The 57671-nt window shown below is 67.1% G+C and carries 52 protein-coding genes, 1 tRNA gene and 1 other RNA gene (1 of these 54 running past the window's edge); 31 read left to right on the top strand and 23 right to left on the bottom strand.

Translation table 11 applies throughout. The annotated features are described in order from the left end of the window. Positions 1 to 171: 171 nt before the first annotated feature. From ABZ004_RS36010 to ABZ004_RS36020, 3 genes are all read right to left on the bottom strand, one after another. Complete coding sequence (locus ABZ004_RS36010) at positions 172 to 2760, bottom strand: Tex family protein (protein ID WP_355686123.1); 2589 nt, start codon at positions 2758 to 2760, stop codon at positions 172 to 174. A gap of 255 nt (positions 2761 to 3015) precedes the next feature. Next, on the bottom strand, positions 3016 to 4509 hold the full coding sequence (locus tag ABZ004_RS36015; protein ID WP_355686125.1) for a DHA2 family efflux MFS transporter permease subunit: 1494 nt from the start codon (positions 4507 to 4509) through the stop codon (positions 3016 to 3018). Between the two features lie 57 nt (positions 4510 to 4566). Beyond that, positions 4567 to 5190: a DUF624 domain-containing protein gene (locus ABZ004_RS36020; RefSeq protein ID WP_355686127.1), complete on the bottom strand. Its 624-nt coding sequence runs from the start codon at positions 5188 to 5190 to the stop codon at positions 4567 to 4569. Between the two features lie 96 nt (positions 5191 to 5286). Between ABZ004_RS36020 and ABZ004_RS36025 the strand changes: the two genes are divergently transcribed. From ABZ004_RS36025 to ABZ004_RS36040, 4 genes are all read left to right on the top strand, one after another. Then, positions 5287 to 6381, top strand: coding sequence for a LacI family DNA-binding transcriptional regulator (locus ABZ004_RS36025; RefSeq protein ID WP_355686128.1), 1095 nt, complete (start codon positions 5287 to 5289; stop codon positions 6379 to 6381). 136 nt (positions 6382 to 6517) lie between these two features. Then, on the top strand, positions 6518 to 7795 hold the full coding sequence (locus tag ABZ004_RS36030) for an extracellular solute-binding protein (protein ID WP_355686130.1): 1278 nt from the start codon (positions 6518 to 6520) through the stop codon (positions 7793 to 7795). Beyond that, the gene (locus ABZ004_RS36035; protein WP_355686131.1) at positions 7792 to 8733 is read left to right on the top strand and encodes a sugar ABC transporter permease; all 942 of its coding nucleotides are present in this window, start codon (positions 7792 to 7794) and stop codon (positions 8731 to 8733) included. The genes ABZ004_RS36030 and ABZ004_RS36035 overlap by 4 nt, the downstream gene beginning before the upstream one ends. Beyond that, positions 8726 to 9625 (top strand): carbohydrate ABC transporter permease, encoded by a 900-nt coding sequence (locus ABZ004_RS36040; RefSeq protein ID WP_355686133.1) that lies wholly within the window; start codon positions 8726 to 8728, stop codon positions 9623 to 9625. The genes ABZ004_RS36035 and ABZ004_RS36040 overlap by 8 nt, the downstream gene beginning before the upstream one ends. 292 nt (positions 9626 to 9917) lie before the next feature. Here the strand turns inward: ABZ004_RS36040 and ABZ004_RS36045 are convergent, their stop codons facing one another. Further along, the gene (locus tag ABZ004_RS36045; RefSeq protein ID WP_355686134.1) at positions 9918 to 10562 is read right to left on the bottom strand and encodes a TetR/AcrR family transcriptional regulator; all 645 of its coding nucleotides are present in this window, start codon (positions 10560 to 10562) and stop codon (positions 9918 to 9920) included. 231 nt (positions 10563 to 10793) lie between these two features. Between ABZ004_RS36045 and ABZ004_RS36050 the strand changes: the two genes are divergently transcribed. The 3 genes from ABZ004_RS36050 (at position 10794) to ABZ004_RS36060 (ending at position 12545) form a co-directional block, all read left to right on the top strand. After that, positions 10794 to 11588, top strand: a complete 795-nt coding sequence (locus tag ABZ004_RS36050; protein WP_355686214.1) for a nitroreductase/quinone reductase family protein — start codon at positions 10794 to 10796, stop codon at positions 11586 to 11588. A gap of 132 nt (positions 11589 to 11720) precedes the next feature. Continuing rightward, positions 11721 to 11879 carry a hypothetical protein gene (locus tag ABZ004_RS36055; protein ID WP_355686136.1) on the top strand — a complete coding sequence of 53 codons (159 nt, stop codon included), beginning with the start codon at positions 11721 to 11723 and terminating at the stop codon, positions 11877 to 11879. Positions 11880 to 12014: 135 nt separating this feature from the next. Beyond that, entirely contained in the window at positions 12015 to 12545 is a 531-nt protein-coding gene (locus tag ABZ004_RS36060) for a DUF6000 family protein (protein ID WP_355686138.1), read from the top strand. A gap of 48 nt (positions 12546 to 12593) precedes the next feature. On the opposite strand, the gene ABZ004_RS36065 is transcribed toward ABZ004_RS36060, so the two are convergent. Genes ABZ004_RS36065 through ABZ004_RS36075 form a run of 3 tightly spaced genes read right to left on the bottom strand, consistent with a single transcriptional unit; the run spans position 12594 to position 15871 of the window. Then, positions 12594 to 13976, bottom strand: coding sequence for a sugar ABC transporter substrate-binding protein (locus tag ABZ004_RS36065; protein WP_355686140.1), 1383 nt, complete (start codon positions 13974 to 13976; stop codon positions 12594 to 12596). Between the two features lie 7 nt (positions 13977 to 13983). Continuing rightward, a complete protein-coding gene (locus tag ABZ004_RS36070; RefSeq protein ID WP_355686142.1) occupies positions 13984 to 14937 on the bottom strand; it encodes a carbohydrate ABC transporter permease in 954 nt (317 codons plus the stop codon). Positions 14938 to 14950: 13 nt separating this feature from the next. Then, on the bottom strand, positions 14951 to 15871 hold the full coding sequence (locus ABZ004_RS36075; RefSeq protein ID WP_355686144.1) for a sugar ABC transporter permease: 921 nt from the start codon (positions 15869 to 15871) through the stop codon (positions 14951 to 14953). 228 nt (positions 15872 to 16099) lie between these two features. Here ABZ004_RS36075 and ABZ004_RS36080 point away from each other — a divergent pair, with 228 nt between their 5' ends. Next, positions 16100 to 17281 (top strand): ROK family transcriptional regulator, encoded by a 1182-nt coding sequence (locus ABZ004_RS36080; protein ID WP_355686146.1) that lies wholly within the window; start codon positions 16100 to 16102, stop codon positions 17279 to 17281. Between the two features lies 1 nt (position 17282). Here ABZ004_RS36080 and ABZ004_RS36085 read toward each other — a convergent pair whose 3' ends face one another. From ABZ004_RS36085 to helR, 3 genes are all read right to left on the bottom strand, one after another. Further along, positions 17283 to 18716, bottom strand: coding sequence for a hypothetical protein (locus ABZ004_RS36085; RefSeq protein ID WP_355686147.1), 1434 nt, complete (start codon positions 18714 to 18716; stop codon positions 17283 to 17285). Between the two features lie 210 nt (positions 18717 to 18926). Further along, entirely contained in the window at positions 18927 to 19358 is a 432-nt protein-coding gene (locus ABZ004_RS36090) for a DUF6069 family protein (RefSeq protein ID WP_355686149.1), read from the bottom strand. 171 nt (positions 19359 to 19529) lie between these two features. Further along, positions 19530 to 21701 (bottom strand): RNA polymerase recycling motor ATPase HelR, encoded by a 2172-nt coding sequence (helR, locus tag ABZ004_RS36095; protein WP_355686151.1) that lies wholly within the window; start codon positions 21699 to 21701, stop codon positions 19530 to 19532. A gap of 300 nt (positions 21702 to 22001) precedes the next feature. Here helR and ABZ004_RS36100 point away from each other — a divergent pair, with 300 nt between their 5' ends. Continuing rightward, the gene (locus ABZ004_RS36100) at positions 22002 to 22805 is read left to right on the top strand and encodes an aminoglycoside phosphotransferase family protein (protein WP_355686216.1); all 804 of its coding nucleotides are present in this window, start codon (positions 22002 to 22004) and stop codon (positions 22803 to 22805) included. On the opposite strand, the gene ABZ004_RS36105 is transcribed toward ABZ004_RS36100, so the two are convergent. After that, positions 22802 to 23422, bottom strand: a complete 621-nt coding sequence (locus ABZ004_RS36105; protein ID WP_355686153.1) for a VOC family protein — start codon at positions 23420 to 23422, stop codon at positions 22802 to 22804. The genes ABZ004_RS36100 and ABZ004_RS36105 overlap by 4 nt on opposite strands. A gap of 442 nt (positions 23423 to 23864) precedes the next feature. Between ABZ004_RS36105 and ABZ004_RS36110 the strand changes: the two genes are divergently transcribed. The 7 genes from ABZ004_RS36110 (at position 23865) to ABZ004_RS36140 (ending at position 32399) form a co-directional block, all read left to right on the top strand. After that, a complete protein-coding gene (locus tag ABZ004_RS36110) occupies positions 23865 to 24734 on the top strand; it encodes an alpha/beta hydrolase (protein WP_355686155.1) in 870 nt (289 codons plus the stop codon). 45 nt (positions 24735 to 24779) lie between these two features. Next, positions 24780 to 25763 (top strand): DJ-1/PfpI family protein, encoded by a 984-nt coding sequence (locus ABZ004_RS36115; RefSeq protein ID WP_355686157.1) that lies wholly within the window; start codon positions 24780 to 24782, stop codon positions 25761 to 25763. Between the two features lie 173 nt (positions 25764 to 25936). Next, the gene (locus ABZ004_RS36120; RefSeq protein WP_355686158.1) at positions 25937 to 27226 is read left to right on the top strand and encodes a hypothetical protein; all 1290 of its coding nucleotides are present in this window, start codon (positions 25937 to 25939) and stop codon (positions 27224 to 27226) included. A gap of 200 nt (positions 27227 to 27426) precedes the next feature. Next, positions 27427 to 29088, top strand: coding sequence for a hypothetical protein (locus tag ABZ004_RS36125; protein WP_355686159.1), 1662 nt, complete (start codon positions 27427 to 27429; stop codon positions 29086 to 29088). A 78-nt stretch (positions 29089 to 29166) separates the two neighbouring features. Then, the gene (locus ABZ004_RS36130; RefSeq protein WP_355686161.1) at positions 29167 to 30423 is read left to right on the top strand and encodes an AAA family ATPase; all 1257 of its coding nucleotides are present in this window, start codon (positions 29167 to 29169) and stop codon (positions 30421 to 30423) included. Then, positions 30423 to 31667: a VWA-like domain-containing protein gene (locus ABZ004_RS36135; protein WP_355686162.1), complete on the top strand. Its 1245-nt coding sequence runs from the start codon at positions 30423 to 30425 to the stop codon at positions 31665 to 31667. The genes ABZ004_RS36130 and ABZ004_RS36135 overlap by 1 nt, the downstream gene beginning before the upstream one ends. Positions 31668 to 31784: 117 nt before the next feature. Then, the gene (locus ABZ004_RS36140; RefSeq protein ID WP_355686164.1) at positions 31785 to 32399 is read left to right on the top strand and encodes a glyoxalase superfamily protein; all 615 of its coding nucleotides are present in this window, start codon (positions 31785 to 31787) and stop codon (positions 32397 to 32399) included. Between the two features lie 790 nt (positions 32400 to 33189). Here ABZ004_RS36140 and ABZ004_RS36145 read toward each other — a convergent pair. Further along, a tRNA-Ser gene (locus tag ABZ004_RS36145) sits at positions 33190 to 33277 on the bottom strand. 488 nt (positions 33278 to 33765) lie between these two features. Between ABZ004_RS36145 and ABZ004_RS36150 the strand changes: the two genes are divergently transcribed. Continuing rightward, positions 33766 to 34266, top strand: coding sequence for a GNAT family N-acetyltransferase (locus ABZ004_RS36150; protein ID WP_355686165.1), 501 nt, complete (start codon positions 33766 to 33768; stop codon positions 34264 to 34266). Here the strand turns inward: ABZ004_RS36150 and ABZ004_RS36155 are convergent. Then, positions 34263 to 35078 carry a TIGR03620 family F420-dependent LLM class oxidoreductase gene (locus tag ABZ004_RS36155; RefSeq protein WP_355686167.1) on the bottom strand — a complete coding sequence of 272 codons (816 nt, stop codon included), beginning with the start codon at positions 35076 to 35078 and terminating at the stop codon, positions 34263 to 34265. The two genes, ABZ004_RS36150 and ABZ004_RS36155, sit on opposite strands and share 4 nt — an antisense overlap. 90 nt (positions 35079 to 35168) lie before the next feature. On the opposite strand from ABZ004_RS36155, the gene ffs reads away from it, so the two are divergent. Together ffs and nadE are read left to right on the top strand one after the other, a co-directional pair. Next, positions 35169 to 35265: signal recognition particle sRNA small type (ffs, locus tag ABZ004_RS36160), an RNA gene on the top strand. A 76-nt stretch (positions 35266 to 35341) separates the two neighbouring features. Beyond that, a complete protein-coding gene (nadE, locus tag ABZ004_RS36165) occupies positions 35342 to 36157 on the top strand; it encodes an ammonia-dependent NAD(+) synthetase (RefSeq protein ID WP_355686169.1) in 816 nt (271 codons plus the stop codon). Between the two features lie 285 nt (positions 36158 to 36442). On the opposite strand, the gene cpt is transcribed toward nadE, so the two are convergent. Next, positions 36443 to 36976 (bottom strand): chloramphenicol phosphotransferase CPT, encoded by a 534-nt coding sequence (cpt, locus tag ABZ004_RS36170; RefSeq protein WP_355686170.1) that lies wholly within the window; start codon positions 36974 to 36976, stop codon positions 36443 to 36445. Between the two features lie 465 nt (positions 36977 to 37441). After that, positions 37442 to 38311, bottom strand: a complete 870-nt coding sequence (locus ABZ004_RS36175) for an alpha/beta hydrolase (protein ID WP_355686172.1) — start codon at positions 38309 to 38311, stop codon at positions 37442 to 37444. 55 nt (positions 38312 to 38366) lie between these two features. On the opposite strand from ABZ004_RS36175, the gene ABZ004_RS36180 reads away from it, so the two are divergent. Next, a complete protein-coding gene (locus ABZ004_RS36180) occupies positions 38367 to 39539 on the top strand; it encodes an acyl-CoA dehydrogenase family protein (RefSeq protein ID WP_355686174.1) in 1173 nt (390 codons plus the stop codon). Between the two features lie 181 nt (positions 39540 to 39720). Here the strand turns inward: ABZ004_RS36180 and ABZ004_RS36185 are convergent, their stop codons facing one another. Further along, a complete protein-coding gene (locus tag ABZ004_RS36185; protein WP_355686176.1) occupies positions 39721 to 40119 on the bottom strand; it encodes an SRPBCC family protein in 399 nt (132 codons plus the stop codon). A 13-nt stretch (positions 40120 to 40132) separates the two neighbouring features. Continuing rightward, the gene (locus ABZ004_RS36190; protein ID WP_355686177.1) at positions 40133 to 40591 is read right to left on the bottom strand and encodes a MarR family transcriptional regulator; all 459 of its coding nucleotides are present in this window, start codon (positions 40589 to 40591) and stop codon (positions 40133 to 40135) included. A gap of 149 nt (positions 40592 to 40740) precedes the next feature. On the opposite strand from ABZ004_RS36190, the gene ABZ004_RS36195 reads away from it, so the two are divergent. From ABZ004_RS36195 to ABZ004_RS36230, 8 genes are all read left to right on the top strand, one after another. After that, positions 40741 to 42366: a long-chain fatty acid--CoA ligase gene (locus ABZ004_RS36195; RefSeq protein ID WP_355686179.1), complete on the top strand. Its 1626-nt coding sequence runs from the start codon at positions 40741 to 40743 to the stop codon at positions 42364 to 42366. A gap of 38 nt (positions 42367 to 42404) precedes the next feature. Then, complete coding sequence (gene rfbA, locus ABZ004_RS36200) at positions 42405 to 43283, top strand: glucose-1-phosphate thymidylyltransferase RfbA (protein ID WP_355686181.1); 879 nt, start codon at positions 42405 to 42407, stop codon at positions 43281 to 43283. 59 nt (positions 43284 to 43342) lie between these two features. Next, positions 43343 to 46219 carry a DNA polymerase III subunit gamma and tau gene (locus ABZ004_RS36205; RefSeq protein WP_355686183.1) on the top strand — a complete coding sequence of 959 codons (2877 nt, stop codon included), beginning with the start codon at positions 43343 to 43345 and terminating at the stop codon, positions 46217 to 46219. 678 nt (positions 46220 to 46897) lie between these two features. Next, positions 46898 to 47347: a YbaB/EbfC family nucleoid-associated protein gene (locus ABZ004_RS36210; protein WP_355686185.1), complete on the top strand. Its 450-nt coding sequence runs from the start codon at positions 46898 to 46900 to the stop codon at positions 47345 to 47347. Position 47348: 1 nt separating this feature from the next. Next, positions 47349 to 47948, top strand: coding sequence for a recombination mediator RecR (recR, locus tag ABZ004_RS36215; protein WP_355686218.1), 600 nt, complete (start codon positions 47349 to 47351; stop codon positions 47946 to 47948). Continuing rightward, positions 47941 to 48585 (top strand): DUF5063 domain-containing protein, encoded by a 645-nt coding sequence (locus ABZ004_RS36220; protein ID WP_355686187.1) that lies wholly within the window; start codon positions 47941 to 47943, stop codon positions 48583 to 48585. The genes recR and ABZ004_RS36220 overlap by 8 nt, the downstream gene beginning before the upstream one ends. Positions 48586 to 48589: 4 nt before the next feature. After that, positions 48590 to 49246, top strand: coding sequence for a hypothetical protein (locus tag ABZ004_RS36225; RefSeq protein WP_355686188.1), 657 nt, complete (start codon positions 48590 to 48592; stop codon positions 49244 to 49246). Between the two features lie 59 nt (positions 49247 to 49305). Continuing rightward, complete coding sequence (locus ABZ004_RS36230; RefSeq protein ID WP_355686190.1) at positions 49306 to 49953, top strand: hypothetical protein; 648 nt, start codon at positions 49306 to 49308, stop codon at positions 49951 to 49953. Positions 49954 to 49977: 24 nt separating this feature from the next. Here ABZ004_RS36230 and ABZ004_RS36235 read toward each other — a convergent pair whose 3' ends face one another. Beyond that, positions 49978 to 50664: a hypothetical protein gene (locus tag ABZ004_RS36235; protein WP_355686191.1), complete on the bottom strand. Its 687-nt coding sequence runs from the start codon at positions 50662 to 50664 to the stop codon at positions 49978 to 49980. Between the two features lie 64 nt (positions 50665 to 50728). Next, positions 50729 to 51931, bottom strand: coding sequence for a DNA polymerase IV (gene dinB, locus ABZ004_RS36240; RefSeq protein WP_355686193.1), 1203 nt, complete (start codon positions 51929 to 51931; stop codon positions 50729 to 50731). Positions 51932 to 52033: 102 nt separating this feature from the next. Here dinB and ABZ004_RS36245 point away from each other — a divergent pair, with 102 nt between their 5' ends. Then, positions 52034 to 53254, top strand: coding sequence for an MFS transporter (locus ABZ004_RS36245; protein WP_355686195.1), 1221 nt, complete (start codon positions 52034 to 52036; stop codon positions 53252 to 53254). Between the two features lie 23 nt (positions 53255 to 53277). Here ABZ004_RS36245 and ABZ004_RS36250 read toward each other — a convergent pair whose 3' ends face one another. From ABZ004_RS36250 to ABZ004_RS36260, 3 genes are all read right to left on the bottom strand, one after another. After that, positions 53278 to 53820: a dihydrofolate reductase family protein gene (locus tag ABZ004_RS36250; protein ID WP_355686196.1), complete on the bottom strand. Its 543-nt coding sequence runs from the start codon at positions 53818 to 53820 to the stop codon at positions 53278 to 53280. 165 nt (positions 53821 to 53985) lie between these two features. Next, positions 53986 to 54132: a hypothetical protein gene (locus ABZ004_RS36255; RefSeq protein ID WP_355686198.1), complete on the bottom strand. Its 147-nt coding sequence runs from the start codon at positions 54130 to 54132 to the stop codon at positions 53986 to 53988. Then, positions 54125 to 54463 (bottom strand): metalloregulator ArsR/SmtB family transcription factor, encoded by a 339-nt coding sequence (locus ABZ004_RS36260; RefSeq protein WP_355686199.1) that lies wholly within the window; start codon positions 54461 to 54463, stop codon positions 54125 to 54127. Before ABZ004_RS36260 ends, ABZ004_RS36255 begins: the two co-directional genes overlap by 8 nt. Positions 54464 to 54722: 259 nt before the next feature. Between ABZ004_RS36260 and ABZ004_RS36265 the strand changes: the two genes are divergently transcribed. Both ABZ004_RS36265 and ABZ004_RS36270 read left to right on the top strand, forming a co-directional pair. After that, positions 54723 to 55991, top strand: coding sequence for an aspartate kinase (locus ABZ004_RS36265; protein ID WP_355686200.1), 1269 nt, complete (start codon positions 54723 to 54725; stop codon positions 55989 to 55991). Continuing rightward, positions 55988 to 57091: an aspartate-semialdehyde dehydrogenase gene (locus ABZ004_RS36270; protein ID WP_355686202.1), complete on the top strand. Its 1104-nt coding sequence runs from the start codon at positions 55988 to 55990 to the stop codon at positions 57089 to 57091. The genes ABZ004_RS36265 and ABZ004_RS36270 overlap by 4 nt, the downstream gene beginning before the upstream one ends. Positions 57092 to 57170: 79 nt before the next feature. Here the strand turns inward: ABZ004_RS36270 and ABZ004_RS36275 are convergent, their stop codons facing one another. After that, positions 57171 to 57671, bottom strand: the 3' portion of a protein-coding gene (locus ABZ004_RS36275; protein ID WP_355686204.1) for a helix-turn-helix domain-containing protein. It continues 492 nt past the right edge of the window; 501 of the gene's 993 nt are visible here — the last part of the coding sequence; its start codon lies off the right edge, out of view — the gene reads right to left on this strand; its stop codon occupies positions 57171 to 57173.

Here is a 57671-nt window from a genome sequence, read left to right on the forward strand (position 1 = left end):
GGGGGGCGGGGGGGGGGGGGGGGTGGTTGTGGGTGTGTGTGGGCGGGGGGCGGGTGCGGGGTGACGGGGGGGTGGGGGGTGGGGGGGAGGGGGGGGACGGCGACGGCCGGTGCCTCTGAGTGGAGGGCACCGGCCGTCTGCTGGGGGGAGCGGGTTGTTTGCTGGGAAGGATTAGCGGACTGTGAAGCCTGCTTTGCGGAAGGCGTCGGCTAGGGAGCCTTCATCCATGGGGGTTTCGGTTTGCGGCGTGTTCTGGGTGCCGCGTCCGCCGCCGCCCTGCCCACCGCGACCGCCACCGGCGCCACGACCGCCGGAACCACCTTGGCCAGCACCTTGCCCGCGCCCGGCACCGCCCTGACCACCAGGTCCGCGTCCGCCTCCCGAGCCTCCCTGACCACCAGATCCGCGCCCGCCGGAGCCACCCGGTCCACGGCCGCTACCGCCGGAGCCACCTGGTCCACGGCCGCTACCGCCGGAGCCACTCTGCCCGCCGCGGCCGCTGCTTTCGCTGCGGAAGTCGCCGCCTCGGGACTGGCCCGGTTCACCGCGGGAGCCGCCGCGGCCGGCGCCGGAGGTGGGGGCGCCTACTTCGTCGTCCAGGCGGAGGGTGAGGGAGATGCGCTGGCGGGGGATGTCGACCTCGAGGACCTTGACCTTGACGATGTCGCCGGGTTTGACGACCTCGCGGGGGTCCTTGACGAAGTTCTTCGAGAGGGCCGACACGTGCGCCAGCCCGTCCTGGTGGACGCCGATGTCGATGAAGGCGCCGAACGCGGCGACGTTGGTGACCTGGCCTTCCAGGCGCATCCCGGGCTTGAGGTCGCCGATCTTCTCGACACCTTCCGCGAAGGTGGCGGTCTTGAAGGCAGGGCGCGGGTCACGGCCCGGCTTCTCCAACTCGGCCAGGATGTCCGACACCGTCGGCAACCCGAACGTCTCGTCGACGAACTGCGCCGGCTTCAGCGTCTTCAGCACCGGCGACCCGATCAGCGACTTGAGCTCCTGCCCGGTCGCCTCCAGGATCCGCCGGACCACCGGGTACGCCTCCGGGTGCACGCTGGACGTGTCGAGCGGATCGTCACCGCCAGGGATCCGCAGGAACCCAGCAGCCTGCTCGAAAGCCTTCGGTCCGAGGCGCGGCACGTTCTTCAACGCGGTCCGCGACTTGAACGGCCCGTTCTGATCCCGGTGCTGGACGATGTTGTCCGCGAGCCCGGCCGTGATCCCGGAGACCCGGGTCAGCAGCGGTGCCGAGGCGGTGTTCAGATCCACCCCGACTGCGTTCACACAGTCCTCGACCACGGCATCCAGCGACCGCGACAACGAATTCTCCGGCAGGTCGTGCTGGTACTGCCCGACGCCGATCGACTTCGGATCGATCTTCACCAGTTCCGCCAGCGGATCCTGCAGCCGCCGCGCGATCGACACGGCGCCGCGCAGCGACACGTCCATCCCCGGCAGCTCCTGGGAGGCGAAGGCAGAAGCCGAGTACACCGAGGCGCCCGCCTCCGACACCACAGCTTTGGTCAGCTTCAGTTCGGGATGCTTGGCGATCAGCTCAGCCGCCAGCTTGTCCGTCTCGCGCGACGCCGTACCATTGCCAATGGCAATCAAGTCGACCTTGTGCGCGGCCGCCAGCGCGGCCAGCTGCGCGATCGACTTGTCCCACTGGTTCTGCGGAACGTGCGGATAGATCACCCCGGTCGCGGTGACCTTGCCGGTCGCGTCCACGACAGCGACCTTGACGCCGGTCCGGAATCCCGGGTCGAGCCCCATCGTCGCCCGCGTCCCGGCCGGCGCGGCGAGCAGCAGATCGCGCAGGTTCGACGCGAAGACCCGGACCGCCTCGTCCTCGGCCGTCTGCCGCAACCGCATCCGCAGGTCGATCCCCAGATGCACCAGAATCTTGGTCTTCCAGGCCCAGCGCACCGTCTCCACCAGCCACTGGTCGGCCGGGCGTCCCTTGTTCTCCACGCCGAACTTGCGCGCGATGATCGCCTCGTACTCCGTCGGTCCCTCGGCGGCCTCGGCACCGGCCGGCTCGGGCTCGACGGTGATCGTGAGCACGTCCTCCTTCTCGCCGCGGAACAGCGCCAGGATCCGGTGCGACGGCATCTTGGTGAACGGCTCGTCGAAGTCGAAGTAGTCGGAGAACTTCGCCCCGTCGGTCTCCTTGCCCTCGCGCACGGCCGACGCCAGCCGGCCGCGGCTCCACAGCCGCTCGCGCAGCTCGCCGATCAGGTCGGCGTCCTCACCGAACCGCTCGACCAGGATCGACCGGGCACCGTCCAGCGCGGCCTGCGGATCCGGCACCTCGTCGTTCACGAACGCGGCCCCGGCGGCCAGCGGCGGCACCGACGGGTCGGCGAGCAGCCCGTCGGCCAGCGGCTCCAGCCCGGCCTCGCGGGCGATCATCGCCTTGGTCCGGCGCTTCGGCTTGAACGGCAGGTAGATGTCCTCCAGCCGCGACTTGGTCTCCGCGGCGAGGATCGACGCCTTCAGCGCGTCGTCCAGCTTGCCCTGGCTCTCGATCGACTCGAGCACGGTCTGCCGGCGTTCCTCCAGCTCGCGCAGATACCGCAGGCGCTCCTCGAGCGTGCGCAGCTGCGCGTCGTCGAGCTCGCCGGTGACCTCCTTGCGGTACCGCGCGATGAACGGGACCGTCGAGCCCTCGTCCAGCAGGCCGACGGCCGCCCGGACCTGGTGCGCGCCGACTGCCAGCTCCTCGGCGATCTTCTGCTCGATCGACTGCAAAACCACTGTCGCGTTTCCCCTCTACCGTCCAGATGACAGACGAGCATTCTGCCCCGCTCGCCGCAGCACACATCCTTCCCTATCCAGGGGACAGAACAAGACCACCGCTCCCACCCTGTGGACAAACCGGTACGACGCAACGTGGACGACCCGGTACGACGCAAAGTGGACGACCCGGTACGACGGAACGTGGACGACCCGGTACGACGGAACGCGGGGTCCCTCGGCGAGAGGGAGCCCGCGTTCCGTAGTACCGGGAAATCAGGCGGCTGCCAATTCCTCGACCTCGTCCGCCGGAGCAGCGACGGCGACGGTGGAGCGGGCCGGCCGCATCAGCGTGCAGGCGACCACCACGGCGGCGGCGACGATGACGCCGGCGATCGCGAAGGAGAGGTGAAATCCGCTGGTCAGCGCCTCCAGAGCCGGCTTGCCCGCCGCAGCCAAGGAGGAGGTGCGGGTCGCCGACAGCGTGGCCAGGATCGCCAGCCCGAGCGCCGCGCCGACCTCGCCCATCGTCCCGATCAGCCCGGAGGCCAGCCCGGCGTCCTCAGGCTTCACGTCAGCCATCGAGAGCCCCATCAGCGCCGGGAAGCAGATCCCGCCACCCAGACCGAGCAGCGCCAGCACCGGCAGTACGTGGATGAAGTAGTTGCCGTTGACCGGAGCCTGCGTGAACAGCGCCAGCCCGGCGACGATCAGCACCAGTCCGGCGATCATCGGACGACGCGGACCGAACCGCATGACCAGCTTCTCCGAGTAGCGCACCGAGAGCAGGCCCATCAGGGCGGTGGTGGGCAGGAAGGCCAGCCCGATCTCCAGCGCGTTGTAGCCGAGCACCCGCTGCAGGTAGAGCGAGCCGAGGAAGAAGATGCCGAACATGCCCGAGGCGGACAGCGCCTGGATCAGGTTGGCGCCGGTCAGGTTGCGTGACTTGAAGATCCGCAGCGGGACCAGCGGGTTCGCGGCGGTCGCCTCGCGGACGACGAAGCAGGCCAGCAGGGTCAGCGTGAGCAGTCCGAGCGCGATCGTGCGGGGAGCGGTCCAGCCCAGCTCGGCGGCCGGCTTGACGATGGTGAAGACGCCGACCATCAGGGCCGCGGTGATCAGGACTGCACCCGGTACGTCGGTGCCGCGGCCCATCCCGATGCCCTTGTCCTTCTCGATCAGGCGCAGGGCCAGCAGCACGGCGGCGATGCCGATCGGCAGGTTCACGAAGAAGATCCAGTGCCAGTTGATCGCCTGGGTCAGCACACCACCGGCGAGCAGGCCGATCGAGCCACCGGCGGAGGCGACGAAGGCGTAGAAGCCGATCGCCTTCGCCTGCTCACGCGGTTCGGGGAACAGCGTGACGATCATGCCGAGGATGACCGCGGAGGTCAGCGCGCCGCCGACGCCCTGGATGAACCGGGCCGCGACCAGCACCTCCTGCGATTCGGCCAGGCCGCAGAGGACCGAGGCGGCGGTGAAGACGATCAGCCCGCTGACGAAGATGTTCCGCCGGCCGAGCAGGTCGCCGAGCCGGCCGGCCAGCAGGAGCAGGCCGCCGAAGGCGATCAGGTAGGCGTTCACCACCCAGGCGAGGCTGGAGCTGGTGAAGCCGAGGTCGTCCTGGATGGCCGGCAGTGCCACGTTCACGACGGTCACATCGAGAACGATCATCAGCATGCCGGCGCAGAGCACATAAAGAGCGGCCCAGCGCGAGCGGCCGCCCAGCGCGGCCGGCGTCGTCGCCAGGGTATCGGTCGTCGCGTACATCGGGGTTCTCCTTCTGGTCCGGTTGGGCCTTACACCCATACGTCGGACGAGAAGGGCTCAGATTGACACGGTGCCGGAAACTTTTTTGGCCGGGCGGGAGATCCAGTACGCCAGCAGCGCCGGGACCAGGCCGGAGCCGACCACGAAGAGCGTCGGCAGCCGGGACAACAGCGCGAACCAGGTGAACAGGCCGATCACGCCGCCGGCGATGGGCAACGACCGGCGCAGCAGGAACAAGTTGGCCGAGCGGAACAGGCTTTTCGCCGTACTGTCTTCCGGCGCGTCAGGGACTACGGCGAGCGCGCTCAGGTAGAGACCGACGATCATGCCGGTCAGCGGAATCAGGATCGCAAGGGCAACGATTCGCATCGGCCCGCTCGTCGAGGCCCAGAACAGCAGGCCGAACGCGAGCGCGATACTCCCGAAGTACAAGGCGAGACCAGCGAGCCAGAAGCGGCCGAACGCCCAGCGGAACTGTCGCCAGAAGCGCCGCAGCAAGGCCGGATGCTCCTGCGAAAGGGCCTCCGGCAGCACGCGTTGCAGTGCGAAAGCGGCTGGGTACAGCGTGACGATGCCGACGCTGCAGACCAGGAACACCAGTTGCAGCATCAGCAGGTCGCCGATCAGCGACAGCTTCGACAGCACGGCGTTGGTCCGGTTCACTCCACCGGCCTCCGTCACAGAAGCACCTCACTCCTTCGCATCGGTCAGCACGTCACAACCGCATGATCGTATGATCACAAACAAACACACTCGGACAACAGCCCAGGGGACCGCATGCTTGCACCGGAACGCCACGAGCTGATTCTGCGCAGCCTGCGCCGGCACGGACGGCTCCGGGTGGCGGAGCTGGCCGGCGAGCTCGGCGTCTCCGCGATCACAGTACGCCGGGATCTCGCCGAGCTGGACCAGGCCGGACTGCTCCGCCGGGTGCACGGCGGCGCGGTGGGCACGGTCGGCCCCGCACCGATCTCGGGCGGCCAGAGCTCCCAGCTGACCATCGGCATCGTCGTCCCGAACTCGACCTTCTACTACACCGACGTGATCCGCGGCGCCGAGGCGATGGCCGACCGGTACGGCGCTCGCCTGGTGCTCGGCGTCTCCGGGTACGACGTCGCGGTCGAGGCCGAACGACTCGAGAAGGTGCTCGGGATCGGTGTCGCCGGGCTGCTCCTCAGTACCGCTCTGGGCGACGGCCGCGCCGCCGAACTCGGCGGGTGGCTGGACGACATCGACGTACCGGTGGTGTTGATGGAGCGCGCGTTCGGGTTCCCGGACGTGACGGGCGAGTTCGACCACGTCCGGACGGATCACGCGTACGGCGCGGCGCTCGCCCTTCGGCACCTGGTCTCGCTCGGCCATCGCCGGATCGGGATCAACCTGAGCGCCAGCGTCACGTCGTACTGGCTTCTCAAGGGGATCGAGCAGGCGGCGTCGAGGCTGGGGATCGAGACGTTCGTGTCGCCGGTGCTGTTGCCGGCGCACGGTGAGGATCCGGCGACGCTCGCGCAGCTGGACGCGTTTCTGGCCGAGTGCGAGTCGTTCGGGGCACACGCAGTACTGGTGCATTCGGACGAACCCGCGGCCCGGCTGGTCGAGCGGGCGATGGAGCGCGGGCTGCGGGTGCCGGAGGATCTGGCGGTGATCGCGTACAACGACGAGACCGCGGCGATGGCGGTGGTGCCGCTGACCGCGGTCTCGCCACCGAAGCTGATGCTCGGCGAGATGGCCTGCGAACTGCTGCTCCGCAAGATCCGGGCCGCACCCGGGCGGCCCGCCGCGACGCAACACCTGAACCTGCTGCCGGAGCTGCGGATTCGCGCCTCCTGCGGGGCGCTGGTGACAGGCCAGGCCGGAGTACACGCGGGGTAAATCGGCGCGTTGTGCATGGAACTCTGATCAGTCGAGTTCCATTCGTGATCGAATTTGATCATTCGAGCGCTGAAGTATTGACGGGAAAGCCCTTTCCCCATACTTTCGCTGCACTCGTCAGCGAAGGAGTTCCCCTGTGAGACGTGGCGCCAAGAGTGGACTGGTGGTGCTGGCCGCGGTACTCGGCCTGGCCGCGAGCAGTTGTGGCAACGGGGTGATCGACAAGTCCACGGACGGCGTGCCGCCGGCCGAGGCGACCGGCACGTTGCGGGTGCTGATCCCGTCCTTCCCGCCCAGTACGAAGGGGCGCGCGGAGTTCGACAAGGTCGTCGAGGACTTCAAGAAGACCTATCCGAAGATGAAGGTCGAACCGGACTTCGCGACCTATTCGACGTTGAACGAGAAGATGTCCACCTCGATCGCGGCCGGCATCCCGTACGACGTGATGGTCACCGGCGTCGGCTGGATCCAGCCGTTCGCGTCCAAGCGGATCTTCGCCGACCTGGCGCCGTACGGGGTCACGCCGGAGGTGATCGAGGAGAAGAGCATCGGCGCGCTGGTGCCAGCCGCGACGTACGACGGAAAGCTCTACGCGTACCCGCTGGTCGCCGACGCCCGCGCCGCCGCGCTCCGGATCAGCGCCTTCAAGGAGGCCGGCCTCGACCCAGACAAGCCGCCGGCGAACATCGAGGAGCTGAAGGCCGTCGCGGAGAAGCTGACCGTGCGGAACGCCAAGGGGACCATCACCCGGTCCGGCATGGACCTGGCCGCGCCGACCAGCTTCCGGCAGACGTACACGACGCTGCTCGCGTCCACCGGCACTCCGCTGTACGTGGACGGCCAGCCGAACTACAGCAACGAGAAGGGCCTCGAAACCCTCAATCTGCTGAAGTCCCTGATCAACAACGTCCAGCCGTACGGACAGCAGAACGCCGCGCAGCAACCCCTCGTGCTCACTGGTGAGGCCGCGATGGGCATCGTCGGGGGTGCGGTCGACTGCTCCGACAAGGGCATCGGCAAGAAGAACTGCGACGACCTGAAGTTCTTCCGCTTCAACAGCGGCAAGGAGGTCGAGTTCGTCGGTGGCGACCTGGCCTCGATCGGCTCCCGCAGCCGGCACAAGGAAGCGGCCTGGTCGTTCATCCAGTCGCTCACCAAGCCGAGCTCGCTGGACGCGATCGCCAAGCTGAACAAGAAACTCCCCGCCTACAAGGACGCGGCGAACTCCCCGCAGGCGAAGTCGAACCCGCTGAGCAAGTTCGTCGCCGAAGGCCTGCCGCTGGCCATCTACGAAGGTGGTTCGGCCAACTGGCTGGAGATGCGTGCCAACTTCGACTCCCAGCTCACCCAGGCGGTCCTCGGTCAGAAGGATCCCGCCAAGGTGCTGGCCAACCTGGCAGGACAGTCCCGATGAGCGCAACTCTCGAACGCCCCGCGCCCACAGTCGCCGTACGCCGCAGCGCGCCGGCCAAGGACAGCCGCAAGCTGATCCGCGGTCAGGTCCGGGCCGGCTGGCTGTTCCTCTCACCCGCGCTGCTGCACTCGGCGATCTTCATCGTGATCCCGGTGGTGGCGGCGGTGGTACTCAGCTTCACCGACTACAGCTTCGGTGACTCCTGGTCCTGGGTCGGCTTCGGCAACTACGTCGACCTCTTCAAGGACCAGGACTTCCGGGCCGCCCTGGTGAACACGATCCTGTACGCCGTGGTGGTGATCCCGGTGTCGATGGCGATCTCGCTCGCCGTCGCGACCGGGCTGAACCAGAAGATCAGGGGCCTCGGGTTCTTCCGGACCGCCTTCTACATCCCGACGGTGACCGCGACGGTCGCGGTCGCCACCATCTGGCTGTGGATCTACAACCCGAGCTCGGGGCTGGCGAACGGCTTTTTGAGTCTCTTCGGGTTCGCGCCAGGGCGGTGGTTGTCCGACCCCAACACCGCCTTGCCGTCGTTGATGCTGGTCGGTATCTGGCAGGGATTGGGGACCAAGGTCATCATCTATCTGGCCGCTCTGCAGGGCGTTTCCCGCGACCTGCTCGAATCGGCCGCGTTGGACGGCGCGAACCGGTGGCAGAAGTTCGTCAACGTCACCTGGCCCGCTCTCGGGCCGGTTCAGTTCTTCGTCCTGGTCACCTCGATCGTCGGCACCTTCCAGGTCTTCGACCTGGTCTACGTGATGACGAAGGGCGGCCCCGGTACCGAGACGACGGTGCTGGTGCTGGACATCTATCAGAACGCGTTCCAGGCCCTGCGACTCGGCTTCGCGTCCGCCGAGACGGTGATCATGATGCTGTTGATCGCGATCTTCATCGGGCTGGGACGCCTGCTCCAGAAGGCGGATGTCAATGACTAGCGCAACTGTCACCGGCCCGATCGCCGCACCGTCGGCTCTCCGGCCCGGCCGGATCCTCCTGTACGTCGTACTGTCGGTCGGCGCACTCCTGATGATCACGCCGTTCCTGTGGATGGTGCTGACCGCGTTCAAGAGCGACCTGGAGATCGCGAAGTTCTCCTGGCTGCCGGGCGAACTGCGCTGGCACAACTTCGTCGAGGCGATGCGGACGGCGCCGTTCCTGCGGTATTTCCGCAACAGCCTGTTCATCGCGGTCGGCGAGACCGCCTTCACGCTGGCGGTCTGTACGACGGCCGGCTATGCGCTGGCGAAGCTGCCGATCCGTGGCTCGAAGGCGTTGCTGAACTACTTCATCCTGCTGCTGCTCGTGCCGTTCCAGATCATCCTGGTGCCGCTGTTCCTGATCGTGAAGTCGATCCCGCTGTTCGGCGGGAACAACATCCTCGGCCAGGGCGGCATCGGCTGGCTGAACTCGTGGTGGGGCCTGATCATCCCGCTCGGCGCCGCGCCGTTGTTCACCTTCCTGGCCAGGCAGTTCTACGTTTCGGTGCCGAACGAGCTGGCTCAGGCAGCGCGGGTCGACGGGCTCGGCGAGTTCGGAATCTTCTGGCGGATCATGACGCCGTTGGTGAAGCCCGCGCTGATCACCATCTGCGTCTTCCAGATCGAGGCGGCCTGGAACGGCTTCCTCTGGCCACTGATGATCACCACCACCGACGCGATGCGACCACTGCAGCTGGGATTGGCGATCTTCGCGCAGAACCCGGCCGAGGTGCAGTGGCCTTATCTGATGGCCGGTACGGCGCTCGCGACACTGCCGATGATCGTGATGTTCGTCTTCGCCCAGAAGCGGTTCGTCGAAGGAATGGCCAACGTCGGGATCAAGGGCTGATCAACCGACTGGTGCGGTGCCCCGTCGCAGGTGCTCACCCCGCCCCGGGTGAGCACCTGCTGGGGCCCCCTCCACAATCACCGGTGGTCCCGAAGAAGCACCGGAGCGTCCACTAAGCCCCCCGGCTTGGCCGCTCAACCTTTTATCGTCACAACCTGAGCGCCGTTACACCTTTCGCCCCTTTTTTCTCTCAATCCCCAGAAATTTCCTGCCGAATCACCCATTCACCACGAATTCTGCTACCCGCCGAATCCACCCTCTGACAATCCGTAATCAAGCCCCCTGTTACTCCTCAGGAAACATGCACACGAACGATGCGGGTGATCCAGGGGGTGAGGTCGTTGTCGGGGAGGTTGAGGATGTCGAGGGCGTCGGTGGTGCGGAGGGTGGCGAGGCCGTGGAGGTTGGTCCAGAGGGCGAGGGCGCGCTCGCGGGCGTCGGTCGCGTCGGGGCGGGCCTGCTGGATGAGGGTGGTGACGGTGTCGAAGAGCGGGAGCGAGGTCTGGCGGAGATTTCCGCCGGCGCCGGCGAGGAGGTCGTGGCGGAAGATGAGCTCGAACATCGCCGGCCGCTCGGCCGCGAACGCCAGATAGGCGACCCCGAGCCGAACCAGCCGACCTTCGGGGTCGGTGCCGCCGGCAACAGGGGTGTCGTCGGTGAGGGGCGAGTCGTCCGCCAGCGGCGTGCCGCCGGCGATCGGCGTGGCGAGAGACGCCTCACCGGCGATCGGCGCTAGGCGGCCGGCGAGGTCGGCCAGGCCGGTGGCTGCGATCGCGGCCAGAAGAGCGTTGTGGGTCGGGAAGTACCGGCGGGGGGCGCCGTGCGAAACGCCCGTACGCCGGGTGATCGCGCGCAACGTGAGCGCCGCCAGCCCCTCTTCCTCGAGCAGTTCGACGCCGTCGCGAACCAGGCGATCCCGCAGCGAGGCGCTCTCCATCTAGACATTGTCTACCAAGGAATCCTGTTGGGCTGGACCGGTCGGTGCCCTACGATGTGCGACATGACTGCCGGGTCGGCCTCGTGCCGTGAGTTCGTTGGGTTCCCGGCTGCCTTCTGAGCGCCGGTCGGGCCGCCAGAGGCCCGCCTCTTCTTCTTACTGGTAACGCATTCTCTCCAACCATCCCAGTAAGAAAGCAGCGAAATTCTGAACGACTTCACCGCACAACTCATCACCGAATTCCGTGCCAACTCCGGCCAGGTCGGCGGACCTTTCGAGGGTGCCCGGCTGCTCCTGCTCACCACCACCGGCGCCCGCTCCGGCAAGCCGCACACGACCATCCTCGGCTACTACCCCGACACCGGGCGGGTCCTCGTCGTCGGCTCGGCCGGCGGCAGCCCCAAGCACCCGGACTGGTACCACAACATCCTCGCCAACCCCCGCGTCACCGTCGAGACGGGTCTGTTCAGCTACGAAGCCGACGCCCTCGTACTACGCGACGCCGAGCGCGACGAGATCTTCGCGCGACTGGTCGAGGCGGACCCTGGATGGGGTGAGTACCAGGCCAAGGTGACCCGATCGATCCCGGTCGTCGCGCTCCAGCAGGTCGTCAGCGGTCCGCCCGGCAACGGCGACTCCTTCGCCGACACGCTCCGGCTGATCCACGAGCTGTTCCGTCGCGAGCTCGCGCTGATCCGCAAGGAGTTCGCCGCCGCCGGTCCGTCGCTCGGCGCACAGCTCAGGATCAACTGCCTGACGATGTGCCAAGGACTCCACCATCACCACACCGGCGAATCCACCATGCTCTTCCCGCACCTGCTCGCCCAGCACCCGGAACTAGCCGCCACCATCGAGCAACTCGACGCCGAACACACCAAGATCGCCGAGCTCCTGGAAGAGCTCCAGACCCTCATCTCGACCCCCACCGCCGACCCGGCCGACGCCCTCCCCGAGCTCGACCGCCTGATCGAGTCCCTCACCGCCCACCTCGACTACGAGGAAGCCCAGCTGATCCCCCTCCTCTAACCCACCCCCGGACCGCCAACAATGTCCAGCCCCCACCCGCCACCCCGCCCCAAGCGTGCGCGTCCCAGCCTGAAGGCGATGGAAGGGCTTTGATCACTGTTGGCGGTCCACCTCCCGAAGCAATGCCAGGTCGTGAAGGTCCGTCGGCCGCAGCTCAACCCGGCTCCCGTCCGCAGCAGTCAGCTGAACGGTCACCTGCTCGTACCGCCGATCAGTCACCGCAAAGCCCACCCCAGCCAGCAATTCGACCAGCAGCCCGAGATCAGGCCTGCTGTGGACAGCATTCGGTAGAGGCTGAGGGCTTGGGGGCCTGTCATCTCCTGCATAGCCGAAACGTAGGGGACCGGGGTGGGCTCGCGGCAATGGATTTCTGCAACTCCGTGCAATTTGGGTGGTTGCTACCTGGGGGACACCTATGGTCTAGGGGTGATCGACGATCCATGGAGTGAGCTGACCGCCCGGTGTGTGCGGCCCTTTTACGGGCAGCTGATGGGGGTCAATGCGCTCGAAGCGACACCCTCGGTGCTTGCCGAGGTGGCTACGTTCGTCGACACCGTCCGGGCGGACCAGGTCGTTCACCTCCTCCGCTCCGGCTGGCGGGAACAGGTAGTCGGAGCGTGGCTCTCGGTGGCTCACGAGTACGACGAATCGGTGATCCTCGCCGTCTCCAACGCCCTCGAAACCAGCCAGGTCGGCCGCACCGCACCCGCACTCCTGACCGCCTTGGTCGCGCTCGAAACACCCATCGCCGCCGCCTCGATCACCCGGTACTACGAAGCCGACGTCGCCAACAACTGGGGCGCTGCCGGCCTGGCCCGAGCCGCGGCCGCACGGTTTCCCCAGTCGACGATCCCCAAGGCATCAGCTGCCGATACGGAGACTTTCCTCGCTCTCCTGGTCATCGCGAACTGCCTGAAACCCGCCGCCGACCAAGCCGCGGCCACCGGCGACCCGTAGTACGGAAGGCCGACCGGGTGCGCCACCTGACACACCCGGCCGGGGCGTCTACTGAGCGACCTTGAACAGGTCGTTGAGTTGGCCGTTCAGTTTGGTCAGCGACGAGACCGGTGAACTGCCGATGTAGACCGCGTCGAACCGCGGTGCCATCAAGGCGGCGATATCCGCCGCGTTCGTGGTCACCGGAAACAGGAATGTCGTCTTGTCCGTCACCTGCTGGGTGAACGGCGTGACATCGAGTTTGCGCTCGTTCTTGTTGTACGCGATCGCGAGTTCCGTTCCGGCAGGCCGGGCCGGAAACACCACTCCGGACTGGCCGATGATGTTCTGGCATTCCTCGCCGGACAGGAACTTCACCCATTTTGCCGCGTTCTCGGGTTGCTTCGACAAGGTGGTGACCGAGTCGGCGAGCCCGTTGAACATCGAGGCCCGCTTGCCGCTGGGCCCGATCGGCGTCGGTGCCAGGCCGATGTCGAGTTTCTTGCCGCCGGCATCGGTCAGCTTGCTGAAGGTCGAGATCATCCACGACCCGCTGAGCCCGATCGCCGCCGTACCGGACTGGATCTGCTTGTCCGTGCCGACCGCATTGGCACCGCCGATCTCCTCGTAGCTGGGCATGTATCCCTTACGGACAAGGCCGAAATACCAACTGAGGGTGTCCTGTAGCGCCGGCTGATCGAGGTTGAAGCGGGTTCCCCAGGGGTTCTTGTCGGTGACCTGCCAGCCCGCGCTACCGGCGAAGGCAGACCATTGCGTCTGTCCCCAGCCACCACCGCCGGAGCCTTCCGACGCGAGTCCGTGCGTCTTCACGTGCTCCTTGTCAAAGCCCGCCTCATCACCTCGTCGCCCCTTGGTGTCGATCGTGAGATGGGCGATGAGCTTCTCGAACGTCCCGCCGTCCGTCGGGTTCCAGGTCAGGGTCTGCAGTTCAGCGGGATCCACGCCGGCCGTTTTCAGCGCGGCGTTGTCGTAGAAGATCGCGATCGTGTCCCAGTCCTTCGGAGCGCCGTACCGCTTGCCGTCCTGGCCCTTCCACAACTGCGCCAGCCCTTGCTGGTAGTCACCGTCGGCGATGTCACTGGTCGGACCGAGATCGTCGAGCGGCCGCAGTACCTTCAGGTCGACGTACTGCGCGAACTTCGACAGGTGATCGGTGAAGACATCCGGTGCGGTGTCGGCGATGAACCCGGCGGTGAGCTTGGACCAGTACGCGTCCCAGCCGTACTGCGAGATGTGCACCTTCAACCCGGGATTCTGCTGCTGGAAGGCGTCGGCGCATTTCTGGTAGCCCGGCTGCTGGGCCGAGTCCCACAGCCAATACTCGATCGGGCCGTTCGCACTGCCACCACCTCCACTGCAGGCGGTCAGTGCTGCGACGGCGAGCGCGGCGACCGCGGTGACGGCCTGGATCCGGTGTCTGAGACTGGTCATGACGTCCTCACTTGATCCCGCTGAAACCGATGGAGTTGACGATGCGTTTGGCGAACAGCATGAACAGCACCAGCATCGGCAGTGCGGCGACGAGGGTGGCCGCCATCAGCCCCGACCAGTCCGGGCCGGTCTGCGGAGTCTGCGACTTGAACACGCCGAGCGCGACGGTCAGGACCCGTGACTTGTCCGTGTAGCTGACCATCAGCGCCCAGAAGTACTCGTTCCACGAGGCGATGTAGGTGAGGATCGCCAGCGTGGTGATCGGTGCCACCGACATCGGCAGAATGAGCCGGAAGAACACCCGGACCTTGGAAGCGCCGTCCATCAACGCGGCTTCCTCGACCTCGCGGGAGATCCCAAGGAAGAACTGGCGCAGGAAGAACACCGCGAACGGCGTCATGAACATCGTCGGTAACGCGATCCCGAGCAGCGTGTCCACCAGGCCAAGCTGCTTGATCAGCACGAAGTTCGGCAGCAGGGTGAAGATCGCCGGAATCATCAACCCTGCCAGGAAGAACGCGAAGACCTTCTCCCGGTGCTTCCACTGCAACCGGGCGAACGCGTACGCCGCCATCGCGGAGAAGAACACCTGGCCCGCCGTGATGAGGGTGGACACGACGACGGAGTTGAAGAGGTAGCGCCAGAAGTTGATCGCCTGGCCGGCGCCGCCGGCATCGATGGCCTCTTGCCCGGTCTGCAGCCCGAAGACTCGCTCGAAACCACCAGCCGACGCCTGCACGGGCAGCAGGCTGTGCGATCCGGCGTACAGGGCGTTGTTGCTGGACAAGGCGGTTCGGAGCATCCAGTAGAAGGGGAAGAGGCTGACGAGGATCACCAGGATCATGAATGCCCAGGCGAGCGCGCGGCCGAGGTTGAAGCTGCGTGGCTCCTTCGGGGCGGCCTTCTGCACCTGCGCGGTGGTCTCGATGGTCGCGACCGGCGGAGTGGTGTCGGTAGTCATTGGTCGTCGCCTCTCAGGCCAGGTCGGAGGACTCGGCGCGGGTGAGCCGGTACTGGACGAACGTGATGACCACCAGTACTGCGAGCAGGGCGACCGACATCGCCGACGCATAACCGAACTGGAACCGCCCGAACGCCACGTCATAGATGTAGAACTGCAGCACCCGGGAGGAATCGACGGGCCCACCACGGGTCGCGATCGCCACCGTGTCGAACACCTGGAACGAGCCGACCACGGTGATGATCAACACCAGCGACAAGATCGGCCGCAGCAACGGAATGGTGATGCTGCGGAACATCCGCACTTCGCTCGCCCCGTCGATCTTGCCCGCCTCGTAGACGGTCTCCGGGATCATCTGCAGGCCGGCGAAGATCAGCAGGGCCGTGTAGCCGACGTGCCGCCAGACGTTGACGAAAGCGATCGTCGGGATGACCCAGGTGTCGGAGGACAGGAACGGGATCCGGTCGACGCCGACCGCCGCCAGGATCGTGTTCCCGATGCCGAGCTGATAGTCGAGGATCCAGAGGAACACCATCGCGGCGACGACGTTCGAGACCAGGTACGGCGTGAGCACGATGCCGCGCAACCAGGTTTTCTGGGTGAGCCGCTGCATCATCACGGCGATGACGAGGGCGAGTACGGTCTGCAATCCGATGTTCAGGATCACGTAGTACAAGGTGACTTTGAGGGCGTTCCAGAAGACCGGGTCCTGGACCATCCGGATGTAGTTGTCCAAGCCGTTGAACTTCGGCGGCGTGAGCAGGTTGAACTTGGTGAAGCTCAGGTAGATCCCGCGCAGGGTCGGCCAGACCATGAAGACCAGGAAGCCGAGCAGGGCGGGCAGGATGAAGAGCAGGGCGAGCCGGGTGTCGTCGCGATAGCCGGTGCGGACTTTGCGGCGGCTGGCCTGCTGGGTCGGGGTCGCTGTGGCCATGGGTGTCTCCTTCGCCGGTGTACTGCGGCGCACCGGCACGCTCGAACCGCCTGGACGGGTGGCGCCCGTGAAGTCCCCTGTCGTGCCCCGCACTCAACGGACGCCCGCCGCTTGACGACTGCTCCGCCCATCGGCCGGCGTGAGGTCTCCGGCCCTGAGGTATTTACAGTCAGATTGAAAATAAGCCAGAATGGCCGATGTGACAAGGGTCACTTGTAAACTAAGTGGGTGACAGTGATCAGCAGGCCCGAGCGGTCCGCGCCCGAGCGATCACTGTCGGCCGGCGAGCTCGCCGTGACCCGGCAGCTGCTGATCCACGGCCCCGCGACCCGCGGTGACCTCGGCGAACGGCTCAACCTCTCCTACGCCTCGATGTCACGGGTCGCCCGCGCGCTGATCGGCGGCGGCATCGCCTCGGAGGACCTGGAGCCGGCCACCGCGATCGGGCGGCCCCGGCAGATCCTCACCGCTGTGCCGAGCGCGCGGCACGTCGTCGGGATCAAGCTGACCGGCGATACGGCGTACGGCGTGGTGTGTGATCTGTTCGGCGAGGTGCTCGGGAGTGCGAAGGCGGCCCTGCCCGCGGCTGTGGACGGGGTGGTCCCGGTCACCGGCGTCGTCAAGGTGATCGATCAGCTGGCCACCAAGCTGGCCCGCAAGGTGCCGTCCCTGGACGGCATCGGGATCTCCCTCGGCGGCGTGGTCGCGGACCAATCGATCGTCCGGGAAGGCAGCTTCCTCGGCTGGACCGAGGTCGACCTGGCCGGCCCGGTGCGGGAGCGGACCCGGTTGCCCGTGATCGTCACGAACGACGTCGCGGCGCTGGCGCGCGAGCAGCTGTGGTTCGGTGCCGGGCGGACGCACTCGACCTTCGGCGTGATCACCGTCGGTGCAGGTCTGGGCATCGGCGTGGTTCGCGAAGGGGTTCCGGTCGAACAGACCATCGACAACGGGCATCTGCTCGCCCATGCGCCGATCGACAGCAACGGGCCGTTGTGCGGCCTCGGGCATCGTGGCTGTGTGGCCGCCTATCTCAATCGCGAGGACATCGAGGCGCAGGCTTCGGCGGTGGCCGGCCATCCGGTCACGATGGCCGACCTGATCGCCGCGCGCGCGGCCGGGGATCCGGCGGCCACCGCCCGGCTCGACGCGGCGGCCAGGGCGCTCGGGCATCTGATCGCGACCTTCGCGGGTGGGCTGCAGACCGATTGCATCGTGCTGGCCGGCGAGGATGCAGCCGCGCTGACGGACTCCGCCGGCCTGAACGAGGTCATCGCGGATCGCCTCCGGCCGGGGCCGCGGGAGCTCCAGCTGTGCGAGCTCACGATCCTCACCACGCCGCTGACCTTCACCGACTGGGCCCGCGGAGCCGCCGTGACCGGTACCCAGTACGCACTCGGGACTACCTGATCTATCTCGCCATGAAGGAGCTGAAGGCGGAGAGGAAAGCGGCATTCGTGGGGGTGACGTAGACGTCTCCGGGCGGGCCCATATCGCGGAGCAGCGAACTCGTCGTGTAGTGCAGGATCGCCGGACAGCTCGAGCCGTTGATCTGCGCCGTGCGGCTGGAGATCAACCGGCCGGTCCGTACCTCGTAGACCTTGACCGGCAGCGCGATCTTGTGGAATTTCACCTGGGTCGGGAATTGCGGGAACGTCTTGTTCTCGTACGGGCAGGTTCGCACGGTCGGACCGTTGGAGTCGTCGCCGACGCAGACCACGAAGACGGCCTGTGTGACGTCCTTGGCACGCCAGCCGGACGGGATCTTGCTGCTGTAGTCGGAGTTTCCGTAGACCAGCGAGAGATTCATGCCCTTGTGCGGCGCGGGCGCCGCGCTGTACTTCGCCGGCTTCGAGCAGTACTCCGGTTGGAAGTCGGCCGATCCGCCGTCCAGCAGTCCGCGCACATTCGCGAGTTCGATCGCCAGATTGGCCTTGTCGACGCCGGCCCGGGCTTTCTCCGCGAGCGGACTTTCGCCGTACTGATCGAGCAATTGCTGGTACTGCGTTTTCGCGGCGGTCCATTGGCTCGCGGACACCAGGCCGTTCGCGCAGCCGAGCATCGCCTCGGGTGCGACCTGCTTCACCGTGTCGGCGGACCGGTCGAGCCTGTTGTAGCTGGTCTTCCGCTGCCGGAGCCAGTCGGTGATGGTGACGGTCTTGCAGTTGTCCTTGGTCGGCAGGGCGTTGAGGAAACCGTCAAGCGTCGTGTCGACGGTCTCGTCGTTGCCGGGCTCGGCGAGGACGGCGTTCATGATGTCGTAGCCGTCGGACAGGGCAGTGGTGTCGGCGGTGAGGCCTGTTGTCAGCCGGTCCGCGGCGGTCTGTAGTTGGCGGCAGGTCTCGCGGGCGGTGTCTGCGTTTGTGGTGAGCGGCGCATCGGCGATGCGGTGGCCGAGCCAGATTTTCTCTTGTGCGGAAAGGATTTTTCCGCAATCGCCGGCTTCGCGACCAGCCGTGATGTCGGCGCCGATCCGGCTGGCGTCGTACCGGAGGCCACCTGCTGCCAGCAGGACCGGGATGGTGACTCCGAGAGCTATCAGTCGCTGTGTGCGCGATGCGGTCCGGTGCGGCGTTCGCCGGGCCAGGAACCAGCCGAGGGCGATGCCGGCGATCCACCAGAGGACCAGCAGGATCTCGCACCAGGGCTTGGCGATTGCCGCCGTGAAGGCGATCAGGGCGATCGAGATCAGTGCGGTGAGAACGGCTAGGCGACGCCATCCCAGCAGCCAGTACCCGACTCCGAGCAGCGAACCGTTGCCGAGCGCAACGGCTAACGGGTCTGCGGCCTTGGGTGGCGGAGCCGGCCGGTACTGGGGAGGCATATAGGGAGGGGCGTAGTCCATCTTGGCGTCTCCTGTCGCGAAGGTGGCAGCCACCCCATTCTTCCGGTTGTGACGGCCATCTGCTTCCCGAACGACGCTACTGGAGTCACCGCACCCCCGCCCCCCAATGACCCGAACCTGCCACGGCTCCACCCGGCGCGACGAACAAATCGAGGGCAATCCTGCGGGCGACCGAGGCGATTGCGGTTGCGGGGGCGGCGGGCCGGTTGATTACTTGCGGAGGCGGCGGGCGATTGCTGGGATCACGATTGCGGCGGCGACGACGTGGGTGGACATCAGGAGCGCCTTGGTGGCCGGCGCGGTGTCCGACAGCAGGTCCGGGACGAAGCTCAGCACGGTCAGGGCGATCGTCGTACGGACGAAGGTGCGCTGCGGGGTCTTGGCCCACCGAGCCAGTCCTGCGGCCAGCGCCAGCCCGATCAGGGAGAAGAGTGCCGTCAGGGTACCGAACCCGGCGACCGGGACCGGTTCGCCGGCCATGTCCAGGCTGATCCCGGCAGCGTGGCCGACGGCGGCGACGATCATCGTCGCGGCCGTGGCGACCACCGTTGCGGCGAGGCCGGCCTTGGCCAGCGAGCCGAGAGACGGGGCGGCGGCGCGGGTCGGGGCGGCGGAGCGGGTCGTGTTCAGCGAGGTGCTCATGGAAATCTCCGGGAAGGTCTGCGGACCGGCTCGGTGCCGGTTCTCACCAGTGCGTCGGATGGAACCGGCACCGATCGACACGGTCGCAGAAACTTTTTCCGGGAAGTTTTCCGTTTCCGAGCTGTTTCCGAGCTCTTCGAACAGCTAGTCGAGGATGACGAGCTGTTGGCCCTAGTCGAGGATGACGAGCTGCTGGGTCGCGCGGGTCATCGCGACGTACCGGTCGACGGCTCCTTCGATGCCGGCGCCGAACGACTCCGGGTCGATCAGGACGACCAGGTCGAACTCGAGTCCCTTCGACAATTCCGGCGTCAGGGAGCGCACGCGGTCCGGCGTACGGGCTGTTCCGGCTGCGCTGATGACACAGCCGATGCCGTCGGGGTTCTCGGCCAGCCAGCTGTCGAGGATCTCGTCGAGGTCCGCGGTGGATCCGTGCACGACCGGGACACCGTTGCTGCGGATCGAGGTCGGCACGTTGGCGTCCGGCAGCGCGGCACGGATGACCGGCTCGGCTTCGGCCATCACCTCTTCAGGGGTCCGGTAGTTGATGCTCAGCGAGGCGAGTACGACCCGGTCGAGCCCCACGCGTTCGAGTCGTTCCTGCCAGGACTCGGTGAAGCCGTGCCTGGCCTGGGCACGGTCGCCGACGATGGTGAAGCTTCGCGACGGGCAGCGGAGCAGCAACATCTGCCATTCCGCGTCGGTCAGCTCCTGGGCTTCGTCCACGACGATGTGCGCGAACGGGCCGGCCAGCAAGTCAGGATCCGCGGTCGGCAGCGCAGTCGTGTCGACGAGGGCTTCTTGGATGTCCTTCCCGCGCAGCATCGGCACCCAGCCCTCGTTGTCGTCGTCGGCCTGGATGATGTTGTCGATGACATCGGCCATCCGTTCGCGTTCGACTGCGGCGGCTGCTTGCTGCCGGCGCTTCCGCCGGGAGGCCTCCGGGTCGCCGAGTCGCTGCCGGGCCGCGTCGAGGAGCGGCAGGTCCGAAGTCGTCCAGGCCTGTGGCGCGTCCTTGCGCTGCAGCTTCTTGACCTCATCGGGAGTGAGCCAGGGCGCGCACATCCGCAGGTACGCGGGCACGGACCAGAGGTCGCCGACGAGGTCGGCCGGTTCGATCAGCGGCCAGGCGCCACCGAAGACATCGAGCAGATCCTCGTTCTGCTCAAGGGATTTGCGGACCATCTCGAGCGAGACATCGTCGTCCTCGTACTCCTCCTGATGCTTGTCCAGCAGGATCGTGAGCAGTTCTTCCCAGACCTGGTCGCGGGCCTCGTTGTGCGGCGTACTGGGATCCGCCGAACCGAACGCCTCCGCCCAATCGGCCGCACTCAGCCAGAGGTCGGACCAGTGCGTCTCGACCGTCATCGGCTTGGTCGGCGGCTCCTCGTACAGCTTCACCGCCGGCTCGATCGCCCTGACCATGTCCGCGGTCGCCTTCAGCCGGGCGATCTCCGGGTCCGTCTCGTCCGGTGCCGTGGCGCCCTCGGGCAGGAGCTCGCGCAGGGTGCAGGTCTGGACGCCTTCCTCGCCGAGGCTGGGGAGGACGTCGGAGACGTAGGCGAGGTAAGGCTGGTGCGGACCGATGAACAGTACGCCGCCGCGATGGTGGCCGAGCCGCGGATCGGAGTACAGGAGGTACGCCGTACGGTGCAGCGCCACTACCGTCTTCCCGGTGCCCGGGCCGCCGTCGACGACGAGGGCGCCGCGGGAACTCGCCCGGATGATGGCGTCCTGGTCGGACTGGATGGTGCCGAGCACGTCGCGCATCCGCGACGAACGATTGCTGCCGAGGCTGGCGATGAAGGCGGACTGGTCGTCGAGCGACGCCTTGTGCCCTTCGAAACCGTCGGCGGTGAAGATCTCGTCCCAGTAGTCGCTGATCTTGCCGCGGGTCCAGCGGTACCGGCGACGGCTGGCCAGGCCCATCGGGTTCGCATGGGTCGCACCGAAGAACGGCTCGGCCGCGGGGGAACGCCAGTCGATCAGCAGGCGCCGGCCGGAGCTGTCGGTGAGGCCGAGGCGTCCGACGTACAGGGCCTGGCCGGTGTCCGCGCTGACCATGTGACCGAGGCAGAGGTCGAGCCCGAAGCGCCTGAGCGCCCGCAGTCTGGTGGTCAGACGATGGATCTCCAGGTCACGATCGAGTGCCTCCTGCCCTTCGCCACCCGGTGCCTTCCGGGTCTCGTCGAGCCGGCTCTCCAACTCGACGATGGTCTCCCGAAGGCTGGTCGAGATCGCCGCGAAATGCTCCTCGTCCGCCGCGATCAGCCTCGGCTCGGCCTTGCTTTCCAGATGCTCCGCAAGCTCGAAAGCACTGCCCTCTGCTGGTCCTACCTGCACGCTGCGACTCCCCAATTTCAGCAGATTCCCGTCAACAGCCGACGATTCTCCGCCCCCACCCGGCCCTTGCGGCAAGTCCCCCCATGCGTTATAACTTGGACACGGCAAGGAGATCCTTCTCCTTGCTTTTTGTTTGCCCGCACTCGGCCTGGTGGACTGGTTGCTGCGTAGGGTGCTGGGGTGATTGAGCCTCCGGAGGCGTTTGCGCGGGCTACTGTTGAGCGGGAAGGTGAGCGCGGGGAGGCGTGGCTTGCTGAGGTGCCTGGGATTGTTGCTGGGCTGCTTGGGCGATGGGGGTGTGTGCAGGACGGGGAGGTTCTGCACGGGGGTGTGGGGGTGATTGTTCCCGTACTGCGGGATGCGGGGACCGCTGTGATCAAGGTGTCGTTTCCGCATCCTGGTAATGATTTCGAGCCGGATGCTTTTGCGGCGTGGGGTGGGCGGGGCGCCGTATTGCTGTACGAGCGCGACGATTCGCAGTACGGGATGTTGTTGGAGCGGGTGGAGTCGTCGACGCTGGCCGAGGTTGAGGACAGCGATGAGGTCGCGAGTGTTGCGGGGCGGATCAGCCGGCGGCTGGCAATTCCTGCTGCGGCGGGGTTGCCTCGGCTGAAGGATGAGGCGGGGGCGTGGGAGGAGCAGCTGCTGCGGGATGCCGCGGAATTGGAGCACCCGATGCCGGCGTACGTGGTCGATGCGGCGCTGGCGACGATTCGTGAGCTGGCGACTGTGCAGCCGGAAGTCCTTATTCATGGGGACTTTCATGCGCGGAACATCTTGCGTGCTGAGCGGGAGGATTGGTTAGCCGTTGATCCCAAGGGGTATGTGGGAGATCCGGCGTACGACGCGGGCAACCTGCTCCGGGTGCGCGCGGTGCTGAATTTCATCGAGAACGACGATGGGGTGAAGCTCGCCCACCGCTTCCTTGACATCTACACGGAAGCGGCCGAGATCGATCGCGAGCAGGCTCAGCGGTGGTCGCAACTCCTCCTGGTCCAAGGTGCATTCTGGGGCCGGCGTCACGGTTTCCGCCGAGCTCGCAGCGGCTCCTCCTTGGATCGCATCACCGCCTTTGCCGGCGAACTGGCTACATTGCTGTCTTAACGGCCGCGCCAGGTGGCGATACACGCTTCGTTGCCCTCGGCATCGGCTAGCACCCACCATTTTGGTGCGTGTTCATCCGAGACCAGGCGACCTCCCGCGGCGAGAGCCGCAGCGACTCGGGCCTCGGCGAGATCATGCGGTACTGCGATGTCGAGGTGAATCCGATTCCGCTGTGGCCGCGCGCTATCCATTTGCTGCAAGCTGAAACCCGGTCCGCGGCGTAACGGGTCGAACAAGTAATGGTCACCGATTTGGCCATACCCAAGCACTGCGCGCCAGAACGGCAACACGTCTGCGCCGGCCAACGCGTCGAGGCTGATATTGACGACCTGTAGTGCGGCCGGATCGGCGGTTAGCCCCAACTCCTTCGCCACCGCAGAGATCCGCCGCGCCAAGGCAACATCCCGCCGTCCCAGCGACACCGTCACCCCAGCAGCCCGCAGATCAACCGCGAGATACTCCTCACCCTCCCTGGCAACCCGCCCGATCCCATCAACAAACTTCACGCCCTCACCCAGCGACCCGGTCCGAAAATGCGCCGACACCAGGTGGTAAACCGACCGCCAGTCCTCCACCCCATCAGCCGCATGAAACACCCCAGCCGCAATCTGATCCATACCGCGAACCTACCCGAGCCCGCCCTAACCTGAACCGTGCCAAGAAAAACCCTCCTGGCCTTGGACCACTACGGAAAGGCGGCGACCTCCACCAACTACAAGAGCACACCGTCCACTGGTACGGCGGCCCCGACCCATCATCCCGAGCCGCGAGGGTACTGGTCCTGATCTCCCAGTGGTGAGCTTCGCAGCGGAGTACCGGCTCTTTGCCCTCGACAACGAATTCGGTTTGCCCAGAGCTACGCAGCAGGTCCCGAACGGGTGCTGGACGTCGTCTTGCAGGTAGGAGGCTCGCTCCGCCGGATGAGTCAGGTTCTGACTGGGACGGCCACGCGTCTGATCGTTTCGGCCCGTGCGGCGTCCGGAGGTGCGGGTGCGGCATTCAATCGTCCTTGTCGCGGGCTTCGCGACTTTGCTGCAAACAGTGAGGAAGGTGTGGCGAATGACCGAGTTCGTGACTCTCGATGGCGGGCGGATCGCGTACGACGTGATCGGCGAGGGTCCGCTGGTGGTGCTCTCGCATGGGATGGGTGCCTGGCGGCAGGACTACCGGCACCTGGCGCCGTTGCTGGCCGGCGCCGGATTCCGGGTCGTGAACGTGGACATGCGCGGTCACGGCGAATCCAGCCTGAACTGGCCTTCGGTGACCGGAAAAGCCGCCATCAGCCGCACGGATGTCGCCAACGATCTGCTCGGCGTCATCCGGCACTTCGGCGGCCCCGCGGTGATCGTCGGCCAGTCGCTGTCCGGCGGCGCTGCCACCATCGCCGCGGCTCTGGCTCCAGAACTGGTGACCGCCATCGTCGAGATCAACCCCTTCACCCGCGTCGCGAAGCTGAACATCGGCGCGCTGTTCGCCGTACGGCGGTATCGCCGGGGGTTCGCCCGGTTGGTCGGGACGCAGCTGCTGAAGTCGCCCAAGGTGTGGCGCTCGTATCTCGACGTCGCCTACCCCAACAAGCCCGACGACTACCGGCAGTACACCGACGGCCTGATGGAGACCCTGCGACAGCCGGGCCGCTGGGAAGAGTTCATGAAGACCGGCAAGACCACGCCGGCCGACGCGGAGGCCAAGCTGCCGGAACTGAAGCGTCCCCTCCTGGTGATCATGGGCTCCGAGGACCCGGACTTCGTCGACCCGCAGGCCGAAGGCGAGGCAATCGTCGCCGCCGCACCCGACGGCATCGGCCAGGTGGCCGTCGTCGAGGGAGGCGGGCACTACGCGCAGACGGAGTACGCCGATCGAGTCGCTGAGCTGATCATCGGGTTCTTGCAGCTGCACGCCGACGATCCAGCCCGACGGGTCGGGTGATCGACTCTGCGGCCCGAGCGCCTCGAGAGGGTGGAGGATAGAGCCGTGGCCGCACCCCGCACCGTTGTGCTCGTCGTGTACGACGGTATCCAGCTGATCGAACTGGCCGGTCCGATGGACATCTTCGATGCGGCGAACATCGCCATAGGAACACCCGTCTACCGCGTCGTGCTGGCCTCGCCGAGGGCAGGGACGGTCACCGTCAACGGCGGCCTGACGATTCCCGTCGAGCACACCCTGCAGGACATGGCCAACGGCGACGAGGACATCGACACCATGATCGTGATCGGAGGATTCGGCGTCTACGATCCGGCCGCCTCCGCCGAGGTGGTGCCGGAGCTTCCCGCGCTCGCCCGGCGTTCGCGCCGGGTGACCGCGGTCTGCGCCGGCACCCTCTTGCTGGCTGCGGCAGGACTGCTCGACGGGTACCGCGCGACGACGCACTGGGGAGCGACCGAGCAACTCGTCGAACGCTACCCGCGCGTGCGCGTCGAGCCGGACCGGATCTACGTCCGCGACCGCAATCGCTGGACCTCGGCGGGAGTCACCGCGAGCATCGATCTGACCTTGGCCCTGGTCGAGGACGATCATGGCCCGGAGTTGGCGCAGTTGATCGCTCGTGGGTTCGTCGTCTTCACCCGCAGGCCCGGCGGCCAGACCCAGTTCAGCGCCCAGTTGCGGGTGCAGACCGCACGAACGCCAGCCATCCGGGCCGTGCAGAACTGGCTACCCGACCATCTCGCTCAAGATCTCAGCGTGGCCGCGTTGGCGCGGCGGGCAGGGATGAGCGAACGCAATTTCGCCCGCGCTTTCCGCGCCGAAACCGGGAGCACCCCAGCCGCCTTCGTGGAAAGCCTGCGCGTAGAGGCAGCCCGCCGTCTCCTGGAAACAACTGCCCTGACCGTCGCCGCCATCGCAAGAACAGTCGGCTACAAACACGGCGAAACTCTCCACCGCCTCTTCACCCGCCGCCTCGCAACCACCCCAGAACGCTACCGCCAACACTTCTCGGTCACCCTCACCGAATGAGCACACGGCTTGGCCGACACCAGCTCAGGCCATCGACGGTGAGGAGCCGGGCAGCTCGTTCAGTTCGGCGGCGGTGTGGTCCCCGGCTGCACTAGGGTGATCACCGTTTTGGACTGAACTGGATGGGGAACCCCTTGCAAAACTCCCACAGCCCCCTGCCCACAAGGGGTTTGATGCTCGTGGCCGTGACGCTCGTCGGCAGCATGCTGGCGGCCTGCGGTTCGGCCGACAGCTCCCAGCCGGCCGGCGGAGTCTCGCCGGCCGCGAGCACGTCGGCCGCCACGTCGCGGCCTGTCGACGACCCGCCGGCGAAGTTCGCGACGACCGGAGCCCAGATGCCCGACGGGCTGCTCGCGGACATCCTGGACCTCGAGAACAGACTCGTCGGACCGCCCGCGGTCACGCTGTACGGAGGTACGGCCTACGTAGGCGCGTTCGACCACGTGCAGGCCATCGACACCACCAACGGTCACGTCAAGGCGACGATCGAGCCGGCAGGAAAAGCGCTGGTCGACGGCGACGGCACCAAGCACAAGGCCGGAGCACCCGCGATCGTTGCCATCAGCGACAAACCAGCCTTGCTGACACCGTTCCCGGTCGACCAGTCCGGTACGGGAACCCAGGCCTCCCACAAGGCAGTCGAGATCACTGTCAGCGACCCCGACACCGCCAAGGTGCAGTGGCAGGTGACCCTGCGGCTGCCGGAGTGGGCCGACGAACCGAACGTCGAGCTGACCGCGACAGCAGTCGGCGCCAACGGGAGCACCGGCGTGGTGACGGTGTCCAACGACAACTCCCACGCCGTCACCTACGGAATCGACCTGACAGCCCACCGCCAGACCTGGGTCCAGGACGGATTCGCGGCCACAGGAATCGCGGAGGGCATGGCAGTCGGCTGGAGTACGGAGCATTACGAAGTACACGCTGCCGGACACGACGCAGCCAGCGGTGCGCCCCGCTGGCAAGGCCAATCCATGGTCAGCCAGACCGTCTCCGCCCTGGGCCCGCATTTCGTCCTCCTCAAGGGTCGCGCCTGGGGCAGCGAGAAGCCTTACCTCCAGCTCCTCGACCCCACCACCGGCAAGACCAAACAGCAACCGCCCAGTCAGCTCTCCAAGGGCACCTGCGTGTACGACGAGAAGAGCGCCATCGTCTGCGGCGGCACTGGCGCCGGTACGGACACCGCAACCACCTTCGGCTTGGACGCCACCACCGGCAAGACTCTGTGGCAACTACCCGACAAACAGGCCGACCGCATCGCCCCCGAGATCACCACCGCCTGGCACGGTATGGCCTACGGCAAGACCGCGAAGGGACCTCTCGCCCTGGATGCACGCACCGGCCAAGACCTACCCACCAGCCCCCAGATCGCCCCGGTCCTGGTGAACGGCTCAGCGGGCCTCGCGCTGGCAAAGGTGGATGGCGTGAACACCACGCTCCTCGTGTACCCCGCCATCCGCTGAACGCATCAATTGCATCCCTCGAACGACGAAGACCCGGACAGTATGGCTGTCCGGGCCGTCGTTCAGATCGCTGCGACGATCACACACTGGTCAGGTGTCTCGTTTTGAGACTGACAAAGGTGTATCGCCGTGCTTATGATTCTGGGGATGAATACCTTCTCGTACGGATTGGGGGAATCGATCGCGCAAGGTGAGTGCTGATGGCGCTCCAGTTCGCGAACACGATTCCGGCCCGCTTGTTGATGTGGCAGCGCGTGCGTGAGTACGCCGTACCGCTGTCGATGATCGAAACCGCAACCGAACGACGTGCCGTTGGTGACTGGGCAGGAGCCTGCGCCGCCGCCCGCGTCGACGTCGATCTCGATCTGCGTGCCGTGCGCGACCGCTACGGCACCGAGTTCGTGGCTTGTCTTCGTGCGGATCTGCGTCGGTTGGCGCCGGATCTGCTCCGTTGGCACATGCCGCGGATCTTTCCCGACGGACTGCTCCGGCCTGGTCTGACCGTTTCCTTGATCCGCTACCGGACCGGCACCACTCCGTTGGAGCTGGTCGTCCGAACACCGCCGACCTGGGCGAGCGCCGGCCAGCGAATGTCCTTGACTCTCTGGGAAGGCTCGGGCACTCCCTCGATTCATCCACATCCACACCCCAGCAGACGTTTCCGCCTCGACCTCTACCCCCACCTCTGGGACTCCACCCGGTACGCCGAACTGGCAACGCGGTGCGCTCTCGCTGACGCCCCTCAGCTGAATCAGCCGGGTCAGCCGGGTCAGCTGAATCAGCCGGGTCGGTCGATAGTGGACGACGGCTCGTGGGCGTTCGGGCGATGGGCTGTCGAAGCTGAGCTGCTGTTCGAAGCCGAGGGGCTCCCGCAGGGGCCTTTCACCGTGCGGCTCGGTCGGCGACGGTACGCCGTACTCGAGCTCGTAGCGCCCGATGGCAGCCACGCTCCGACGTACCGGCCGCTAAGAGAAGTGCTGCCGCTGCAGCAGATCGCGGCCCTGCCGATGCTGCCAGAGGCTGCAGTCCGAGTCCTTCCAGATCTGGAGCTACTACGCGCCGGCCTGATCCCACCCGACCACCTACATCCACTCGTCGCTCAAGCACTGACCGCATCGGCGAAGGCAACCGACCCGAAGTTGGCTGCCGTCTTGGAGACGGCGTCCCAGCCGAGGCCGGCTGCCGCCCCGGCTCCAGCGGTCGAGCCCGGTTCCCAACTGGGTAGGAGATCGGCGACCGGACCTGGCTTTCACCCCGGCGCGACGGACCTGATCGATCACCTGTCGACCCTGACTGTTGGTCTCAGCTGTGAACTTGGCTCGACCATCCCGGTCGACGGCGGCTTGCAGGTGGGCGATCCGCATTCGGTGGTGTGTCGGGGGGAAGTTCATCGGATTGGGTTGCGGGATGGGGTGTTGGTGGCGGTCGATCACGATGCGGTGGAGGTGCGTCGGGAGGAGTTGCTGGTTGCGCTTGGTGGTCCGGCGCTGCCTTGTTTGCGGGCGATCGACGCGGTGCATCGGGAGCCGGCGGCGTTGCCTTCGGTGCGGGGGCGGATCGATCACGGTGATGTCGCCGGGGCGCTGACGGTGGTTGAGGGACTGCTTGGACCTAGCGCGATCCTGCGTGATGGTCCGCTCCGGGACGAGCTGGAGTTGGCTGCGGCCCGGCGCGTCCATCATGGGCTCTTCCGCTCGGGGCTGGCCGAACTCCCTGCATCTGGCGGTGCGATGGGTGGGTGGAAATCCTCCGATTCGGGGCGGGCGGAACGAGTCCGTCGGCCGCGATCGAACCGGCGTACGCCTGCTGGCATGTACCTCAAGCAGAACAGCCGGCAACGCCCCCGCGTGGTCCTCGCCTGATCAACGGCCGATCTCCTGATCGGCCGCTCTGCTTACGTTTTCCGCGCAGTCCCCTACTCAAGACCCCAGGTGATGCATATGACTTTGACTGACGTCCTTTCCGCTCCGATCCCGACCACCGACACCCGCCTCGCCGTTGCTGACAATCTCTTGGCCCTGCTGCAGACGACCACCACTGAGCCGCGCCCGGACGAGCAGCTCGAGGCGCTCGCCCTGGCTGTCGCGGCCGACTTGCCTGTGCTGCTGTGGGGCGAGCCGGGTATCGGCAAGACCGCGGCTCTGACACAGCTCGCCGCTTCCCTCGACCTGCCGCTGACGACCGTGATCGCCAGCGTTCATGAGCCGACCGACTTCTCCGGGCTGCCCATCGTCGGCGACGATCCGACGGTTCAGGGAGTACCGATGGCGCCGCCGCAATGGGCCGTGGAACTCGTACGGGCCGGGCGCGGATTGCTGTTCCTGGATGAGCTTTCCACCGCCACCCCGGCTGTCCAGGCAGCGCTGCTGCGAGTCGTCCTCGAGCGGAAGGTAGGGGTTTTGCAGCTGCCGCCCGGCGTACGGATCGTAGCTGCTGCCAACCCGCGTGCGTCGGCGGCTGATGGGTGGGAGTTGAGTGCGCCGCTGGCGAACAGATTCGTGCACTTGTACTGGGTGCATGATCGCGAGGTGGTGGTGCGTGGACTTGGCGGGACTTGGCCGCGTGCGGAGCTGCCTGCGTTGGTGCCGGAGCGGCTGCCGGAGGCGGTCGCCTATGCCCGGCGCGCAGTGTGCGGCTTTCTGGAGGCTCGGCCGACGTTGATTCACCGGCTGCCCAGTACCGAGACGCGGCGCGGTGCTGCCTGGCCGTCGCCTCGGAGTTGGGAGGCCGCGTTGATTCTGCTGGCCTTCGGTACTGCGGCCGACGTCTCCCGCGATGTGCTGGCACTCCTGGTGCGCGGGGCGGTGGGCGATGGACCGGGCCTCGAACTCCTTGCCCATCTGGACCGAATGGAGCTGCCGGATCCTGAGGTCCTGCTGGCCGACCCGGCTTCGGCAGAGTTGCCTGAGCGAGGCGATTTGCGGCAGGCGGCGGTGGAGGCGGTAGTGGCGGCAGTAAGAGCACGGCCGCAGCGGGTGCGATGGGAGGCGGGTTGGGCGGTGCTGATCAGGGCGCTTGAGACCGGCGTACCGGATCTGCTTGTCGCTCCGGCGATGGCGTTGGCTGCATTGCGGCGTGATGACTGGGAGGTGCCGGCGGCGGTCGAGCGGCTCACCGGTGTGATCGGGTTGGCTCAGCGGGCGGATCAGTCGGTAGCACGTGGAGGCGAGGCGACACGTCGTACGGGGGTGCGCTGATGACCGCGAAGTATCCGGGGCCGCGGCCTTCGCTGAGGCTCCATTTGGATATGGAGAAGTTGCTGGCCGCTCGGCTGCACGCGGTGAAGGTTCGTCCTTATCTGGCGGCCGCACTTTTTGCCCTGCAGGTGGTGGAGGACCGGTCGGTGCCGACGATGGCTGTCGATGCGCATTGGCGCTGCTATGTCTCGCCTGGATTTGTACTGCGTACTCCGGTGGAAGAGCTGGCCGGTGTGTGGGTACACGAGGTGTCTCATCTGCTGCGGGACCATCACGGGCGGGGTGAGCGGTATGCGCGGGAGCATGAGGAGTACGGACCAGGCGAGCGGCTGAGGCGGAACATCGCGGCCGACTTCGAGATCAACGACGACATCTACGGCTCTGGTCTGCCGCGGCCTACCGGAGCGGTGGTGCCGTCGATGCTGGGGCTTCCCGTCGGCTTGCTGATGGAGGAGTACCTGCGGCGAGCGTCGCTGCTTGGGCTTGCTTCAGAGCTGGCCTGGCTGGACTGCGGCAGTGGGGCCGACGGGCATGTACGGCCGTGGGAACTGGGGCCGGAGGGGGCAAACGGGTTGAGCAGGCAGCAGCGGGACGCCGTACGGTTCCGAGTTGCCGAGGGCATCAAAGGTCGGCCGGGCAACGCTCCGGACGGATGGCGGCGATGGGCGGACGAGGCGTTCCACCCACCGCAGCCATGGCGGCAGTTGCTGGGCGCGGCGATCCGATCCGCGACGAGTGCATCGGGAGGGGGCGACAACCACAGCTTTCGGCGTCCGTCCCGCCGATCGGCGGCCGTTCCCGGAGTCCTGCTGCCGAGCCTCCGCCGTACGCCGCCACGCGTGTGCGTCGTCATCGATACCTCAGGGTCGGTGAGCGACGCCGAGCTGGGCAGCGCGCTGCTCGAGGTGGCCGCGATCTCGCAATCGCTGGGCGGCCGGCGTGACCTGGTGTCGGTGATCTCCTGCGACGCAGCAGCCGGAATCGCCGTCCCGATCTGCCGCGCCGAAAGCATCGAACTCATCGGCGGCGGAGGAACCGACCTCCGCTCCGGCTTCACCCAGGCCCTCCGCTCCTACCCCCGACCCGACGTCATCGTCGCCCTCACAGACGGCCAAACCCCGTGGCCCACCGAACCCCCGTGCCGAACCATCATCGGCCTCTTTCCCCGCCCACCAAGCGAAGACGATCCCGACTACACGCCCGACACGCCACCGCCCTGGGCTCACGTCGTCACCATCACTTGAGGCTGACGGGTGGTAATCTCAGCGTCGCAGGCGCGGGTTCAGACCCGGTCGTAGGGCGCAACGGCACATCAGCCGAAAGGGCAAGGCCCACCTACTTCACGACCGAAGAGGAGCGCCATGCCCAAGCTCGAAACCTACAAGAAGCAGGCGAAACTGCTCGTTCGCTGGCACCGCGAGGGGAACTTCTCGATCGGCGGTCGCATCCGGCAGCTCGCGCGCTATCGCACGTTGTCCGACCGCGAAGCACTCGCGCTGAAGTTTCCGCTCACCGAAGCCCAAGAAATCATCGCCCTCGAAGCGGGCTTCGGAAGCTGGGCGGAACTCAAGGCGAGCACGGAAGCGGGCCCGCCACAGACTCGGGACTCAGCAGTCGCGAGTGCCAAACCGGTGCTGTATGTCGTCGACGTCGATGCCTCGGCCGCGTTCTATCGGGACCAGCTCGGCTTCCGGATCGACTTCGTGCATGGCAGTCCGCCGTTCTACGGATCGGTGTCGCGCGACGGTGCGACCTTGCACCTGAAGTTGGTCCACGAGCCGGTGTTCGCGGCCGGTGTCGCGGAACGACAAGGGCTCATCATGGCGTTCGTCGATGCGCCGAACGTCCGCGAGCTTTACGCGGAATATCTGGCCGCTGACGCCGAGATCGTGCAGAAGCTCACCAAACAAGCGTGGGGCGGCACCGACTTCATCCTGCGCGACCCGGACGGCAACACGATCGCCTTCGCCGGCTGACGCCCGAGGCGACCGTCGCAGGACCGGTTGCGAGCGTTCAACGTTCAACGGAGGTCGGGAAGCCTCTGGAAGCGTAGATTCCGAGGATGCTGCCCGTCAGCGGCGGACGCGGTAGCGGATGTGGGTACATCGCTGATCTCGACGACTTGCTCGTGGGAAGGACGGCGAGTTGCTCCATGACTGGTTTGCTGCCGGCGGGCCTGCCGGGCAGTTCGAAGCCGAGTGGAACGCCGCCGGTGCAGTCCTCGCCGGGCGGCGGACCGCTGAGCTCATGGATCACTGGGGCGGTGACACAACGGCGCGCCGATCGTCGTACCCAGTCACCGGCCGCCCGGTGGAACTACCCGTTGGTGACCTCGTCAAGTGACATCGACATGTCGAGGATGGCCGTAGACACTTCGACCTCCCGTGATCTCGAGTCAACTGGCACCTGGCGCCATCTGCCTAGGCGTCGGACGACGTACCCCGAATTTGACACGCCTCCCAAGGAATCTCCGACCGCTTCTCCTCGGCATTTGTCAGCCGTGTCGGGGTCGATACAGACAGGCAGTCTGCTGTGGACACCGTCAGGTGACGCCGACCGGCCAGTGAAGGAGCGGGTGGAGGAGGACCCGACCGGCGGAGCGGCGGCCGCACTGGTCCCGATCTGGACCAACTGAGACGGAAACTGAGACGGAATGACCGAGGGCGGCTCCCGAGACCGGGAGCCGCCCTTCCATGTGTTCATCCCTCCGATGACCTGAACTGCGCTCTGACCAGCGGAACACCGGTCAATCGGCCTCTCGGAGAGTGGCGGAGGATACGAGATTCGAACTCGTGAGGGGTTGCCCCCAACACGCTTTCCAAGCGTGCGCCCTAGGCCTCTAGGCGAATCCTCCAAGGCGAGAGGATACGCGAGGTGGGGGGTGTTGCTGAAATCGGGGGTTGGGCGGATCGGCAGGACATCGGTAGGGGACTGGCGGACCGGGGTGAGGGGTGGGCTGAGCGAGGGCGGTGGGGCGGATGGGCTGGCGGCTACCTCACAGTGAGCACGGCCCCGCCTAGCGCAGCGAGGAAGGCTCAAGAGGCGGCAGGGCTGAGGCCTCGGGAGCTTCGCATGGATGTTGGCGACGAGGGCTTGCATTCTGGGAGGCCGGTTGTCTGCTTCGTGGCGTGGGAGCGTGCTCGGTGCGAGGCAGCGTGCGGGCGACGGAGCCCGTAGCTGGCGGCTGGGGAGCCGGTCGAACGTAGGAGCCCGGCGGGGGTGGAGTCCGCTGGATGGGGAGGTGGACGGGTGGGGTTTTAGGGTCGGGGGATGGAGATTGAGGGGCCTGATCCTGGGGTGTTGCGGCCGGTGTTGGACGGGCGACGAGTTGGAGGCGGTTGGATGAGGGTCGGGGAAGTGGCGGCCGGTGATGTGGATGCGGTGCAGGAATTGATTGAGTCCGATCCGGGGTATACCGAGCGGATCACCGGGTATCCGCCAGGGGCTGCGGATGCGCAGAGTTTGTTGATGATGCGTCCGGAGGGGCTCGCTGAAGAGGCGAAGGTGGTGCTGGGGGTTTGGGATGGCGATCAGTTGGTCGCGGTGGTTGATCTGCTGCGCGGGTACCCGAACGCGCACACCGGGTTTATCGGGCTGCTTGAAGTGCATGGTGGGCATCAGGGGAAGGGGGTCGGGCGTACGGCGTACGAGCTGACAGAGCAGTACGTCGGGGAGAACTGGCCGGAGATCCGCACCCTGAGGTTGGCGGTCGTGGATACCAATGCAGGGCAGGCGACGAGGTTCTGGGTGCGTCAAGGGTTTGAGGCGACGGGCGAAGTTAAGCCGTATCGCTACGACAAGGTGGAATCGGTGGCGCGACTGTATGAGAAGCAGCTGAGCTAGAGGGCTAGGAGTGTTGGAGCTAGGGCTTGCCACTCGTCGATGGGCTGCGGACCGGTGACGCCGGTGATCACGTTGATCGCTACGTGGTCGGCGCCGGCCTCGTGGAATTCCTGGAGCTTCGCAGCGATCTCGTCCGGCGTACCCCAAGCAGCTAGAGCGTCGACCATCGAGTTCGGTACTACGGAGAGCTCGGTGAACCCCTGACGCTTGAAGGACGCCGCGTATCCGGGGATCGTCGTGAAGAAGCTGATCGTGTCGCGAGCGATCGCACGCGCCCGTGCCGGGTCCGACTCCAGTACGACCAAGTGGTTCACGGCGAGCAGCTTGTCGGGTCCCAGTAGCTTCCGTGCCTCAGCTGCATAGGCAGGAGTGATCAGGAACGGGTAGGCGCCTTCACTGCGGTCCCTGGCGAGCTCCAGCATTCGCGGGCCGAGCGCAGCGAGCACACGTCGCTCTGTCGGTACTGAGTCCAGCTGGTCGAGGTACGCGTTCAGTGTGTCTAGAGGCTTCGCTCCGTGGGCGCCGCCTAGTCCTACGGTGAAGCGGCCGGGGCTGGAGGCTTCCAGTTGCTGGTACGTCGTCGCTACGTCGTCTGCGGCATAGGTGTCCACCGCGAGGATTCCGCTGACGAACTGGACTGTCCTGGTGGCGCCGACCAGGTCGACGATGGTCTGCAGGCCGGGTAGCGGACCACCGGACAGCCAGATGGTGGGGTAGCCGAGGTCCTCGGCAGCAGCCGCAGCGGCGAGGGAGTCGGGCGAGCTGTTCAGGCCGGTGGCGATCCCGATCCGGCCGAGCGCGAGATTGGTCACGGTGCCAGCCTAGGAGCCAAGCCAAAGCACGGCAGGCCGGCGCGTCGGGGGCGGATTCCCGACCTGGCGTCAGGATCCCGTACACTCTTGGCTGGTTCCCCGCGTGGCGGTATCTCGCCCAACTCCCCCAGGGCCGGAAGGCAGCAAGGGTAAGTGAGCTCTTCCGGGTGCGCGGGGAATCCTTATGTCCGGACCTCCCTCACCAGGTCCGTGGACCGGCGAAATAGGCTGACCGTCGACAGATCGCGCGACGAGGGAGCCTGATGAGCGACGACCGCCGGTACCTGCAGGAGCTGATCATCGACGAGCTCGGGGTGACGCCGTCTTTCGACGTCGACCTGGAGATCGAACGCCGGCTCAACTTCCTGACCGACCGGCTCCGGCTGGCCGGCGCCTCGACGTACGTGCTGGGCATCAGCGGCGGCGTCGATTCCAGTACGGCGGGCCGCCTCTGCCAGCTCGCGGTCGAGCGGGTCCGGGCGGCCGGCGGCCAGGCGAGCTTCGTCGCGATGCGGCTGCCGTACGGCGTACAGGCTGATGAGGTGGATGCGCAGCGGGCGCTCGAGTTCATCCAGCCGGACGAGACTCTGACGGTGGATGTGAAGCCGGCGACCGACGCAATGGTTGACTCGGTTAAGCATTCTGATCTGGGTGAGCGGGCCGATTTCCACACCGGGAACATCAAGGCTCGGCAGCGGATGATCGCGCAGTACGTCGTGGCGGGTGCGCGCGGCGGGCTCGTGGTCGGGACGGATCACGCGGCCGAGGCGGTGATGGGGTTCTTCACGAAGTACGGCGATGGTGCTTGTGATCTGACGCCGTTGTCGGGTTTGACCAAGCGGCGGGTCAGGGCGATCGGTGAGCGGCTCGGTGCGTCGGCTGAGATCACCGGGAAGGTCCCGACGGCGGATCTGGAGACGAACAATCCGGGGCTGCCTGACGAGCAGGCGCTCGGCGTGACCTACGACCAGATCGACGACTTCCTCGAAGGTAAGACGATCGACGATCAGGCCGCCGACATCATCATCGCCACCCACCGCCGCACCATTCACAAACGCACGGTCCCGTACGCCGTCTGATTTCGTACGCCGGTACGCCGGCCGGTACGCCGGTACGCCGGTACGCCGGTACGCGAGTGCTGGTGTGCCGAGTGCGGGTGTGCCGAGTGGGCTGGCATGTGTGCGCCGGGTACGCCGCGCTGCTCGCGTCACAAAGCGCCGAGTGGGACTGGGTTGGATAAGCGGGCCTGCCGGTCGAGCGCCGGGCGGCCGGTGTCGGCCGGGTCGGAGACCGGCTGTCGGTCAGCTGATCTGAGTGGCGATGGGCGAACGAGCTTGCCAACCTGTCGCGCGTGGGGCTGGGCGTCAGCTGACTTCGGCGGCGATGGTTCGGGCGCAGGTGAGGGACTCGGCTTTGCCGGTGTCGACCTCCAGGTCGTAGACCACGCCCTGGTGGACGAGCTCGGCCTGGGAGGCTGCCATGCCGCCGGTGCGGTCGCCGCGGGCGATCTCGCGGCCGGCGGCGATCTCGGCGTCACAGCGGACGCCGACCCACAGGATCTCGAGGCCGTCGAGTTGGCGGCGAACGCGCTGCTGGGATTCAGCGCCGCTCAGGAAGACGTCGTCGAGGATGATCCGCGCGCCGGCTCGCGCCATCGCGGCGATGCCGGTCATCCAGGCGGTCTCGAGTTCGCGGAACCCTGCGCCGACCTCGACCTCGCCCTCGTCTCCAAAGGTGATGCCCGAGCTGTCCGACAGCACAGCCGGCGGCAAGGCGTCGACGAGATCGTCCACGCTGAGGCTGAGCCACGGCGTCGGCAGGATCGCCTGTAGGCATCGGCTGATCCCCGTCTTGCCGGAACTCGAACCGCCGTTCAGCACGATGACTTGGGTCGCCACGAGCCCGCCTTCCAAAGAGGTTCCGTCCGCAGGATTCTCCCAAACCTGCTGCTTCGGAGACAGCCGATTACCGGGAACCAGGTCGCCCGGAGCCAGGACAGCGTTGCCGCCGCCGTTCGGCTGGACCGCCGCTCGCCCCTCGCCGAGGCCCGCTCGACCGACGCCGCACGCCCGCTCACGGCTCGTCGGCCTCGTGATCGGTCGCTCCGACAATTGCGATTCCGAACCCGCTCGCCCAAGCCCGCTCGAACGAACCGCGCTCGACCGAACCGCGCTCGACCGAACCGCGCTCGACCGAACCGCGCTCGACCGAACCGCGCTCGACCGAACCGCGCTCGAACGAACCCGCTCGAACGAACCCGCTCGCCTGCTCACGGCTCGAACTCGCTCCCCAAGTCCGCTCGCCGGAACGACCGAACCCGCTCGATCGCTCGCCGAAGGATCAGGTCGGCGGGGAAGTTGGGCTTACTCGAGGAGGAAGTCTGTTACGAGTTCGGCGTACTCGGCTGGGCGCTCGCCGTGGACGAAGTGGCCGACGGCTTTGAAGGTGCGGTAGCTGCCGTTCGGGACGTGCGACTGGAAGTACTCGATCTCTTCCGGGCTGGTGACCGGGTCCACCTCGCCCTTGATCAGGAGCGCGGGTTGGGTCAGCCGATCGAGATAGGGCAGCAGCGACTCGAGGAATTCCGGCGTGCGGGTGATCCCGACGTAGAACTGACCGGAGCGGTTGTGCAGCTCGTCCGGCAGTTCGTCCGCCGGCAACACCAGATCGCGAGAATCCGGGCCGTGGTAGATCTCCATCCGCCGGTCGCCGAGGCGGCGCATGACGTCGATCCGCTCGTCCCACATCTCGGAGGTCGCCGGCCCGTCGTACGCCAGCAGTTCTTCCACGCCATCATCCGCTTCGAGTTCCCGCAGCAGCGGCAGGGCGCTGAGCACCAGGGTCTTGCTGGCCAGCGCCTTGTCCCAAGCAGGGTTCTCGAAGACGACCTTGTCGACGACGCCGGGATGCGCCACGGCGTACCGGAGCGCCAGATGCCCGCCGTACGAGTGACCGATGAGCGACCAGCGGTCGATGCCGAGTGTTGTCCGGAGCGCTTCGAAGTCGGCGATCACGATGTCGTCGCTGATCGGCCCGTCGAGTGGATCGGAGTGCTGTACGCCGCGTTGATCGACCGCGACCAGGTCGAACCGCTCGGACAACAGGTCGCCTTGGAAGGACAGGAAGTCGTACGAACCGGAGCCCGGTCCGCCGTGGACGAAGAGCAACGGTGGCGAACCCGCGGCACCGCGGCGATCGACGTACAGCCTGGTCCCGCGAATCTCCATCAACATGTCAGGCAGCGTAAGTCGGCATAGGGTTCTTCAACACCCAACTTTTGGAGCGCTGATGGTCGACTTCTCGCTCAGTGAAGAACAGCAGGCGATCCGGGAGACGACGCGTCAGTTCGTACGTCGTGAGCTGATGCCGCTGGAGAACGAGGTCCTGAGGCGCGAGCGGGAAGGGCTGCGCGGGGTCGAGCCGGAGCAGATCACCGAGCTGCGGCTGAAGGCGAAATCGTTCGGCTTCTGGGGGTTGAGCACGCCGGAGGAGTACGGCGGGATGAACCTGTCGGCGGTCGACCAGGCGCTGATCACGAGTGAGCTCGGCCGCACGTTCGTGCCGTTCTCGTTCGGCGGTGAGGCCGACAACATCCTGTTCGAGAGCAACGACGAACAGCGCAAGGAATATCTGCTCCCGACGATCTCGGGCGAGCGCAAGTCCTGCTTCGCGATCACGGAACCAGGCGCCGGATCGGACACCCGGGCCATCCGTACTACGGCGCGTCGCGACGGCGACGACTGGCTGATCCGCGGCGAGAAGACCTTCATCACCGGTGGGAACGAGGCCGACTTCGCGATCGTCATCGCGGTCACGGATCCGGACAAGGGATCGAAGGGCGGGTTCACCGCGTTCCTGGTCGACCGGGATCGCGGCTGGACCTCGGATCCGATCGTCACCATGGGTCAGGCGGTTCCGGCGACGCTGAACTTCGACGACGTGCGGGTGCCCAGCGACCACGTGCTCGGCGAGATCGGCCAGGGGTACGAGCTGGCGATGCGCTGGATCATGAAAGGCCGGTTCATCATCCCGGCGCGCGGGATCGGTGCCTGCGAACGCCTGCTGCAGCTGGCGATCGAGCATGCCACCACCCGGCAGACCTTCGGCAGCGCGATCGGTGACAACCAGGCGATCCAGTGGATGATCGCCGACTCCGAGGTCGAACTGGAAGCGGCTCGCTGGCTCGTCCTGTACGCCGCGTGGACGGTCGACCAGGGGCGTCATCCGCAGCACGACAGCGCGATCGCCAAGCTCTACGGCACGAACACGGTGAACCGGGTGGCCGATCGGGTGCTGCAGATCCACGGCGGGATGGGGTACACCAAGGAGTTGCCGATCGAGCGCTGGTTCCGCGAGGTCCGGTTGTGGCGGATCTTCGAGGGCACCGACGAGATGCAGCGGCTGATCATCTCGCGCGACCTACTGCGTGGCTATCGCAAGCCGGGCGAGCACTTCAGCTGATCCAATTCCGGACCGCCGGCACTCACCATCCGAGCCTCGGCTCGCGCTCTGTCGGTCGGAGGTCGACAGAGGCCCGAGCGATCGGGGCGGTTGACGAGTGCTGGCGGTCCGAGTCCTGTGGTCCGGCACTCAGCCGGCTCTTGTGGGGCCGGGAGTCAGCCGGCTCTTGTGGGGCGGGGAGTCAGGCGGCGCGGCTGAGCTCGGCGACTCTGTGGGCTAGTCGGTCCAGGCGTACTGCGGCGATCCCGCGGTAAGCAGGTCGCAGCACGGCGGCCAGTGGGCCGGACTGCTCGAACGCATGCGTCACCGTGTTGTGCTCGCCGAGCACCCAGCTACCGGTCTCGTGGAAACCGGGGACCTGCCAGCTGAGCTCGATCCGGTCCGCCTCGATCGCTGTGTACTCCAGGTGTCCACTCAGCCCAGGCCGGACTTTCAGCTCGTACCGAACCCCGACGGCCGGGTCGTCCGGACCTGTGATCGCTACGAAGGCTTCGTTCCACTCCGGCAACGAGAGCGGGTCCAGCAGCGCGTGACGGATCGCGGCCGGGTCTGCGGGGATGTGCGAAACGGCTTGTTCCATGGCTGCTTTCTCCTTATGCGACAGCGCGTCGGCGGGCCAGTGCGTCACCGGAGGGGAAACCTCCGGCGACGGCTCGCAGCGTTTGCAGGGTGATGTCGGCCTGCCGGCCGGCGAAGAGTCGGTCGATCGTCTTGTGCAGAACCTCTTCGGCCGCGACGATGCGGCGACACAGCGCTCTGCCTTGTTTTGTGAGGCTCAGGGCGAGGTAGCGCCGGTCGACGTGGTCGATGTCGCGCTGGATCAGCCCGCGGGCGACCAGGCGATCCACCAGCCGGCTGGGACTCTTGCCGGTCTCGCAGACCAGCAATCCGCCGAGAGCGTTGAGGGTCAGTGGCCCGTGATCGCGCAGCACGCGAAGGACTTCTGCCTGTGACGGCGTGATCCCGAGCGGTTTGAGCTCGGCAGCGAGCAGGCGGTTGCCCTCGCGCTGGATCGCCAGCACCAGGTACCGAAGCTCTTCTGCCGTCTTCATAAAAATAGATTACACGACACGTATGTCGTGTCAACTGTTATAGGGAGCGATCAGCGTGGAACGTGGGCCGGTTCAGGTCCGGTTCAGTTCACACGCAGTGCACAACGGGGTCATGGCCAAGGTGACACCAGAACTGGCATTGTGTGTCCATGAAGGGTCTGATGCAGGACTACCAGCTGTCCCTGGACACCATCTTCCGTCGGGCCGAGGAGTACTACTCGGACAAGACGGTCTACACGGGCGGGCCCGCGCCCACGCTCACGACGTACGCCGAATGGGCGGAGCGGACCAGACGCCTCGGCGGCGTGCTCGACACGCTGGGCGTCAGCGCCGACGGGCGGGTCGGCACCTTCGCCTGGAACTCGGGCCGCCATCTCGAGCTGTACTTCGCGGCGCCCTGCACCGGGCGGGTCCTGCACACCCTGAACATCCGGCTGTTCCCCGACCAGGTCGTCTATATCGCCAATCACGCCGAGGACGAGGTGGTCTTCGTCGATCGCTCGCTGCTCGGCCTGTTCCTGCCGCTGCTCGACCGGCTCCCGCTGGTCCGGCACGTCGTGGTGATGGACGACCTGCCGGCCGGCGCGCCCGGCGTGGAGGTGCCGGCGGACGACCGGTTCCACGACTACGAGGAGCTCCTGGCGGCTGCCTCGCCGGTCGACTTCCACGTCGAGGACGAGAACCAGGCCGCAGCCATGTGCTACACGAGCGGTACGACGGGGAATCCGAAGGGCGTCGTCTACTCCCATCGGTCCACCTGGCTGCACTCGATCGGCGTACTCACCAATGCCGGGATCGGGCTGACCGAGACCGACACGGTGATGCCCGTGGTCCCGATGTTCCACGCGAACGCCTGGGGGCTGGCCCACGCGGCCCCGATGGCCGGAGCGAGCCTGGTGTTCCCGGGGCCGGACATGTCTCCGCAGGGCATCCTGAAGCTGCTGCAGGAGCGTGAGGTCACGCTGACCGCCGGAGTGCCGACGATCTGGCAGGGGCTGCTCCCGCTGCTGGACGGGGTCGAGCTGCCGAAGCTGCGGCGAATCCCCTGCGGCGGTTCCGCAGTACCGAAAGCCCTGTCCGAGGCGTTCCGGGAGAAGCTGGGCAAGCCGATCCTGCAGGCCTGGGGGATGACCGAGACGAGTCCGGTGGCCACGGCGGCGCACGTGCCCGCGCGGTACGCGGACCTGCCCGAGGAAGAGCAGGCCGACCTCCGGGCGCGCCAGGGGCTGCCGCTGCCCGGCGTCGAGGTTCGCATCGTCGAGCCGGGATCGATCGAGCCGCTGCCATGGAACGACGAGGCGACCGGTGAGCTGCAGGTCCGCGGGCCTTGGATCGCCGCGGAGTACTACCGGCCGGACGACGGCGCCGAGCTGAACACCGAGGACGGCTGGATGAAGACCGGCGACGTGGCCGCGATCGACAAGTTCGGGTCGGTCCGGCTGGTCGACCGGACGAAGGACCTGGTGAAATCCGGCGGCGAGTGGATCAGCTCGGTGGAGCTGGAGAACCTGCTGATGGGTCATCCCGACATCAAGGAGGCGGCCGTCATCGGCGTACCGCATCCCAAGTGGGACGAGCGGCCGCTGGCATGCGTAGTACGGATGGAAGGCTCGGCGGTGACCAGCGAGGAGATCCTGGCCTACCTCGAGCCGCTGGTCGCGAAGTGGTGGCTGCCCGACGCGGTCGAGTTCATCGAGGAGGTGCCGAAGACGTCGGTGGGCAAGTTCTCGAAGAAGGATCTGCGGACCCGGTTCGCCAACTACCACTTGGGCTGATGCGGGCAGGACACCGCGGATCTGTAGGGTGCGGTCGCATGCGAGGCATCATCTTGGCCGGCGGTTCCGGCACGCGACTGCATCCGCTCACCATGGGTGCCAGCAAGCAGTTGTTGCCCGTGTACGACAAGCCGATGGTGTACTACCCGCTGTCCACGTTGATGCTGGCGAACATCCGTGAGGTGCTTGTCATCACCACGCCCGACGACGCCGCGCAGTTCCGGCGACTGCTCGGCGACGGCTCACAGTTCGGGATGGACATCTCGTACGCCGTTCAGCCGAGCCCCGACGGCCTCGCCCAGGCCTTCCTGATCGGCGAGTCCTTCATCGGCTCCGAGTCGGTCGCGCTGGCGCTCGGCGACAACATCTTCTACGGGCCGGGTCTCGGGATCCGGTTGCAGACGTTCAACGAGGTCGACGGCGGAGTCGTGTTCGCGTACCGGGTGGCCGACCCGTCGGCGTACGGAGTGGTCGAGTTCGATGCCGACGGGCAGGTGCTGAGCATCGAGGAGAAGCCGGTTCGGCCGAAGAGCAATTACGCCGTACCGGGGCTGTATTTCTACTCCAGTGACGTGATCGAGATCGCCAAGGACATCAAGCCGTCCGCTCGTGGAGAACTCGAGATCTCGTCGATCAACGAGGTGTACCTGCAGGCGAACCGGTTGCAGGTCGAGGTGTTGCCGCGCGGTACGGCGTGGCTGGACACCGGCACGTTCGACTCGCTGATGTCGGCCGGAGAGTTCGTCCGGGCGGTCGAAGTTCGGCAGGGCCAGAAGATCAGCTGTCCCGAGGAGATCGCCTGGCGCCGCGGTTTCATCGACGACGCCGGGCTGCAGCGGCGCGCCGACGCGCTGGCCAAGTCCGGCTACGGCGACTACCTCCGCGGCCTGCTCGAGGAAGCCGGCAAGCTCTCCTAGTCCGGGATGCCTGCAGGGTTGGGCGGGAATTGTCGGTGAGCGGCGCTAGGGTTGCCGTCGTGGAAGCACCCCTTGCGTTGTACCGCCGGTATCGCCCGGAGACGTTCTCCGAGGTGATCGGGCAGGACCATGTCACCGTTCCGCTGCGGAACGCGCTGAGCAACAACCGGGTGAACCACGCCTACCTGTTCTCCGGCCCGCGCGGCTGCGGCAAGACCACCAGCGCCCGGATCCTGGCCCGCGCGATCAACTGCGAGAAGGGCCCGATCGCGGAGCCGTGCGGCGTCTGCAAGTCCTGCACGGACCTGGCCCGCGGCGGCCCCGGCAGCATCGACGTGATCGAGATCGACGCCGCCTCGCACGGTGGTGTCGACGACGCGCGGGACCTGCGCGAGCGGGCGTTCTTCGCGCCGGTCGAGAGCCGCTACAAGATCTACATCATCGACGAGGCGCACATGGTGACCACGCAGGGCTTCAACGCCCTGCTCAAGCTGGTCGAGGAGCCGCCGCCGCACCTCAAGTTCATCTTCGCGACCACCGAGCCGGACAAGGTGATCGGGACGATCCGGTCCCGGACGCACCACTATCCGTTCCGGCTGGTCCCGCCGAAGGCGCTGGCCGATTACATGGCCACGTTGTGTACGGCCGAGGGCGTCACGATCGAGCCGGCCGCGTTGCCGCTGGTGGTTCGCGCAGGTGCCGGGTCGGTGCGTGACTCACTGAGCGTGCTGGATCAGCTGATCGGCGGTGCGGACGCGGAGGGCGTCACGTATCGGCTGGCGGTTCAGCTGCTCGGGTTCACGCCGGATTCGTTGCTGGACGCGTGCGTGGACGGGTTCGCGGCGCATGACAGCAGGGCCGTCTTCGAGACCATCGAGAAGGTGATCGAGACCGGCCAGGACCCCAAACGCTTCGCCGAGGATCTCCTGCGTCGGCTGCGTGACCTGGTGATCCTGTCCGCAGTCCCGAACGCGGTGGCCTCGGGCCTGATCGAGGCGGCCGAGGACCAAGGCGAGCGCCTCCAGACCCAAGCTGCCGGGATCGGGCCAGCCGAGCTGACCCGCGCGGCCGACATCGTTGCGGCCGGTCTGCTGGAGATGCGCGGTGCTACTGCCCCGCGCCTCCAACTCGAACTCATCTGCGCCAAGGTCCTGCTGCCCGGCGCCGACGACTCGACCAACGGCATCCAGGCACGCCTCGACCGCATGGAACGCCGCCTCACCATCGGCGCCCCCGCCGCTCCCGCGCAGGCCACAGCCGGTACTGCGGGCGCCCCCACCCAGATGGCCCAGCCTGCTGCCGCGTCACCGGTAGCCGCCGCACCTGCTCAACCAGCTCCGCAGCCGACCGTTCAGCCTTCTAGTCAGCCGGCGGCGCAGCCGAACGCCCAACCAGCTCAGCAGCCCGCCGCTCAGCCGACGCCGGACCAGCAGGCCTCCGGACCGGAGACATCTGGTTCGAAGTCTTCTGGGGACCGGGGCGCTTCGGGTGCGGGCTCAGCTGGTGGGGATGGCGGGCGCTCGGGAGCTTGGCCGGATGAGTCGGCCGCGGCTCAGCAGGCCACCGGCCGTTCCGCGGCTGCAGCTTCTACTGTTCCGGCTGCTCCTGCTGCTCAGTCCGCTGCCGACCAGCCTGCGGCTGCCGCACCTGTGGTTGTTCCTGCTTCCTCCGGGTCTGTTGGTCTTGCCGATGTGCGGCGGTTGTGGCCGGAGATTCTCGAAGCGGTGAAGAGCAAGCGCCGGTTCGCCTGGATCATGCTCAGCCAGAACGCCCAGGTCATCGCGATCGACGAGCAGACCCTGACCCTCGGGCTCGTGAACGCCGGTGCCCGGGAGAGCTTCGCCCGCTCCGGCAGCGACGAGATCCTCCGCGAGGCGATGATCGACACGATCGGCCTCACCCGTCGCGTCGAAGCAGTCGTCGACCCCTCCGCCGACCCAGGCGCCGGTGGTCCCGCTGCTCCGCCACCCGCACCGCCGAGCGCCCCGTCCTCCTCCTGGGACTCGGCGCCCGCCTCCGGTACTCCGAACAACCAAGCGCCCCAAAGCGCTCCCGACACCTACGCACCGGCCGACGCCGACAACGGCGCCCCGCGGAACTACGGGTCCAACGCACCCCAGACCGGCGCTCCAGGTACATCACCGGGCGGCGCTCCGGCTGCACCACAGGGCGGCGCTCCGGCTGGACACTCCTCCAGCGCATCGGGTGCTCGCCAAGGCAGCGCTCAAGCTGAGGGCTATACGCCCGGGGCTGCGGGTTACGCCCCCGGTATGCCTGGAGCTGAAGGCGAGTCCTCTGCCGCACCTGGGGCGGAGGGTCAGGTCTCCGGTGCACCTGGGGCTGAGGGCCATGTTTCCGGTGCGCCCGGGGCTGAGGGCCAAGTCTCAGGCGGTGCTCGGTCTGAGGGCGGCTCCCCAGACGGCGCTCCCGGCGTACGGCAGAACAACAACTCCGGCCAGCCGCATAACCACAACGCTGGCCAGCCGCAGAACCATGCCAACGGTCAGGCGCAGAGTCCCGCCGCGGGAGTGTATTCAGGCGGCGACGGCTCCAACAAGGCAACTGCCGGCCTGGACCAGCAGGCTGCCGTAGCGCGCGGGGGCGTCGCAGTACAGGATCGGTCGGCCGATACCGAAGCCGCGCCCCAAGCGGGGCAGCAAGCGGGCGGACCGCCAGCACCCTCCGCGACACCGAACTCTCCGGACACCGGGCGCGAGCAGGCTGCCAGCAAGCGCCGGGCCGCCGAAGCAGCCGTCGCCGCCGAACAGGCGAGCCGCGCAGCCCGCGCGCCGGTCAACGAAGCCCCGCTGACCCCCGAGGAAGAGGCCGAAGCGATCGGCGAGGACGACATCGTCCTCGAAGAGGACTCACGCAGCCACACCGACCTCCTCCGCGACACCCTCGGCGCCCAGATCATCCTCGAAGAAACCAACTAACCCACCCCCGGTCAGCAGTACCGGCAACTCGGCCAACAGCAGCCGCAGCCCGAACTCCTAAACGATCGCCCCAACCACCAGACGCCTCCACCTCCCGATGCCGCGGTCGGCTGCCCCACTTGCTCCTTGAGCCGCGCCGCCAACCCGCCTCCGCTACTGCCTTGCCGCCCCGCCGCCTCCGCTACTGCCTTGCCGCCCCGCCACCGCGGCTCGCCGTTGCTTTGGCTGTGCTTTCGCGCTCTCGCTTGTGCCTCTGCTCTCGCTGGGCTCGTTGTGGCTCGGTTGCAGGTGTGGTTGGGGATAGTTGCTGCCCGGATTGGGTAGGCAACATTCCCCAATTGCTGCGGGGGGGGGGGCGGCGCACAGGTGAGCACGGAGTGGGGTGCGGGGTCAGCAGGGGGTTGGTGGGCGGCGTACAGGTTGCGCACAGGGTGGGGGCGAGGGGTGTGGACGGCGGGAGTGGTCGGGTGGATGGTCGGGGTGCGGGGGTCATCCACAGGGAGTTGGGGACGGTGGGGCGGGTGGGAGGTGGGGTTGTGCACAGGGTGTGGATAAAGGTGTCCACAAGGTGTGGAGAGGGCTTGGGAGACTCATCGGTTTCCGCCGGTACGATGGCTCGCGCCGGGGTTGTCCGCGGGACCGGATAGGCTCGGGGCAACCGAAAGCAGGGAGATCGCGGTGTTCGACGGTGGCGGGGCGCAGGGTGGCGGCGGCTTTGACATGTCCGAGCTGCTCGCGCAGGCGCAGGCGATGCAGAACCAGCTGATGGAAGCTCAGGCCAACCTGGAGAACCAGGAGGTCGAGGGCACCGCGGGTGGTGGTCTGGTCACCGCGCTGGTTTCCGGTACCGGTGAGCTGCTCAGCCTGACGATCAACCCGCAGGCGGTCGACAAGGACGACACCGAGACGCTGGCCGACCTGATCGTCGCCGCGGTCCGGGACGCGTCGGAGAACGCCAAGGACATCGCGGCGCAGGCGATGGGCCCGCTGGCCGGCGGTCTCGGCGGCGGCCTGCCCGGCCTGGGCGATGGTCTGCCCGGCCTCGGCGGTGGTCCCGCCGGTGGCGGCAGTGGCGGTCCGCTGGGGTTCACCCGACCGGGCGGCGAGCCCGGCCAGAACCCGGGCTGACGTGTACGAAGGAGCCGTCCAGGACCTGATCGACGAGCTCGGCCGGCTCCCTGGCGTCGGCCCGAAGTCCGCGCAACGCATTGCTTTCCACCTGCTGTCCGCCGACGAGACCGACGTACGCCGGCTCGCGCATGTGCTGGTGCAGGTGAAGGAGAAGGTCAAGTTCTGTGAGATCTGTGGCAACGTCTCGGAGGAGACGCTGTGCCGGATCTGCCGCGACCCGCGTCGCGACCTCGCGCTGATCTGCGTGGTCGAGGAGGCCAAGGACGTCGTGGCGATCGAGCGGACCCGCGAGTTCCGCGGCCGCTATCACGTCCTCGGCGGCGCGATTTCGCCGATCGAGGGGATCGGACCGGACGAGCTGCGGATCAGGGAACTGATGCAGCGGCTCGCCAGCGGTGAGGTGACCGAGATCATCCTGGCCACCGATCCGAACTTGGAGGGTGAGGCGACAGCGACCTACCTGAGCCGGATGCTCCGGCCCATGGGGTTGCGCGTCACCCGTTTGGCTAGTGGACTTCCAGTAGGCGGTGACCTCGAATACGCCGACGAGGTCACACTCGGACGGGCGTTTGAAGGGCGACGATCGATCGATGACTGAATCAACCGATATTGCTGAGATCGCTTTGGCCACCGACTCGGAGGACCTGACCGAGTTCGCCGAACAGATCGCCGATCAGGTCCAGAGCTTCCTGATCTCGGTGCGCGACATCGCCGCGCAGCCCGACGAGGACGGTGTCGACGAGGGGCTCGCCTCGCTGCCGTACCTGCTGCTCGAGGTGAGCCAGTTGCTGCTCGCGGGCGGCCGGCTGGGCGCGTTCGAGGACTTCGTGCCCGAGGAGCGGTTCGAGAGCGACGCCGGTCCGGACCCGGACCTGGACGCGATGCGGGACCGGCTGGCGATCCTGTTCGAGGGCCTCGACGAGTACGCCGAGGTGTTCGACCCGTACGCCGCGCCGCCCGAGATCACCATCAACCGGCTCTCCGACGATCTGACCGCGATCGCCACGGATCTCGTCCACGGCCTCGCGCACTACGAAGCGGGCCGGGTCGTCGAGGCTCTCTGGTGGTGGCAGTTCTCCTACGTCTCCACCTGGGGCGCCGCGGCGAGCGCCGTACTGCGGGCCATCCAGTCGCTGATCGCCCACGACCGCCTCGAGCCGGCCCACGACGCCGAAACCGAAGCCTCCGACCGCGAACTCGTCGAGGTAGCCGAAGAAGTAGTCCAACGCCGCTGAGCAGGTGTCTGTCTACGAAGTGATCCGGCTGCTACCGGACATCGCCACCGTTCGGCGGGTTAGCCGGGCGTTGGCGGTGTTGGATCTGGTGCTTAGTGAGGATCCACAGTTTCGGTACTTCGCCTTTGATGGGCGGTGGTCGGAGACTGAGGAAACCGCGTTGATGGACAACGGGTCGGGGGACGCGTATTCGATCGTGTTCTCGCCGGCCGGCGTCTATGCGCGGGGATTCGATCATGAGTCGTCGATGTCGCCGTACGGGAACGAGTTCGGGCATACCTGGCCGGGGATGTTCGACGGGTTGCCCGAGGTGTTCCACGCGGCGATGGACGAGCCGGCCTTTGCCGATGAGGACGGGCGCAGGCTGGTTACGACGTGCTTCTGGCGGCGGACCGAGGATGCGGAGTGGTCCTGTGGACCCGTGGAGAACAACGCTGATGACGGGGCCGACCACTTGTTCGAGCTCCTCACCGATCCGCGGCCGGAGGTGTATCTGACCTTCGCCGAGGACTACCACGAGCGAGCCCTCGACCTCGAGGCGGTTCGGCACGTCTACGCGCTGATGCCGCTCACCGAGTACGTCGTCACGTCTCTCAACCCCGAACGGCGCCTGACCGACCTCGCCGACGAGATCGCCGAAATCGGCTACCCCCGATCCTGAACCATCAGCCCTGTGGATGACCGAATTCGTCGGCGGGCCGATTCCGGTTGAATGGTGAGGTGGCTGTTTACGAGGTGATCAAGCGGTTGGCGGACATCGACGAGGTGCGCAGGGTCAGCCGCGCGCTCGCGATGCTGGACGCGGTGCTGAGTCCGGAGCCGGAGTTCCGGTACTTCGGCTTCGACGCGCACCGGTCGCCGACCGAGGAACTGGCGTCGATGCGCAGCGGGGGTGGCGACAGCTACTCGATCGTGTTCTCGCCGGCCGGTGCGATCGCCCGCGGATTCGACCACGAGTCACCACTGTCGCCTTGGCAACCAGGTGTGAACGAGAGTTGGCCGGGGTTGTTCATCGGCGTTCCGGACTCGCTCGCGGCGGCGATCGAGGAGCCGGACGATGACGGTCGACGGGACGTCACCGTGTGCTTCTGGCGGACGCGAGAAGACTCGTCGTGGCAGTGCGGGCCGGCCGAGCACGGCGTACGGGATGGGGCGGACTGGTTGTTCGAGCACCTCGCTGATGGTCAGCCGGAGTCTTATCTGCGGTTCGCGAAGAATGTCCACGAGGTTCAGCTCAGGCTCGAGGACATCGAGCACGTCTACGCGCTACGGCCCCTGACCGAGGAAGTCGTCCATTCCCTCAACCCAGAGGCCGAGTTCACCGCCCTCCAGGCCGACCTGGCCCGCATCGGCTATCCGAGAAACTGACGGAATCCCTTAGCTGGAAGGAAATCAGCTTGCGGTGACGCAGAGGGCGGTGACGGTGACGTGGCGCGTCTGGGTGCCGAGGTTGCGCAGCCGGACGGACCAGACCTGGTTGCCGGCGGGACCGTTTCCCCACAGCTGCAGGCTGGGATCGGCGAGGTCGAAACCGCCGCCCACGACGACCTTGCCGGCCGGGCAGGCGGCCCTGGTCTGGATGAACGCGCCGGGCGCGATGTCGTTCCCGGCGACCACCTGCTGGTACCCCGAGGCGCCGGCCGGACCCGCCGGGCCGACGGCACCCGTCGCACCTGGAGGCCCAGGAATCCCGGCCGCCCCAGTGGCTCCGGCCGGCCCCTGCTCGCCGGTAGCACCTCGAGCGCCTTGCGGACCGGTAGCGCCCTGCGGACCGATGGTGCCCTGTGGTCCGGCAACGCCTTGTGGTCCGGCGATACCCTGCGGTCCGGCGACACCCTGCGGTCCGCGGACGCCCTGCTGGTTCCAGTTCAGCGCGTCCTCGCCCGACGCGCACCGTGTGTCCTCCGCGACGATCCGGATCGTGCCCTTGCCGATCCCGAGCAGGCCGCGGCTCACGCAACCGTGAATCTGCGGCACCGGTTCCTCATCGACCATCGATGTCGCCAGGGCCGTCCCGGCAACAACTGTCGAAAGCGCGACCCCAACCACCGCAGTACGCCGTACTGTCCGGAAAATCATGTCTCCTCCTGAAAGGTGCCTTTCGCACCCATCCTTCGGAGAGCCCTTCAGATAGCCTTCAGATTCAGTCCGGCAGCATCGGCACCGTGAGCCCCTGATCCCGTCCGAGCAGCGTCCCCCGCGTGATCGCGTTGCTCCCGAACTTGTCCCGTACGCCGTCCAAAGCCGAATCCAGTTCGTCATTGGCCGCCTTGTCGAACGGCAAGGCCAGCTGCACCGTTGCCTCGTTCTCCAGGTTCCCGACCGAGATCCCGACCATCGTGATCCCTTGTTTCTCGATCATCGGACGCGCTGCGGCCATCAACGAGCGCGCCGTGACCAGGATCGCCCGGGTCTGACCGGTTGCCTGCGGCAACGTATGTGACCGGGTCGCCCGGCTGAAATCGTCGAACCGCAAGCGCAGTGTCACCGTCCGACCGGCCCGCTCGGCCGACCGCATCCGCCGCGTCACCCGGTCCACCAACCCGGCCAGCACGGCGTCCAAGGTCTCCGCAGACTTCGGCGATCGACCGAGTGCACGCTGCGAACCGATCGACCGGCGCCGCCGCCCGACCTCGATCGGCCGCGGATCCCGGTTGTGCGCCAAAGCGTGCAGATGCCGCCCCGACGCCCGCCCGAGCATCGCGACCAGCGCCGCCTCGGGCAGGATCGCCACATCCCCGACGGTCGTCAGCCCGCGATTGCGCAGCTTCTCCGCGGTCACCTCACCGACGCCCCAGAGCCGCTCCACCGCCAGCGGATGCAGGAACTCCAGCTCCTGATCGGGTGGCACCACCAGCAACCCGTCCGGCTTCGCGACCCCGCTGGCTACCTTCGCCAAGAATTTGGTCCGCGCCACCCCGACGGTGATCGGCAACCCCACCCGAGCCAGTACTTCGGCGCGCAGCCGCCGGGCGATCTCGACCGGCTCGCCGGCGATCTTCCGCAGCCCACCGACGTCGAGGAACGCCTCGTCGATGGACAACCCTTCGACCAGCGGCGTGGTGTCCTCGAAGACCTTGAAGACTGCCTTGCTCGCTTCCGAGTACGCCGACATGCGCGGCTGGACGATGATCGCACCAGGACATAGGCGGAGCGCCTGGCCGCCGTTCATCGCAGTACGGACGCCGTAGGCCTTCGCTTCGTAGGAGCAGGCCAGCACCACGCCCGCGCCGACGATCACCGGCCGGCCGCGCAGGCGCGGGTCGTCACGCTGCTCGACCGACGCGTAGAACGCGTCCAGATCGGCATGCAGGATATCCGCCTCCAGGCCCGACGACACGAACATATGTTCGCATACCAGTACCTGGCTCACTAGTCATCGCAACGGCCAGGGAATAGGGAGAAATGCTGAGGCGGAGTGTCGGTGGGACAGGACAGAATGCGAGCTATGGACCTGTCGTCGTACCGCCTGCTCTGGAAGAACCGGCCGGTCATGACCCTGATGGGCGCGGCCCTGCTGGCGCGGCTACCGGTGATGGCCGCGCTGATTCCGGTGTCGTTCCTGGCCAAGGACGCCGCCGGCAACTTCGGCTGGGCCGGTGTGGTCGCAGGTTCCTACTCGATCGGTATGGCGATCGGCGGGCCGATCTGGTCCAGGCTGGCCGACCGGCGCGGGGGCCGATGGGTCGTGATCGGCACCGGCGTCGCCTGGGGCGTAGGGATGGCTGTGCTCGCTCTGCTGCCCACCGACTGGTACAGGTTGATGCCAGTGGTCGCGGGTCTCACAGGGATCGTCGTAGCGCCTGTCACGGCTACCTGTCGAGCAGCGTGGCCTCGGCTCGTCCAGGGACCTCAGTTGCGGACGGTGTACGCGCTGGACGCTACTGCGCAGGAGGTGCTCTTCTCTGTCGGCCCGATGCTCGGTGCTGTCACTGTCAGCCTCGTCAGCCCGCGCGCCGGAGTACTGGCTGCTGCAGTGCTGGCTGCTGGGTCGATCTGGTGGTTCGGGCTGCGCCAGCCGCCGGTAGTGCCGCATGACGCATCGAAGGGCGCACGGCTGACCGCTCCGCAGCTGCTCTGGCATCGGCATCGGTTGCCGCTGATTCTCGCGTTCGGCCTGTCTGTCACGTCGTTCGCCTCGGTCTCGCTCGGGATCGTGGCATTCGCGGATGATCACGGGAACCGGCTGATCGCCGGCGTACTGGAGACCGTCTGGGCGATCGGCAGCCTGCTCGGCGGGCTGGTGATGGGCGCACTGCCCGGGAAACGCGACTCCTACGTCTGGCGCCGCGCACTCCTGGTGTCGCTGGGGATGGCGTCGTGCATCTTCGCGACCCGATCGACCGTTTCGCTCGGCATCGGCCTGCTCCTCGCGGGCTGTGTGCTCGCGCCGACGGTCGGTGCTCTGTACGAACGGCTCGGCGCGCTGACCCCGGATTCGGTCCGGACCGAGGTCTTCGGCTGGATGGTGAGTGCGGGCATGGTCGGCGGCGCGATCGGATCGTCGGTCGCAGGGCAGGTGGTCGAGTCGTTCGGCGTCGAGTACGTCTGGGTGCTGGCCGCCGTACTGACCTTCCTGGCCGCGATGACGCTGGTCCGGATCCCGCCCAACCGACCGGCCTCGGAGAATGAACTGGTCCCCGAGGCCGTGGCGGCTGTCAGCGGTTAGGCCGGGCGGCAAAGATCTGCCGTTTAAGCCGGGCGGTAGATGGTGTGCAGGACGCCGGTCTTGAAGGTGGTGCTGGAGACGAGTTCGAGCGGCACGGTCTCGCCCTCGTCGAACAGCCGCTCACCGTGGCAGACCGCGATCGGGTGGATCAGCAGGTGCAGCTCGTCCAGCACCTTCGCCCGGAGCAGCGAGCGCACCAGGGTGACGCTGCCGACGGTGTTGAGGTTCTTGCCGGGCCGGCTCTTCAGCGCGGTCAGGGCCTCGATCGCGTCACCCTCGAGCAGCGTCGAGTTCTGCCACTCGTCGACCGACTTCAGGGTGCTGGAGACGACCAGCTTCGGGGTGTCGTTCATCTGCGCGGCCATCTCCTCGTCCGGGCCGACGTTCGGCCAGTAGCCGGCGAACATCTGGTAGGTCTTGCGGCCGAGCAGCATCGCGTCGGAGGTCTCGGACAGCGAGCCCACGACCGCACCCATCTCGTCGTTGAAGTACGGGAAGTGCCAGGTCTCGGGGGCCTCGACAACTCCGTCGAGCGAGATGAACAGGCTGGCGACGATCTTCCTCATGATGGGCTCCTCAGTGGTGGTTGGCTTGCCTACACCGCTGCGTCGACCGGCTCATCCCGAGATCGACATTTCAGTTCAAAAGTTTTTTCGCAGCCGCCCGCCACACCGGTTCGAGGTGCTCCTGAGCCTCCGACCACGCAACAACCGAGGGCTCCCGGCCCGCGATCATCTCGTGCGATCGGGGTCGGTGCAGGCGGCCCAGAGGGCGGCCGGCGGGGCGGCGTACGGGCGGGTGATCGAGACCGTACGACGCTCGCCGGAGCGCGTCACCCTGCGGTGGGTGGGGCCGAAGAAGGTGGTGAGGTCAGGCATCGTCGGTTCGGGCGGCGCGGCGGCCGCGGTGGAGTTCGGTTTCCAGGGCGTCGAGGCGGTTGGTCCAGAACTTGCGGTAGCGGTCGAGCCAGGTGTCGATCTCCTGGAGCGGGCCGGGATCGACGGCGTACAGGCGGCGGGTGCCGTCGACGGTGACGGTGGTGAAGCCGTTGTCGCGGAGGACCCGTAGGTGCTGCGAGACGGCGGGCTGGCTGATGCCGAACTCGGCGCCGATGGTGGCCGCGATGCTGCCGGCCGGGAGCTCCCCGTCAGCGAGCAGGTCCAGGATCCGGCGGCGGACCGGGTCGCCGAGAATGTCGAAGGCATGCATGGAGCAACTATTTCAGTCATCGCTTATATAAGCAAGTGGTCTGATCAGCAGGAAGGTCTGCGGCCGGACGAGTGCAGGACCGGGATACCTGCCGACGGGTGCCGGGGTGGCCGGACGGATCGACCAGGTCGTGGTCGGCCCGCAGACAACCGGGCGTTCACAGCTAGAATGAGCCCGAACGACTACGTCTTGTGCAGCGCGGCACGGCGTACCGCAACCAGTGTTGCTGCTGGGGATTCAAGCTATGAGGAGCTGCTCTGTGGGACGCGTCGTGCACAAGTACGGCGGTTCTTCGGTCGCTGACGCCGATTGCATCAAGCGCGTGGCCCAACGGATCGTCGCGACGAAGAAGGCCGGGAACGACGTGGTGGTGGTCATCTCCGCCATGGGGGACACCACCGACGAGCTGATGGACCTGGCCAAGCAGGTCTCGCCGCTGCCGCCCCCGCGCGAACTGGACATGCTGCTCACCTCGGGTGAGCGGATCTCCGCCGCGCTGCTGGCGATGGCGATCGCGAACCTCGGCTACGAGGCGCGCTCCTTCACCGGTTCGCAGGCGGGGGTGATCACCACCGCCGCGCACGGGAACGCGCGCATCATCGACATCACGCCGGGCCGGATCGAGGACGCGCTGGCCGAGGGTCACGTCGCGATCGTGGCCGGCTTCCAGGGCGTCGCGCAGGACACCAAGGACATCACCACGATGGGCCGCGGCGCCTCCGACACCACCGCCGTCGCCCTGGCCGCGGCGCTGCAGGCGGACTACTGCGAGATCTACACCGACGTGGACGGCATCTTCACCGCGGACCCGCGGATCGTGCCGGCCGCGAAGCAGATCCCGAAGATCTCCTACGAGGAGATGCTCGAGATGGCTGCCTGCGGTGCGAAAGTCCTGCACCTGCGCTGCGTCGAGTACGCGCGGCGCTACAACGTGCCCGTCCACGTGCGTTCGTCCTTCTCGCAGAAGGAAGGCACCTGGGTCGTCGATGCGAAGGATATTGAGAACATGGAACAGGCGATCATCTCCGGCGTGGCCCACGATCGTGGCGAGGCCAAGATCACCGTGGTCGGCGTGCCCGACAAGCCGGGCGAGGCCGCGCGCATCTTCGAGACGGTCGCCGGTGCCGAGACGAACATCGACATGATCGTGCAGAACGTGTCGGCCGTCGCCACCAACCGCACCGACATCTCCTTCACGCTGCCGCGCTCCGACGGCGCCCGAGCGATGTCCGCGCTGGCCCGGATGAAGGACGAGGTCGGCTACGAGCAGTTGCTGTACGACGACCAGATCGGCAAGGTGTCGGTGATCGGTGTCGGGATGCGCTCGCACCCGGGTGTCTCGGCGAAGTTCTTCTCCGCCCTGGCCGACGCCGGCGTGAACATCGAGATGATCTCGACCTCGGAGATCCGGATCTCGGTGGTTGTGGACGAGAACCTGGTGGACGCCGCCGTGACCGCGGCGCACACTGCATTCGACCTGGACGACGAGCACACCCAAGCGGTCGTCTACGGAGGAACAGGACGGTGACACCTGTGAGTGCAACGCTTGATCGGACCGAGGACCGCACGGGACTCCCAACGCTGGCGGTGGTCGGTGCGACCGGCGCCGTCGGCACGGTGATGCTCACCCTGCTCTCCACCCGGGAGAACGTCTGGGGTGAGATCCGTCTGATCGCTTCGGAGCGCTCGGCAGGTAAACGGCTCAAGGTGCGCGGCGAAGAAGTCGAGGTGATCGCGCTCAGCGCGGACGCGTTCGACGGTGTCGACGTCGCGATGTTCGACGTACCGGACGAGGTCTCGTTGCAGTGGGCGCCGATCGCGGCGGCCAAGGGTGCCGTCGTGGTGGACAACTCCGGCGCGTTCCGAATGGACCCGGACGTCCCGCTGGTGGTGCCCGAGGTGAACGCCGAGGCCGCCCGCAACCGGCCGAAGGGGATCATCTCCAACCCGAACTGCACGACGCTGTCGATGATCGTCGCGATGGGCGCACTGCACCACCGGTACGAGCTGGAGCAGCTCATCGTCGCGTCGTACCAGGCGGCTTCGGGTGCCGGGCAGGAAGGCATCGACGCGCTCTACGACCAGCTGATGAAGGTCGCGGGCAACCGTGAGCTGGGGACGACGCCGGGCGACGTACGCCGGGTGATCGGCAACGCGCTCGGACCGTTCCCGGCGCCGCTCGCGATGAACGTCGTACCGTGGGCCGGCTCGCTGAAGGACGACGGCTGGTCGTCGGAGGAGCTGAAGGTCCGCAACGAGTCGCGCAAGATCCTGAACCTGCCGGATCTGAAGGTCTCCGCGACGTGCGTGCGGGTCCCGGTCGTCACCACGCACTCGTTGTCGGTGCACGCCCGGTTCGGCCGCGAGGTCGACGTGGAAGAGGCACGTGAGGTACTCCGGGACGCGCCCGGCGTACTCGTGTTCGACAACCCCGCCGAGGCCGAGTTCCCGACGCCGGCCGACGTCGTGGGCACCGACCCGACCTGGGTCGGCCGGATCCGCAAGTCGCTGGACGACCCGCAGGCGCTCGAGCTCTTCGTCTGCGGCGACAACCTGCGCAAGGGTGCCGCGCTGAACACGGCGCAGATCGCCGAGGTCGTCGCCAAGGAATTCACCGCGGCCAAGTAAGGACAAAAAGAAACCCCGGACAAAAGCTGAAGTTCTGGGGCCGGAACCCCGGACCAGGCGGTCCGGGGTTCCTTTTCTTTTACAGCCAGTTTTCCCGGGCCGCGTGCAATGCGAGCTGGAAACGCGTGCTCGCGCCGGTGCGGTTCATCAACCGTTCCAGGTAACGGAAGAATGTCCGCCGGCTGATACCGAGCGTGCGGGCGATCGTGTCGTCTGCTGCGCCCGTCGCCAGAAGGGCCAGTAGCCGGCGTTCGATCGGTTCCAGCCGGTCGTCCTCGGTGCCGACCGACGCGTGCAGGGGCAGCGCGTTCCGCCAGCAGAGCTCGAACATGCCGATCAGCGCGGTCAGCAGACTGCTCGGCCGCATGATCAGCAGGGACCGGTTCACGTCGGTGTCGCGCACCGACATCGACACGTACGCGATCGAGCCGTCGATGATCGTCAGCTTGGCCGGTACGTCGGGCAGCACGCGGGCCTGCTCGCCGGCTTCCACGCAGGGCAGGATGTTCTCGGTCAGGTAGCCGGGCACCTCGACCGACTCCGGCGAGTAGACCACCCGGTAGGCGACGCCGCGATGGAG

This window comes from Kribbella sp. NPDC006257, from assembly GCF_040613535.1.
Lineage (GTDB): Bacteria > Actinomycetota > Actinomycetes > Propionibacteriales > Kribbellaceae > Kribbella.

Coding starts and splice junctions, on each gene's coding strand:
- ABZ004_RS36255 (WP_355686198.1), bottom strand. CDS start 54,132: ATGCCTGACCTCACCACCTTCTTCGGCCCCACCCACCGCAGGGTGACG.
- rfbA (WP_355686181.1), top strand. CDS start 42,405: ATGCGAGGCATCATCTTGGCCGGCGGTTCCGGCACGCGACTGCATCCG.
- ABZ004_RS36135 (WP_355686162.1), top strand. CDS start 30,423: ATGACCGCGAAGTATCCGGGGCCGCGGCCTTCGCTGAGGCTCCATTTG.
- ABZ004_RS36250 (WP_355686196.1), bottom strand. CDS start 53,820: ATGAGGAAGATCGTCGCCAGCCTGTTCATCTCGCTCGACGGAGTTGTC.
- ABZ004_RS36190 (WP_355686177.1), bottom strand. CDS start 40,591: ATGAAGACGGCAGAAGAGCTTCGGTACCTGGTGCTGGCGATCCAGCGC.
- dinB (WP_355686193.1), bottom strand. CDS start 51,931: ATGTTCGTGTCGTCGGGCCTGGAGGCGGATATCCTGCATGCCGATCTG.
- ABZ004_RS36130 (WP_355686161.1), top strand. CDS start 29,167: ATGACTTTGACTGACGTCCTTTCCGCTCCGATCCCGACCACCGACACC.
- ABZ004_RS36085 (WP_355686147.1), bottom strand. CDS start 18,716: ATGGACTACGCCCCTCCCTATATGCCTCCCCAGTACCGGCCGGCTCCG.
- ABZ004_RS36070 (WP_355686142.1), bottom strand. CDS start 14,937: ATGACTACCGACACCACTCCGCCGGTCGCGACCATCGAGACCACCGCG.
- ABZ004_RS36065 (WP_355686140.1), bottom strand. CDS start 13,976: ATGACCAGTCTCAGACACCGGATCCAGGCCGTCACCGCGGTCGCCGCG.
- ABZ004_RS36125 (WP_355686159.1), top strand. CDS start 27,427: ATGGCGCTCCAGTTCGCGAACACGATTCCGGCCCGCTTGTTGATGTGG.
- ABZ004_RS36035 (WP_355686131.1), top strand. CDS start 7,792: ATGAGCGCAACTCTCGAACGCCCCGCGCCCACAGTCGCCGTACGCCGC.
- ABZ004_RS36235 (WP_355686191.1), bottom strand. CDS start 50,664: ATGATTTTCCGGACAGTACGGCGTACTGCGGTGGTTGGGGTCGCGCTT.
- nadE (WP_355686169.1), top strand. CDS start 35,342: ATGAGCGACGACCGCCGGTACCTGCAGGAGCTGATCATCGACGAGCTC.
- ABZ004_RS36040 (WP_355686133.1), top strand. CDS start 8,726: ATGACTAGCGCAACTGTCACCGGCCCGATCGCCGCACCGTCGGCTCTC.
- ABZ004_RS36185 (WP_355686176.1), bottom strand. CDS start 40,119: ATGGAACAAGCCGTTTCGCACATCCCCGCAGACCCGGCCGCGATCCGT.
- ABZ004_RS36260 (WP_355686199.1), bottom strand. CDS start 54,463: ATGCATGCCTTCGACATTCTCGGCGACCCGGTCCGCCGCCGGATCCTG.
- ABZ004_RS36090 (WP_355686149.1), bottom strand. CDS start 19,358: ATGAGCACCTCGCTGAACACGACCCGCTCCGCCGCCCCGACCCGCGCC.
- ABZ004_RS36180 (WP_355686174.1), top strand. CDS start 38,367: ATGGTCGACTTCTCGCTCAGTGAAGAACAGCAGGCGATCCGGGAGACG.
- ABZ004_RS36075 (WP_355686144.1), bottom strand. CDS start 15,871: ATGGCCACAGCGACCCCGACCCAGCAGGCCAGCCGCCGCAAAGTCCGC.
- ABZ004_RS36245 (WP_355686195.1), top strand. CDS start 52,034: ATGGACCTGTCGTCGTACCGCCTGCTCTGGAAGAACCGGCCGGTCATG.
- ABZ004_RS36105 (WP_355686153.1), bottom strand. CDS start 23,422: ATGGATCAGATTGCGGCTGGGGTGTTTCATGCGGCTGATGGGGTGGAG.
- ABZ004_RS36120 (WP_355686158.1), top strand. CDS start 25,937: ATGCTCGTGGCCGTGACGCTCGTCGGCAGCATGCTGGCGGCCTGCGGT.
- ABZ004_RS36175 (WP_355686172.1), bottom strand. CDS start 38,311: ATGTTGATGGAGATTCGCGGGACCAGGCTGTACGTCGATCGCCGCGGT.
- ABZ004_RS36045 (WP_355686134.1), bottom strand. CDS start 10,562: ATGGAGAGCGCCTCGCTGCGGGATCGCCTGGTTCGCGACGGCGTCGAA.
- ABZ004_RS36150 (WP_355686165.1), top strand. CDS start 33,766: ATGAGGGTCGGGGAAGTGGCGGCCGGTGATGTGGATGCGGTGCAGGAA.
- ABZ004_RS36195 (WP_355686179.1), top strand. CDS start 40,741: ATGAAGGGTCTGATGCAGGACTACCAGCTGTCCCTGGACACCATCTTC.
- ABZ004_RS36220 (WP_355686187.1), top strand. CDS start 47,941: ATGACTGAATCAACCGATATTGCTGAGATCGCTTTGGCCACCGACTCG.
- ABZ004_RS36025 (WP_355686128.1), top strand. CDS start 5,287: ATGCTTGCACCGGAACGCCACGAGCTGATTCTGCGCAGCCTGCGCCGG.
- ABZ004_RS36110 (WP_355686155.1), top strand. CDS start 23,865: ATGACCGAGTTCGTGACTCTCGATGGCGGGCGGATCGCGTACGACGTG.
- ABZ004_RS36015 (WP_355686125.1), bottom strand. CDS start 4,509: ATGTACGCGACGACCGATACCCTGGCGACGACGCCGGCCGCGCTGGGC.
- ABZ004_RS36140 (WP_355686164.1), top strand. CDS start 31,785: ATGCCCAAGCTCGAAACCTACAAGAAGCAGGCGAAACTGCTCGTTCGC.